This window comes from Streptomyces sp. NPDC054849 (assembly GCF_053610945.1).
In genome coordinates this window covers 1-49,870 of sequence record NZ_JBSGZI010000055.1, presented here as the reverse complement: position 1 = coordinate 49,870, position 49,870 = coordinate 1, and the positions used below count along the sequence as shown (strand labels likewise).

General features: G+C 72.7%; 41 protein-coding genes and 3 tRNA genes. 26 read left to right on the top strand and 18 right to left on the bottom strand.

Features of this window, described 5'->3' with window-relative positions; translation table 11 throughout:
- Positions 1–101 precede the first annotated feature (101 nt).
- Both ACWGIF_RS23015 and ACWGIF_RS23010 read left to right on the top strand, forming a co-directional pair.
- Positions 102–1,139 (top strand): rod shape-determining protein, encoded by a 1,038-nt coding sequence (locus ACWGIF_RS23015; protein ID WP_453500221.1) that lies wholly within the window; start codon positions 102–104, stop codon positions 1,137–1,139.
- The gene (locus ACWGIF_RS23010) at positions 1,136–2,701 is read left to right on the top strand and encodes a sensor histidine kinase (RefSeq protein ID WP_453500219.1); all 1,566 of its coding nucleotides are present in this window, start codon (positions 1,136–1,138) and stop codon (positions 2,699–2,701) included. Before ACWGIF_RS23015 ends, ACWGIF_RS23010 begins: the two co-directional genes overlap by 4 nt.
- A 179-nt stretch (positions 2,702–2,880) precedes the next feature.
- Here ACWGIF_RS23010 and ACWGIF_RS23005 read toward each other — a convergent pair whose 3' ends face one another.
- Positions 2,881–3,321 carry an Lrp/AsnC family transcriptional regulator gene (locus tag ACWGIF_RS23005; protein ID WP_453500217.1) on the bottom strand — a complete coding sequence of 147 codons (441 nt, stop codon included), beginning with the start codon at positions 3,319–3,321 and terminating at the stop codon, positions 2,881–2,883.
- A 69-nt stretch (positions 3,322–3,390) separates the two neighbouring features.
- On the opposite strand from ACWGIF_RS23005, the gene ACWGIF_RS23000 reads away from it, so the two are divergent.
- Together ACWGIF_RS23000 and ACWGIF_RS22995 are read left to right on the top strand one after the other, a co-directional pair.
- Complete coding sequence (locus ACWGIF_RS23000; RefSeq protein ID WP_453500215.1) at positions 3,391–4,197, top strand: LysE family transporter; 807 nt, start codon at positions 3,391–3,393, stop codon at positions 4,195–4,197.
- 109 nt (positions 4,198–4,306) lie between these two features.
- Positions 4,307–5,656, top strand: a complete 1,350-nt coding sequence (locus tag ACWGIF_RS22995; protein WP_453500213.1) for a carboxyl transferase domain-containing protein — start codon at positions 4,307–4,309, stop codon at positions 5,654–5,656.
- Positions 5,657–5,903: 247 nt separating this feature from the next.
- Here the strand turns inward: ACWGIF_RS22995 and ACWGIF_RS22990 are convergent, their stop codons facing one another.
- Positions 5,904–6,731 (bottom strand): helix-turn-helix domain-containing protein, encoded by an 828-nt coding sequence (locus ACWGIF_RS22990; RefSeq protein ID WP_453500211.1) that lies wholly within the window; start codon positions 6,729–6,731, stop codon positions 5,904–5,906.
- A gap of 48 nt (positions 6,732–6,779) precedes the next feature.
- On the opposite strand from ACWGIF_RS22990, the gene ACWGIF_RS22985 reads away from it, so the two are divergent.
- Positions 6,780–7,142, top strand: a complete 363-nt coding sequence (locus ACWGIF_RS22985) for a cupin domain-containing protein (protein WP_453500209.1) — start codon at positions 6,780–6,782, stop codon at positions 7,140–7,142.
- Positions 7,143–7,257: 115 nt separating this feature from the next.
- Here the strand turns inward: ACWGIF_RS22985 and ACWGIF_RS22980 are convergent, their stop codons facing one another.
- Complete coding sequence (locus ACWGIF_RS22980; RefSeq protein ID WP_453500207.1) at positions 7,258–8,517, bottom strand: MFS transporter; 1,260 nt, start codon at positions 8,515–8,517, stop codon at positions 7,258–7,260.
- Between the two features lie 229 nt (positions 8,518–8,746).
- Here ACWGIF_RS22980 and ACWGIF_RS22975 point away from each other — a divergent pair, with 229 nt between their 5' ends.
- Complete coding sequence (locus ACWGIF_RS22975) at positions 8,747–9,904, top strand: carboxylate-amine ligase (protein ID WP_453500205.1); 1,158 nt, start codon at positions 8,747–8,749, stop codon at positions 9,902–9,904.
- 65 nt (positions 9,905–9,969) lie between these two features.
- On the opposite strand, the gene ACWGIF_RS22970 is transcribed toward ACWGIF_RS22975, so the two are convergent.
- The 3 genes from ACWGIF_RS22970 to ACWGIF_RS22960 form a co-directional block, all read right to left on the bottom strand.
- A tRNA-Ile gene (locus ACWGIF_RS22970) sits at positions 9,970–10,043 on the bottom strand.
- 191 nt (positions 10,044–10,234) lie between these two features.
- Positions 10,235–10,307, bottom strand: a tRNA-Asn gene (locus tag ACWGIF_RS22965).
- Between the two features lie 5 nt (positions 10,308–10,312).
- Positions 10,313–10,385 (bottom strand) — tRNA-Asn (locus ACWGIF_RS22960).
- Between the two features lie 145 nt (positions 10,386–10,530).
- Between ACWGIF_RS22960 and ACWGIF_RS22955 the strand changes: the two genes are divergently transcribed.
- From ACWGIF_RS22955 to ACWGIF_RS22940, 4 genes are all read left to right on the top strand, one after another.
- Positions 10,531–10,833 carry a YtxH domain-containing protein gene (locus ACWGIF_RS22955; RefSeq protein WP_453500203.1) on the top strand — a complete coding sequence of 101 codons (303 nt, stop codon included), beginning with the start codon at positions 10,531–10,533 and terminating at the stop codon, positions 10,831–10,833.
- A gap of 98 nt (positions 10,834–10,931) precedes the next feature.
- Positions 10,932–12,380 (top strand): FGGY family carbohydrate kinase, encoded by a 1,449-nt coding sequence (locus ACWGIF_RS22950; RefSeq protein WP_453500201.1) that lies wholly within the window; start codon positions 10,932–10,934, stop codon positions 12,378–12,380.
- A gap of 249 nt (positions 12,381–12,629) precedes the next feature.
- On the top strand, positions 12,630–14,363 hold the full coding sequence (locus tag ACWGIF_RS22945) for an ABC transporter ATP-binding protein (RefSeq protein WP_453500199.1): 1,734 nt from the start codon (positions 12,630–12,632) through the stop codon (positions 14,361–14,363).
- Positions 14,360–16,282 (top strand): ABC transporter ATP-binding protein, encoded by a 1,923-nt coding sequence (locus tag ACWGIF_RS22940; protein ID WP_453500197.1) that lies wholly within the window; start codon positions 14,360–14,362, stop codon positions 16,280–16,282. The genes ACWGIF_RS22945 and ACWGIF_RS22940 overlap by 4 nt, the downstream gene beginning before the upstream one ends.
- Before the next feature lie 95 nt (positions 16,283–16,377).
- On the opposite strand, the gene ACWGIF_RS22935 is transcribed toward ACWGIF_RS22940, so the two are convergent.
- On the bottom strand, positions 16,378–17,412 hold the full coding sequence (locus ACWGIF_RS22935) for an RNA polymerase sigma factor (RefSeq protein ID WP_453500223.1): 1,035 nt from the start codon (positions 17,410–17,412) through the stop codon (positions 16,378–16,380).
- Between the two features lie 167 nt (positions 17,413–17,579).
- On the opposite strand from ACWGIF_RS22935, the gene ACWGIF_RS22930 reads away from it, so the two are divergent.
- Together ACWGIF_RS22930 and ACWGIF_RS22925 are read left to right on the top strand one after the other, a co-directional pair.
- On the top strand, positions 17,580–18,182 hold the full coding sequence (locus ACWGIF_RS22930; RefSeq protein ID WP_453500195.1) for a hypothetical protein: 603 nt from the start codon (positions 17,580–17,582) through the stop codon (positions 18,180–18,182).
- A complete protein-coding gene (locus ACWGIF_RS22925) occupies positions 18,179–19,141 on the top strand; it encodes a nucleotidyl transferase AbiEii/AbiGii toxin family protein (protein ID WP_453500193.1) in 963 nt (320 codons plus the stop codon). The genes ACWGIF_RS22930 and ACWGIF_RS22925 overlap by 4 nt, the downstream gene beginning before the upstream one ends.
- Here the strand turns inward: ACWGIF_RS22925 and ACWGIF_RS22920 are convergent.
- The gene (locus ACWGIF_RS22920) at positions 19,138–21,213 is read right to left on the bottom strand and encodes a molybdopterin oxidoreductase family protein (RefSeq protein ID WP_453500191.1); all 2,076 of its coding nucleotides are present in this window, start codon (positions 21,211–21,213) and stop codon (positions 19,138–19,140) included. The genes ACWGIF_RS22925 and ACWGIF_RS22920 overlap by 4 nt on opposite strands.
- Positions 21,214–21,679: 466 nt before the next feature.
- Positions 21,680–22,387 carry a SanA/YdcF family protein gene (locus tag ACWGIF_RS22915; RefSeq protein ID WP_453500189.1) on the bottom strand — a complete coding sequence of 236 codons (708 nt, stop codon included), beginning with the start codon at positions 22,385–22,387 and terminating at the stop codon, positions 21,680–21,682.
- 321 nt (positions 22,388–22,708) lie between these two features.
- Between ACWGIF_RS22915 and ACWGIF_RS22910 the strand changes: the two genes are divergently transcribed.
- The 4 genes from ACWGIF_RS22910 to dnaG all read left to right on the top strand — a co-directional run bounded on the left by ACWGIF_RS22910 (position 22,709) and on the right by dnaG (position 28,160).
- On the top strand, positions 22,709–23,434 hold the full coding sequence (locus ACWGIF_RS22910) for a sirohydrochlorin chelatase (protein WP_453500187.1): 726 nt from the start codon (positions 22,709–22,711) through the stop codon (positions 23,432–23,434).
- A gap of 36 nt (positions 23,435–23,470) precedes the next feature.
- Positions 23,471–24,796, top strand: a complete 1,326-nt coding sequence (locus ACWGIF_RS22905; protein ID WP_453500185.1) for a deoxyguanosinetriphosphate triphosphohydrolase — start codon at positions 23,471–23,473, stop codon at positions 24,794–24,796.
- 93 nt (positions 24,797–24,889) lie between these two features.
- Positions 24,890–26,155, top strand: a complete 1,266-nt coding sequence (locus ACWGIF_RS22900) for an NAD(P)/FAD-dependent oxidoreductase (protein WP_453500183.1) — start codon at positions 24,890–24,892, stop codon at positions 26,153–26,155.
- 103 nt (positions 26,156–26,258) lie between these two features.
- The gene (gene dnaG / locus ACWGIF_RS22895; protein WP_453500181.1) at positions 26,259–28,160 is read left to right on the top strand and encodes a DNA primase; all 1,902 of its coding nucleotides are present in this window, start codon (positions 26,259–26,261) and stop codon (positions 28,158–28,160) included.
- Between the two features lie 6 nt (positions 28,161–28,166).
- Here the strand turns inward: dnaG and ACWGIF_RS22890 are convergent, their stop codons facing one another.
- Complete coding sequence (locus tag ACWGIF_RS22890) at positions 28,167–28,628, bottom strand: gamma-glutamylcyclotransferase family protein (protein ID WP_453500179.1); 462 nt, start codon at positions 28,626–28,628, stop codon at positions 28,167–28,169.
- Between the two features lie 402 nt (positions 28,629–29,030).
- Here ACWGIF_RS22890 and ACWGIF_RS22885 point away from each other — a divergent pair, with 402 nt between their 5' ends.
- Both ACWGIF_RS22885 and ACWGIF_RS22880 read left to right on the top strand, forming a co-directional pair.
- Entirely contained in the window at positions 29,031–29,573 is a 543-nt protein-coding gene (locus tag ACWGIF_RS22885) for a hypothetical protein (protein WP_453500177.1), read from the top strand.
- 130 nt (positions 29,574–29,703) lie between these two features.
- Entirely contained in the window at positions 29,704–30,423 is a 720-nt protein-coding gene (locus ACWGIF_RS22880) for a class F sortase (protein WP_453500175.1), read from the top strand.
- 27 nt (positions 30,424–30,450) lie between these two features.
- Here ACWGIF_RS22880 and ACWGIF_RS22875 read toward each other — a convergent pair whose 3' ends face one another.
- The 3 genes from ACWGIF_RS22875 to ACWGIF_RS22865 all read right to left on the bottom strand — a co-directional run bounded on the left by ACWGIF_RS22875 (position 30,451) and on the right by ACWGIF_RS22865 (position 33,005).
- Positions 30,451–31,227, bottom strand: coding sequence for a sulfite exporter TauE/SafE family protein (locus tag ACWGIF_RS22875; RefSeq protein ID WP_453500173.1), 777 nt, complete (start codon positions 31,225–31,227; stop codon positions 30,451–30,453).
- 36 nt (positions 31,228–31,263) lie between these two features.
- Positions 31,264–31,542 carry a hypothetical protein gene (locus ACWGIF_RS22870; protein WP_453500171.1) on the bottom strand — a complete coding sequence of 93 codons (279 nt, stop codon included), beginning with the start codon at positions 31,540–31,542 and terminating at the stop codon, positions 31,264–31,266.
- Positions 31,543–31,664: 122 nt separating this feature from the next.
- On the bottom strand, positions 31,665–33,005 hold the full coding sequence (locus ACWGIF_RS22865) for a ferredoxin reductase family protein (RefSeq protein ID WP_453500169.1): 1,341 nt from the start codon (positions 33,003–33,005) through the stop codon (positions 31,665–31,667).
- 157 nt (positions 33,006–33,162) lie between these two features.
- Here ACWGIF_RS22865 and ACWGIF_RS22860 point away from each other — a divergent pair, with 157 nt between their 5' ends.
- The 3 genes from ACWGIF_RS22860 to nirD are packed head-to-tail and all read left to right on the top strand — an operon-like array spanning position 33,163 to position 37,423.
- Positions 33,163–34,569 carry an NAD(P)/FAD-dependent oxidoreductase gene (locus ACWGIF_RS22860; RefSeq protein ID WP_453500167.1) on the top strand — a complete coding sequence of 469 codons (1,407 nt, stop codon included), beginning with the start codon at positions 33,163–33,165 and terminating at the stop codon, positions 34,567–34,569.
- Complete coding sequence (gene nirB / locus ACWGIF_RS22855) at positions 34,569–37,094, top strand: nitrite reductase large subunit NirB (protein WP_453500165.1); 2,526 nt, start codon at positions 34,569–34,571, stop codon at positions 37,092–37,094. The genes ACWGIF_RS22860 and nirB overlap by 1 nt, the downstream gene beginning before the upstream one ends.
- Positions 37,091–37,423: a nitrite reductase small subunit NirD gene (gene nirD / locus ACWGIF_RS22850; protein WP_453500163.1), complete on the top strand. Its 333-nt coding sequence runs from the start codon at positions 37,091–37,093 to the stop codon at positions 37,421–37,423. The genes nirB and nirD overlap by 4 nt, the downstream gene beginning before the upstream one ends.
- Positions 37,424–37,444: 21 nt before the next feature.
- Here nirD and ACWGIF_RS22845 read toward each other — a convergent pair whose 3' ends face one another.
- Positions 37,445–37,852 carry a VOC family protein gene (locus ACWGIF_RS22845; RefSeq protein WP_453500161.1) on the bottom strand — a complete coding sequence of 136 codons (408 nt, stop codon included), beginning with the start codon at positions 37,850–37,852 and terminating at the stop codon, positions 37,445–37,447.
- Between the two features lie 425 nt (positions 37,853–38,277).
- Between ACWGIF_RS22845 and ACWGIF_RS22840 the strand changes: the two genes are divergently transcribed.
- The gene (locus ACWGIF_RS22840; protein WP_453500159.1) at positions 38,278–39,438 is read left to right on the top strand and encodes an alkaline phosphatase PhoX; all 1,161 of its coding nucleotides are present in this window, start codon (positions 38,278–38,280) and stop codon (positions 39,436–39,438) included.
- 244 nt (positions 39,439–39,682) lie between these two features.
- Here the strand turns inward: ACWGIF_RS22840 and ACWGIF_RS22835 are convergent, their stop codons facing one another.
- The 3 genes from ACWGIF_RS22835 to dusB all read right to left on the bottom strand — a co-directional run bounded on the left by ACWGIF_RS22835 (position 39,683) and on the right by dusB (position 45,301).
- A complete protein-coding gene (locus tag ACWGIF_RS22835) occupies positions 39,683–40,681 on the bottom strand; it encodes a helix-turn-helix domain-containing protein (protein WP_453500157.1) in 999 nt (332 codons plus the stop codon).
- A gap of 386 nt (positions 40,682–41,067) precedes the next feature.
- A complete protein-coding gene (gene ppdK, locus ACWGIF_RS22830; protein ID WP_453500155.1) occupies positions 41,068–43,776 on the bottom strand; it encodes a pyruvate, phosphate dikinase in 2,709 nt (902 codons plus the stop codon).
- A gap of 364 nt (positions 43,777–44,140) precedes the next feature.
- On the bottom strand, positions 44,141–45,301 hold the full coding sequence (dusB, locus tag ACWGIF_RS22825; RefSeq protein WP_453500153.1) for a tRNA dihydrouridine synthase DusB: 1,161 nt from the start codon (positions 45,299–45,301) through the stop codon (positions 44,141–44,143).
- A 34-nt stretch (positions 45,302–45,335) separates the two neighbouring features.
- On the opposite strand from dusB, the gene ACWGIF_RS22820 reads away from it, so the two are divergent.
- Complete coding sequence (locus ACWGIF_RS22820) at positions 45,336–46,784, top strand: MFS transporter (RefSeq protein ID WP_453500151.1); 1,449 nt, start codon at positions 45,336–45,338, stop codon at positions 46,782–46,784.
- A 206-nt stretch (positions 46,785–46,990) separates the two neighbouring features.
- Here the strand turns inward: ACWGIF_RS22820 and ACWGIF_RS22815 are convergent, their stop codons facing one another.
- Positions 46,991–47,446 carry a MarR family winged helix-turn-helix transcriptional regulator gene (locus tag ACWGIF_RS22815; protein ID WP_453500149.1) on the bottom strand — a complete coding sequence of 152 codons (456 nt, stop codon included), beginning with the start codon at positions 47,444–47,446 and terminating at the stop codon, positions 46,991–46,993.
- A 79-nt stretch (positions 47,447–47,525) separates the two neighbouring features.
- Between ACWGIF_RS22815 and ACWGIF_RS22810 the strand changes: the two genes are divergently transcribed.
- Genes ACWGIF_RS22810 through ACWGIF_RS22800 form a run of 3 tightly spaced genes read left to right on the top strand, consistent with a single transcriptional unit; the run spans position 47,526 to position 49,616 of the window.
- Positions 47,526–47,882 carry a DoxX family protein gene (locus tag ACWGIF_RS22810; protein ID WP_453500147.1) on the top strand — a complete coding sequence of 119 codons (357 nt, stop codon included), beginning with the start codon at positions 47,526–47,528 and terminating at the stop codon, positions 47,880–47,882.
- Positions 47,883–47,936: 54 nt separating this feature from the next.
- Positions 47,937–49,001, top strand: coding sequence for an aldo/keto reductase (locus tag ACWGIF_RS22805; protein ID WP_453500145.1), 1,065 nt, complete (start codon positions 47,937–47,939; stop codon positions 48,999–49,001).
- Positions 49,002–49,022: 21 nt separating this feature from the next.
- Positions 49,023–49,616 carry a TetR family transcriptional regulator gene (locus ACWGIF_RS22800; protein ID WP_453500143.1) on the top strand — a complete coding sequence of 198 codons (594 nt, stop codon included), beginning with the start codon at positions 49,023–49,025 and terminating at the stop codon, positions 49,614–49,616.
- The last annotated feature ends 254 nt before the right edge of the window (positions 49,617–49,870 follow it).

The following is a 49,870-nucleotide window of genomic DNA, read 5'->3' as shown; positions in this document are numbered from 1 at the left end:
CCCGGAGGACCGGGCGGCCAGTCCTCTCGAGCCATCAACGGCACACAGCCATCAGCCACACCCGGTCCTCCCGGACCGCCTTACATTCTTAGGGATCTGCCATGACCGTCAGTCTTGAGCAGTTGCGCCGCTGCCACGTCGCCGTCGACCTGGGGGCGGCAAGGACCCGCGTGTACGTCAAGGGCGCCGGCCTCGTGGTCGACGAGCCCAGCGTCGCCGCGGTCAACACCCGCACCGGCGCACTCATCGCCGTCGGCACCTTCGCCGAGCGGATGACCGGCCGCACGCCCGACTACATCCGGGTCGTACGCCCCGTCTCCGGCGGCACCGTCGTCGACATCGAGATGGCCCAGCGGATGCTGCGCCACCTCCTCGGCGAGAAGCTGCGGCGCGCCTTGCGCCGCAAGCCGCGGCTGCGGGCCGCCGCCTGCACCCCGCACGACGCGGACCCGCTCGCCCAGCGGGCGACGGTGGAGACCCTCGTCGGACTCGGCGCACGCCGCGTCGAACTGGTCGACACCCTGATCGCGGCGGCCGTCGGCTGCGGACTGCCCGTGGAGCAGCCGACCGCGACGATGATCATGGTGTGCGGGGCCGCCGCCACCCAGGTGGCCGTCCTCTCCCTCGGCTCGATCGTCACCGCCGAGCGGATCCCGGTCGGCGGCGAGGCCATCGACCACGCGGTCGTCCAGCACCTGCGCCACGCGCACGAGCTGATGCTGCCCAGCCAGGCCGTCCGGCCGCTGCAACTGGCCCTGCACGGAAACGGCCTGACCTCCGAGGGCCCGGCCTCCACCCTGATCCACGGCCGCGACGTGGCCACCGGACTGGCCCGTTCCGTCCACGTGGACACCGCGGCGGTACGGGACGCCATCCACACGCCGCTGACCGCCGTCCTCGACGGCATCGGCAAGGTGCTGCGGGACTGCCCGCCGGACCTGGTGGCGGACCTGACGGACCGGGGAATCATGATGGTGGGCGGCAGCGCCCTGCTGCCGGGCCTGGACCAGATGCTGCGGGACGCCACCGGAATGCCCGTCGCCATCGCGGAACGGCCGGACATCTGCGCCGTACTCGGTCTCGGCGCGATGCTCGAAGGGAAGATCGCACCCATGGTTCTCAACCCGCTGTCCGAATGACCGGCGCCGGGCAGAAGCCCGGGGAGGACGCGGCGAGCCTCCCGGCCCTGCTGGATGCCGTCCTCAGCGTCGGCTCCGAGCTGGAGCTGCGCGCCACCCTCCAGCACATCGTGGACTCGGCGACCGAGCTGTGCGCAGCCCGGTACGGAGCGCTCGGGGTCGTCGACCCCGAGCGCGTCCTGCTGACCGAGCTGTTCACGTCCGGGCTGACCGAGGCACAGCGGGCCGCGATCCCCCACCTGCCGGACGGGCGCGCCGGTCTGCTCGGAGTCCTCATCAAGGACCCGCGCCCGCTCCTGCTGGACGACCTCACCCAAGACCCCCGGGCAGCCGGTTTCCCGCCGGGCCACCCGCCCATGCACAGCTTCCTGGGCGTTCCGATCCGGGTGCACACCGAGGTCTTCGGCAACCTCTACCTCACCGAGAAGCGGGGCGGCGGCCCCTTCACGGACGAGGACCTCGCCCTGCTGCGCGTCCTCGCCGCCCAGGCGGGCATGGCGATCGGCAACGCCCGGCTCTACGAGACCGCGCGCCGCCGGGAGCGCTGGATCGACGGCGCCGCCGCCGTGACCACGACCCTGCTGGCCGGGGCCCCGGCCGCGGACGCCCTCAGGTGCGTGGCCGAACGGGCCCGGCTGCTGGCGGACGCCGCCGCCGGGGTGGTGCTCCAGCCGACCCCCGGGGGCGGCATGGAGATCGTGGCCGCCTCCACGCGCGGGGACGCCGGGGAACTGGTCGGCACGGCGATCGCCCCCGGCTCGCCGGTGCTGGAACAACTCCTCGGCGGCGAACCCGTCTTCATCGACGACTCGGCGACGGACCCGCGGATGACCACGCACGTCCGGGAGCGGTTCGGACCGAGCATGATGCTTCCGCTGCAGAGCGGCGGCCGGCTGATCGGCACCCTGGCCCTGCCGCGCGCCCGCGGCGGTCCCCCGTACGACGCGGTGGACCGGCTGCTCGCCTCGCAGTTCGCGACACACGCCGCGCTGGCCCTGGTCCTGGCGGACGCCCAGCACGACCGGGAGCAGCTCGCGGTGTACGAGGACCGCGACCGGATCGCACGGGACCTGCACGATCTGGTGGTCCAGCGGCTCTTCGCCACCGAGATGATGCTCGAAAGCACCCGGCGGCGCGCCGCGAACGCCCCGTCCGGAGACACCGTCGGCGACGAACTCAGCCGCGCCGTCGACGAGCTGGACTCCACCATCCAGGAGGTCCGGACGGCCATCTTCGCCCTCCAGCAGCCGCCGACCGACGCCCCGACGACCTTCCGGGGGCGGGTCCTGCGCGAGACGAACGGGGCCGCGGTCCTGCTCGGCCTCCAGCCGTCGGTGCACTTCGCGGGCGCGGTCGACGCCCTGCTGCCGGAGCCGGTGACGGGCGCCCTGCTCTCCGCCCTGCGCACCGCCCTGGCCGCGGCGCACCGGCGCGGCGAGGTCACCTCGGTGAAGGTGGAGGTGGAGGCGACCCCGTCCCGGGTCCGCCTGGCCGTGGCGGACGACGGCCGCACGGAGTCGGGGGCCCGGGGAACGACGATGACGTGGGAGTCGGCACTGTAGGCCGCCGCCGGCCCCCTGGGGCGGGCTTTCGGATCGTGTCGGCCGAGCCCGCGTTGTCCGGTGCCGTGCATCGCAAGGCGGAGGAGCTCCCCTCGTACCGGACGTACTGGGGAGCCCCGACCACGTCGCGAGGTGCGGTGCCGGGCAACGCGGGCCCGGCAAGATCCGGAAGACCCGCCCTAAGGCTGGCCCGGCCGGGTGGCGGCGCGGAGGGCGATCCGGGTGTTGGACTGGGCCACCCCCGCCTCCCGTTTCAGCCGGCGGAGCAGCGCGTCGAGGGCAGCGGGGTCGGCGGCCCGGGCGCGTACGAGGTAGTCGTGCTCGCCCGTCACGTGCACGACCTCGGTGATGCCGGACAGCTTGGCGACCTGACGCTCGAACTCCTCGTTGGTGGTGTCCTGGCGCAGGGTGACGTCGATGAAGACGACGAGCCCGCCGGCGGTGTCGGCCGCCGGATCCACCACGACGGTGAACCCGCGGATCACCCCTTCCCGGCGCATCCGTCGCACGCGGTCGGCGGTGGCGTTGGCGCTGAGGCCGACGCGGACGCCGAGGTCCCGGTACGAGATCCGCGCATCCTGCTGCAGGATGCCGAGGATTTCCCTGTCGAGGCGGTCCATACCGCGATTGTCGCAGTCGGGCCCGTTAATCGGGCTCATACCTCGGGAACGGGGGTCGACCCTCGCCGTATGAGCGAACTGATGACACCGGCCCTGGCGGGGGCGGTCGCGGGCCTGGGCGTGGCGATGCCGATGGGGGCGATGAGCGTGCTGCTGCTCCAGGAGGCACTGCGCAACCGCCGGACGGCGGCGGCCGCGGCCGCGGGCATCGCGGCGGTCGACCTCGGCTACGCGGCCCTCGCCACCGCCGTGGGCCCCTGGGTGGCCTCCCACATCTCCCCGGTCGAAGCCTGGGTCCGCCTGGCCTCGGCAGTCATCCTCCTGACCATCGCAGCCCACGGCCTCTCAAAAGCCCACCCCACCCCTACGCCCCCTGCAGCCCCGCCGGCACATCCGGCCCCGCCGGCAATTCCAGCCCCGCCGGCGTTTGAGGCGCGGGGTCCGGGGCGGCGCCCCGATCTTTCACCCGCGCCGGCGTTCGTCGCGCCGGAGCCAGGAGGGAACCCGAGATCCGGAACAGGCACAGCCACCAGCACCAGCACCAGCACCGGCACCGGCACCGGCACCACCCCGCGCCCCGTCAAGGCCTTCGCCCGCTACGTCGGCCTCACCGCCCTCAACCCCACCACCGCCCTCTACTTCGCCGCCCTCACCACCGCCCAGGGCGCCACCCTCCGCACCGGCCCGGCCGGAGCCGCCTTCCTCCTCGGTGTCGGCGTCGCCTCCCTCCTCTGGCAGCAGACGCTCGTCGCGCTCGGCTCCCTCGCCGGCACCCGCATCTCCGACGCCGCCCGCGTCTGGACCTTCCGCCTCGGCTACGGCCTGGTCGCCGCCTACGCCCTCAAGATCGCCTTCCCGCTCCCGTCCCTCGGCTGACCTCGCCGCACTCCTTTCCCCCTCCCCCCTTCGCCGACCTCCCCTTCCCCCCTCCCAGCCCCCACCGCCCGCCCTGCCCACCCGGCATGACACCCCCTAGGGTGACCCCGTGACGACGACCCGCCTCTCGGCCCGCGCGGCCATCGCCTCCGTGACCGACCCCGGCAGCTTCACCGAACTCCCGGTCCCCCCACGGGAGTCCACCCCCGACGGCCCCCTCGCCTGGACCGGCTACGACGCCTCCCGCGCCCGCGCCGCCGAGCGCACCGGCGAGCAGGAGTCCGTCGTCACCGGCACCGCCCGCATCGGTGGCCGCGAAGCCGCCGTGATCTCCTTCGAGTTCGGCTTCCTCGGCGGTTCGCTGGGCCGGCGCACCGGCGACCGGCTCGAAGCCGCGTACACGTACGCCCGCCGGCACCGCCTCCCCCTCGTGTCCCTGATCGCCACCGGCGGCTCCCGGATGCAGGAGGGCATGCTCGCGCTGACCCAGCTTCAGCGCGTGGCCCGCCAGAGCGTCCTGACCCGGGCCGCGGGGCTCCCGCAGCTCGCCGTGCTGCGCGATCCGACCACCGGCGGCGGCTGGGCCACCCTCGGGGCCGGGGCCGACGTCGTCCTCGCGCTCCCCGGAGCCCAGGTCGGGTTCGCCGGCTCCCGGGTGCGCCCGGCGGACGCTGACCCGGCGGCCTACTGCGCCGAAGGCCAGTACGCCGCAGGTCACGTGGACGCCGTGGTCCCCGCCGACCACCTGCCCGGCACCCTCGCGCAATGGCTCCGCGTGCTGGCCGCTCCGCGCCCCGCCGGGCCCGTCGAGCCCCCGGCCGCGCTGGGCGGCGTACAGCCTCCGGCCACCGGCTGGGACGCCGTCCGCCAAGCCCGCCACCCCGACCGACCGCGCGCGGAGGCGTACCTGGACGCCTATTTCGAGCTACGCCTGCAGCTCTCCGGGGACCGGGCGGGCGGTACCGACCCCGGCATGCTGTGCGGTTTCGGGCTGCGGGAGGGCCGGGCCGTCGCCTACGCCGCCCAGTGCGGCACGGCCACCCGTCCGGCGGGCTACCGTACGGCCGCCCGAGTCGTCCGCCTCGCGGACCGGCTCGGCATCCCCGTGCTCACCCTGGTGGACACGCCGGGCGCGGCCAACGACGCCGCCGCCGAGCACGCGGGCGCGGGTGCGGCCATCGCGGACACCTTCGCGGCGCTGGCCGCAGCGGCCGTTCCCGTCACCACCCTGCTCATCGGCGAGGGCGGCTCGGGTGGCGCCCTCGCGCTGGCCGCGCCGGGGAACACCTGGGTCACCCCGGACAGCTACTTCTCGGTCATCGCCCCTGAACTGGCGGCGGCCATCCTCAAGCGCCCCCCGTCGGCCGCCCCGGCCACGGCGGACCAACTCCGCATCCGCCCCCAGGACCTGGTCGCCCTGGGCGTGGCCCGAGGCATCGTCCCTCCGGCCGACACATAGGGCGACCCCTCGCCCAACGCCCCCTCAGCCCCGCCTCCCCTCCAGCCCCGCCGACACCCGTCCAGCCCTGCCTCCGCTGACAGCCCCGCCGGCGTTTGAGGCGCGGGGTCCGGGGCGGCGCCCCGGCAACGGCGCCGCACCCCACCCCGCACCTGCCCGACCCGGGCCCGTCCGCGAACCCGAACCCTGCCCCTGCCCCGGCCCCGGCCCCGGCCCCGCCAACGCCGCCGCGCAGGCACCGGCCTCTTCACGACCGCCCGGACCGGGCGAACCGCGCCGGGCTGGTCCCGACGTGCCGCCCGAAGTGCCGGGTCAGGTGCGCCTGGTCGTAGAACCCCGCCGCCGTGGCCGCCTCGGCCGGCCGCATCCCCGCCAGCAGCAGCCGCCGCGCCGTCGCGACCCGACGCCCGGTGAGGTAGGCGTGCGGCGGCAGCCCGTACGCCATGCGGAAGCTCCGGATCAGTTGCGTGGGATGCCACCTGACCCCGAGAGCACGCCCCAGCTCGGCCGCCGCCTCCTCCAGCGTGATCCCTTCGGTCACCCGCGCGTCGAGCAGCTCCCGCAGCCGTACGGCGGCCTCCCGGCCCGGCGGCCCGCCCGCCGGCGCCTCGCGCCCCGTCAGCCACCGGTGCAGCCGCTCCCGTACGAAGGCCAGCCGCGACTGGGCCTCGAGGGGATCCCGCTCCCCGAGCGCCAGATGCAGCCCGTGTACGCGCTCGCGCAGCGCGGGATCGGCCAGCATCGGGGCGTCGACGGCGGCTCCGGTCAGCCGCTCCGGCAGCACCGAGGTGTCCAGGTACAGCACGCGCTTGCGGAAGCCCGCCTCGGTCACGGTCCGCCCGTCGTGGACCACCCCGGGCGGGAGCAGGATCACCTGGTCCGACACCCCGGCGCCGTGCCGTTCCCGGTCGAGGGCGAAGTCCACCCGCCCGCCGTCCACGATCATCAGCGCCCAGGTGTCGTGCACATGGGCCGGGTACGCGTGCTCGGTGAACCGGGCGTGGAAGACCTCGGCGATGCCCGGCACCGACGGCTGCCAGGCGGACACGGTGCTGCGCGGACGTATCGCGGCCATGTCAGGAACGTACAAGACCGCCCGCGCGCGGGCCGCGAGGCTGTCCGCATGACGACACACAAGGTCAACATCTCCGAGAAGCTGGCCGGTTTCACCGAGCAGTGGGCCCCGCGCCGCATCGCCCGCGTCAACGACTACGAGGTCAAGCTCGCCCGGCTGGAGGGCGAGTTCGTCTGGCACACCCACGAGGACACCGACGAGCTGTTCCTGGTCGTCGGCGGCACGCTGACGATCCGCCTGCGCGACGGGGACGTGGTTCTGGGTCCCGGGGACGTGTACGTCGTTCCGCGCGGGGTGGAGCATTGCCCGGCGGCGCACGAGGAGGCGCAGATCCTGCTGTTCGAACCGGCCGGCACCGTCAACACCGGCTCCGCGGGCGGCGACCGCACCCGGGAGCCCGTGGAGGCGTAGCGCGGCGCGGTCCCGGGTCGCCACCACCGCCCCTGCCCCACCCGCCGCCGCCCGGAGCTCCCTACGTCACCCGACGCCTCCCGCGCTGCCCAGCGGTCCAGCGGTCCAGCGGCGACTAGGCCTGCGGGGACCGCGCGTCGTAGCGGGCGAAGTTGCGCCACCGCAGAGCGAGCAGACACAGCACCAGCGCACAGGCCAGCCCGCCGCCCGTGACGGCCGTGGCCGGCGAGGTCAGGTCGGCGGCGGTCCCGGCGAGGAAGTCGCCGAGCCGGGGCCCGCCCGCGACGACGACGATGAAGACGCCCTGGAGGCGGCCGCGCATCTCGTCGGGGGTCGCGGCCTGCAGCATGGTGGTGCGGAACACCATCGAGACGGTGTCCGCGCACCCGGCCACGGCCAGGAAGAACAGCCCGAGCCACAGGTTGCGGGTGAGTCCGAACACGGCGATCGCCAGCCCCCATGCGGCGACGGCGAGCAGGATCGCCAGCCCGTGCCGCTGGATGCGGCCCTGCCAGCCGGAGAACAGCCCGCCCAGCAGCGCCCCGGCGGCGATCGAGGCCACCATCAGGCCGACCGTCTTCGCGTCGCCGCCGTACCAGAGCACGGCGATGGCCGGGAACAGCGCCTTCGGCTGCGCCAGCACCATGGCGGCCATGTCGGTGAAGAAGGTCATCCGGATGTTGGGCCGGGTCCCGAGGAAGCGCAGTCCGTCGACGACGGAGGCCCTGCCCCTCGCCTCGTCGGCGCGGTCGGGCTTCATAGACGGCAGCCGCCACATCGCGTAGAGGGCGGCGGTGAAGGTCACGGCGTCGATCAGATACGCCGCCTGGTACCCCCCGACGGCGACGATCAGCCCTCCCAGCGCGGGGCCGACCATCGTCCCGAAGGTCATGGTGACGGAGTTCAGGGCGTTGGCGGCGGGCAGTTGCCCGGCCGGCAGCAGCCTCGGGATCATGGCGGCCCGCGCCGGCCCGGTGAGCGCCCCGCACACCGCCTGGAGCGCGACGACGGCGTACAGGAACCAGACCCGGTGGTAGCCGAGCAGGGCGGCCGCAGCGAGCGCGACCGACAGTGCGGCGGCGCCGAGGGAGCTGTAGAGGCCGAGCTTGCGCCGGTCCACGGTGTCGGCGATGGCACCGCCGTAAAGCCCGAAGACGACGAGCGGGACGAGCGAGAAGAGACCGACGAGCCCGACGGAGAAGCTGGACCGGGTGATGTCGTAGACCTGGAGCGAGATCGCGAGGGCGGTCATCGCCTGGCCGACCCAGGAGATGATTCCGCCGATCCACAGCCGCCGGTAGTCCACGGAGGCGAGCGGGGTGAGGTCGGCGAATATGCGCCGACGGGGGCGGGTGGGCTCGGCGGTACGGGTCACAGCGGATGATAACCACCGGCCCTGCGACGGCCGGGGCCCGCCCCGACGGCCGTCCCCGTGCGCGCCTCCCACTCCGGCCACGGTGGCCCCATCCGGCCCGGGGGGCGCGCCGCGGGTGACCCTTTGCCGGTAACTCGCCACTATCACCGGACATTTGACCGAATCGGCGTGCGCTCCTCACCTCGTGCTCGGCTCATGATGAAAAGACTCGTATGTCCAGGGAGGCGTAGTGATCGAACCTGGCAACAGCACCACGAGCACCGGCACCACCCAGAACACGGTGCGCACCACCGTCCCCCTCACCGTCGGCGTCGAGGAGGAGTTCCTGCTCGTTGACGCCCGCACCTTCCGGGTGGCCCCCGCAGCCCCGCTGGTCCTCGCGACGGCCGGCGGCCTGCCGGGCGAGCTGCACCCCGAGGGCACCCGCTATCAGGTGGAGATATCCACCCCGATCGCGCACTCGGCGGCCACGCTGCGCACCGAGCTCGCCGCGCTGCGGCGCACCCTCGGCCGGGCGGCCCGCACCCACGGCTGCCGGCTGCTGGCCGCACCCTCGCCGGTCGTCGCCGTGGAGGGGCCGCTGCACCTGACCGACGACGAGCCGCGCCAGCGCGAGCAGCACCGCCGCTTCGGCGCGCTCACCGACACCCTGGTCAGCTGCGGCCGGCACATCCACATCGGCACGCTCGACGTGGACACGGCGGTGGCCGTGTCCAACCGGATCAGACCCTGGCTGCCCACGCTCATCGCGCTGGCCGCCAACTCGCCGTTCTGGGGCGGTCGTGACACCGGTCACGCCAGCTGGCGGGCGATGGCATGGTCGGGCTGGCCCTCGGCGGGGCTGCCTCCGCACCACCCGTCCACGGCCCACTTCCGGCGCTCGGTGCAGACCCTGCTCGGCTCGGGGGCGGCCCTGGACACCAAGATGGTCTATTGGGACCTCCGCCCCTCCGGGCACTGGCCGACGCTCGAGATCCGGGCGCCCGACATGTCGCCGGACATCGACTCGGCCATCCTCCAGGCCGAGCTGGCCCGCGCGCTGGTGGCCACGGCCCTGCACGAGATCGAGGAGCGGCGCCCGGAGCCGGCGGTACGGGACGAGGTACTGCGCCTCGCGCGCTGGCGGGCGGCCCACGACGGGCTGGAGGGCTTCGGGCTGGACCCGTACACGGGCGCGGAAGTCCCCGCGGCCGACCTGGCGGAGGCCCTGCTGGACCTGGTCGCCCCGGAACTGGCCGCCTCCGGCGACCTCGACCACGCGGCCAAGAACCTGGCCCGCCTGCTGCGCGACGGTTCGGGCGCCCACCGCCAGCGCATGGCCTATGCCCGCCGCCGGGATCTGACGGACGTACTGCGCCATCTCGCGGACGAAACGGAGGACTTCTAGCTCGCCAGCGCCCCGGAACACGCCGAAGCCGCAGGTGCAATCGTTTCTGCACCTGCGGCTTGTAGTGGGGCGGGTGGGACTCGAACCCACGGCCGACGGATTATGAGTCCGCTGCTCTAACCGGCTGAGCTACCGCCCCTTCACGGCGTGGCGCGTACACGTGTGCGCGCCGTCTGCCGCAGCATAGCCGCTCATACGATCTCCTGCCTCGGATGCCTCGCATGATCGGCTTCGCCTGTTCAGAGAGACCGCGCTGAGGGCTGCCCGGTTCCCGGTCGGCGGTGGCAAAGAAAAGAAGAGGACCCCGTGGGGCCCTCTTCTTCTTCCGTGCTCCCCCGGCTGGACTCGAACCAGCAACCCTCCGGTTAACAGCCGAATGCTCTGCCAATTGAGCTACAGGGGACCGCGCTCCCCCGACTGGACTCGAACCAGTAACCTGCCGGTTAACAGCCGGCTGCTCTGCCAATTGAGCTACAGGGGATTGCTGCGGTGCATCGAACAGCCCACCTCCGGCCTTGCCGGGGGGCGAGTGCCCGTTGCGAGACATAGATTAGCGCAAGCAGGGGGGTGCTCCGCCAATCGGTATCGACAGCAGGCCGGGCACCACACGACGAAGGGTGGCAGGCATGCGGTACAAGGTCACGTTCGTGGTCGGACTGACCCTCGGGTACGTGCTCGGAAGCCGGGCCGGACGCGAGCGCTACGAGAAGCTGAAGAAGTCCGCGCGGGAGATCGCGCAGAACCCGGCGGTGCGCAACGCCGCCGAGTCCGCGGGCCAGACCGGGCGCGAGTTCGCCGGGAAGGCCTTCTCCGTCGTGAGCGAGAAGGTCGGCGACGCCGTACCGGAATCGCTCGCCGGGCGGGTACGCGGACTGCGCAGCCGGATCGGCGGCGGCGCCGACGACGAGTGGGGTACCAGCAACACCTGAGGAGTCACAGGTCCGCGCCCTGGGGCCCACGGGACCTGTGAGGTTCCGGGGGCTCCGGAGCGGTGGATACCGGCCCTGCGTGCGGCAGAATCCTCCTCATGGGGATAGTCGCCGGGCTGGACAGCTCTTCCGCCTTCACACGCATCGTCGTCTGTGACGCCGAGACCGGCGCCGTGCTGCGCCAGGGGTACGCGCCCCATCCGCAGCCCACGGGCGAACCCGACGGCGCGCACCCCCATGAGACCGATCCCCAGGCCTGGCTGCTCTCGCTCGGCGAGGCCGCCGGCGGCGGGCTCCTCGAAGGGGTCCAGGCCATAGGAGTCTCCGCGCAGCAGCACGGCCTGCTCCCGCTGGACCCGCAGGGCGGGCTGGTGCGTTTGGCCCTCGTCGGCAACGACAAGCGCGGGCAGGTCGCCGCCGCCGACCTCATCGACGCGTTCGGCGGCCGCCAGGCCTGGGCCGAGGCGGTCGGCTCGGTCCCGCAGGCCGCGCAGCCGATCGCGAAGCTGGCCTGGCTGGCCCGCACCGAGCCCGAGGCGGCCCGCCGGGTGGCCGTGCTGATGTCGCCGCACGACTGGCTGGTCTGGCAGCTGCTGGGCCGGCCGGCCCGGCGGACCACCGACCGCGGCGGTGCCTCCGGCACCGGGTACTGGTCGGCCGCCGCTGGATCCTGGCGCCCCGACCTGGTCGAGCTGGCGCTCGGGCACCGGGCGCTGCTGCCCGAGGTCCTCGGCCCGGCCGACGCCGCCGGGACCACGCCCGAGGGGCTGCTGATATCCGCCGGCACCGGCGAGACGATGGCCGCCGCGCTCGGACTGGGGCTGGGCCCCGGCGACGCGGTGGTCTCGCTCGGTGCCTCCGGTTCGGTGATGGCGGTGCACCACGAGGCGCTGTCGGAGCCGGGCGGGCTGATCACCTCCCTGGCCGACGCCACCGGCATGCACCTTCCGGTCGTGAACACCTCCAACGCCGTACGGGCCCTGCGCGGCACCGCCGAGCTGCTCGGCACCGATCTGGAGGGGCTGTCCGAGCTCGCGCTGAAGTCGACGCCGGGCGCGCACGGCCTCGTACTCCTGCCGTACCTGGAGGGTGAGCGGACGCCGAACCTGCCGCACTCCGCCGGAACCCTGTCCGGGCTGCGCCGGGACTCCATGAAGCCGGAGCATCTGGCCCGGGCCGCCTTCGAGGGCATGCTGTGCGGGCTGGTGGACGCGCTCGACGTGCTGCGCTCGCGCGGAGTCGAGATCCGCCGGGTGTTCCTGCTGGGCGCGGCGGCCGAGCTGCCCGCCGTGCAGGCCGCCGCACCGGGGCTGTTCGGGACGCAGGTCGTCGTACCGGCGCCGGCCGATTACGCGGCGCTGGGGGCGGCGCGCCAGGCGGCCTGGGCCCTCGGCGTGGCGCAGGGCACCCACACCCCGCACACCCCGCCGGTCTGGCCGGCCCCCGCGGCGCAGGTCTTCGAGCCGGGTGAGGAGTTCCCCGCCTGGCAGGCGGTGCGCCAGCAGTACATCGCGACGCGGGAGCAGATCCACCCCGGCGCGTTCTAGGTCCGGCCTGCCGTCCCGGGCGGGGCGTGTGGGCCGGGCCCCGCGCCGGGCCCCGCGCCGGGCCCCCGCTCACGCGGCGCATCAGGTCATCTGGGCCGCCGGTGTGCACCGGTCCGGAGGTCCGGGACCTAGGTCCCGGACCTCCGGGCTACTCCTTTTGACCGGCCTTTGCGAAATCGGGTGGGGATCGGAGGGCCGTTTGGCCGAAGATGGGTCGAACCCCTCGATCTTGCCGACCGGAGCCTGCGCGTGCTCATACGACTTCTGCGGACCCATCTGGGTCCGTACCGGAAACCCATCGCCGTGCTGGTCTTGCTGCAGCTGCTGCAGACGAGCGCGAGCCTCTACCTGCCCACGCTCAACGCGGACATCATTGACAACGGTGTCGTCAACGGTGACACCGGCTACATCCTGCGCTTCGGCGCCCTGATGCTCGGCGTCTCGCTCGTCCAGCTCGTCTGCAACGTCGGAGCGGTCTACTACGGCGCCCGCACGGCGGCGGCCTTCGGCCGGGACGTCCGCGCCGCCGTCTTCGACCGCGTGCAGAGCTTCTCCGCGCGGGAGCTCGGCCAGTTCGGCGCCCCGTCGCTGATCACCCGAACGACGAACGACGTCCAGCAGGTCCAGATGCTGGTGCTGATGACCTTCACCCTGATGGTCTCGGCTCCGATCATGTGCGTCGGCGGTATCGCCATGGCGCTCTCGCTCGACGTGCGGCTGTCCGGCGTCCTGCTCGCCGTGGTTCCCGTGCTCGGGATCTCGGTCGGCGCCATCGTCTTCAGGACGCGGCCGCTGTTCCGCCAGATGCAGGACCGCCTGGACACCGTGAACCGGGTCCTGCGCGAGCAGATCACCGGCAACCGCGTGATCCGGGCCTTCGTCCGCGACGACTACGAGAAGGACCGCTTCCGCGACGCCAACGCCGACCTCACCGGCATCTCGCTGGCCTCCGGCAAGCTCCTGGCGTACATGTTCCCCACGGTCATCGTGGTCGTGAACATCTCCAGCGTCGCCGTCATCTGGTTCGGTGCGATGCGCGTCGACAGCGGCGGCATGGAGATCGGCCAGCTGACGGCCTTCCTCGCCTACCTCATGCAGATCGTCATGGCCGTGATGATGGCCACCTTCATGTTCATGATGGTGCCGCGCGCCGAGGTCTGCGGGGAGCGCATCCAGGAGGTCCTGGACACCGACTCCAGCGTGGTCCCGCCCGCCGACCCGGTGCGCGAACTCGCCCGCCGCGGACGGCTCGAGCTGCGCGGCGCCGACTTCCGCTACCCGGGCGCCGAGGCTCCGGTCCTGCGCGGGGTGGACCTGGTGGCGCGCCCCGGCGAGACCACGGCGGTGATCGGCTCCACCGGAAGCGGCAAGTCCACCCTGCTGGGCCTGGTCCCGCGCCTGTTCGACGCGACCGGGGGCGAGGTGCTGGTCGACGGCGAGGACGTCCGCGGGCTCGATCCCGAGCTGCTGGCCAGGACGGTCGGCATGGTGCCGCAGAAGCCGTACCTGTTCTCCGGAACCATCGCTTCCAATCTGCGCTACGGGCGCCCGGACGCAAGCGACGAAGAGCTGTGGCAGGCCCTGGAAGTGGCCCAGGCCAAGGAGTTCGTCTCCGCGCTGGACGGTGGCCTGGAGGCGCCCGTCACGCAGGGCGGGACCAATGTCTCCGGCGGCCAGCGCCAGCGTCTGGCGATCGCCCGCACGCTCGTGCAGCGCCCGGAGATCTACCTCTTCGACGATTCCTTCTCGGCACTGGACTACGCGACGGACGCGGCGCTGCGCGCGGCGCTCGCCCGCGAGACCGAGGACGCGACCGTGGTCATCGTCGCCCAGCGGGTCGCCACGATCCGCGACGCCGACCGGATCATCGTCCTGGACGAGGGGCAGGTGGTGGGCGAGGGGCGCCACCACGAGCTGATGGCCGGCAACGAGACCTATCGGGAGATCGTGCTCTCCCAGCTGACGGAGGCGGAGGCCGCATGAGCGGGCCCGGAGGACGGATGATGATGGGGCCGGCGACGCGCTCCATGGACTTCAAGGGGTCGGGCAAGCGGCTGCTGGGCCAGCTCGCGCACGACCGGGCCAGGATATGGGGCATGGTCGCGGCGGTCGTCGGCAGCGTCGGCTGCGCGGTGGTCGGGCCGAAGATCCTCGGCGAGGCCACCGACCTGGTGTTCGCGGGGATCGTGGGGCGGGAGATGCCCGCCGGGACCACCAAGCAGCAGGCCCTGGACGGATTGCGCGCCAAGGGCGACGACGGCATGGCGGACATGCTCTCCGGCACCGACTTCACCCCGGGGCAGGGCATCGACTTCGGCGCCGTCGGCGTCGTGGCGATCTGGGCGCTGGTGGTCTTCACCCTGGCCGGCCTGCTGATGCTGGTCGCGACCCGCCTGTCGAACCACATCATGAACGGCACCGTCTACCGGATGCGCGAGGAGCTCCAGGCGAAGCTCTCGCGGCTGCCGCTGTCGTACTTCGACCAGCAGAAGCGCGGCGAGGTGCTGAGCCGGGCCACGAACGACATCGACAACATCGGCCAGACGCTCCAGCAGACGATGGGGCAGCTGCTGAACTCACTGCTGACCATCGTCGGCGTGCTCGCGATGATGTTCTGGATCTCGCCGCTGCTGGCGCTGGTCGCGCTGGCGACCGTCCCGCTCTCGGTCTTCGTGGCGACGAAGATCGGCAAGAAGTCGCAGCCGCAGTTCGTGGCGCAGTGGAAGACGACCGGTGCGCTGAACGCCCACATCGAGGAGATGTACTCGGGGCACAACCTGGTCAAGGTCTTTGGCCGGCACAAGGAGTCCGCGGCGGTCTTCGCCGAGCAGAACGAGGCGCTGTACCGGGCCTCCTTCAAGGCGCAGCTGGTCAGCGGCATCATGCAGCCGGTGATGTTGTTCATCTCGAACATCAACTACGTGCTGATAGCCGTCGTCGGCGGACTCCGGGTCGCCTCCGGCACCCTGTCGATCGGTGACGTGCAGGCGTTCATCCAGTACTCGCGGCAGTTCTCGATGCCGCTGACGCAGGTCGCGTCGATGGCGAACCTCGTGCAGTCCGGTGTCGCCTCGGCGGAGCGGGTCTACGAGCTGCTGGACGCGGCGGAGCAGGAGCCGGACGCGCAGGTCCCGGAGCGGCCGCAGGAGCTGCGCGGCCAGGTCAGCTTCGACAAGGTGGCCTTCCGCTACGAGCCGGACAGGCCGCTGATCGAGAACCTCTCGCTGACGGTCGAGCCGGGCCAGACGGTCGCGATCGTCGGCCCGACCGGCGCCGGCAAGACGACGCTGGTGAACCTGCTGATGCGGTTCTACGAGGTCACGGGCGGGGAGATCGGCCTCGACGGGGTGGACATCGCGAAGATGACGCGCGAGGAACTGCGCACCGGCATCGGCATGGTGCTCCAGGACACCTGGCTGTTCGGCGGCACGATCGCCGAGAACATCGCCTACGGTGCTTCGCGCGAGGTCACGCGCGCCGAGATCGAGGAGGCGGCGCGGGCCGCGCACGCGGACCGCTTCATCCGCACCCTGCCGGACGGCTACGATACGGTCCTGGACGACGAGGGCGCGGGCGTCAGCGCGGGCGAGAAGCAGCTGATCACCATCGCCCGGGCGTTCCTGTCGGACCCGGTGATCCTGGTGCTCGACGAGGCGACGAGCTCGGTGGACACCCGGACCGAGGTGCTGATCCAGAAGGCGATGGCGCGGCTCGCGCACGGCCGTACGTCCTTCGTGATCGCGCACCGGCTGTCGACGATCCGCGACGCGGACGTGATCCTGGTCATGGAGAGCGGCTCGATCGTGGAGCAGGGCACGCACGAGGAGCTGCTGGCGTCGGGCGGCGCGTACGCCCGGCTGTATGCGGCGCAGTTCGCGCAGGCGGTCGCCGAGGTCGACTAGGGCGTGTCCTGCCGATCGGACCCCTCCCGGCCTGATCGGCAGGACACCCAGGGCAGGACGGGGGCGGGGGCGCCCTGCGGGGCGCCCCGTCGCCGTCAGTCCAGGTAGCCGCGGAGCTGGTCCGCGAAGGCGTGGTCGCGCAGCTTGTCGAGGGTCTTGGATTCGATCTGGCGGATCCGCTCGCGCGTCACGCCGAAGATCCGGCCGATCTCCTCCAGGGTGCGGGGGCGCCCGTCGGCGAGCCCGTACCGCAGTTGCACGACCTTGCGTTCGCGTTCGCCGAGCGTCGACAGGACGGCTTCCAGGTGCTCGCGCAGCAGGAAGAAGGCGGCCGACTCCACGGGTGAGGCGGCGTCACCGTCCTCTATGAGGTCGCCGAGCGCGACGTCGTCCTCCTCGCCCACCGGGGCGTGCAGGGAGACCGGCTCCTGGGCGAGGCGGAGCACCTCCAGGACCCGCTCGGGGGTCAACTCCAGGTGGACGGCCACCTCTTCGGCCGTGGGCTCGTACCCGCGCTCCTGGAGCATGCGGCGCTGGACGCGGACGACGCGGTTGATCAGTTCGACGACGTGGACGGGCACGCGGATGGTCCGGGCCTGGTCGGCGAGGGCCCGGGACATCGCCTGCCGGATCCACCAGGTGGCGTAGGTGGAGAACTTGTACCCGCGGGCGTAGTCGAACTTCTCCACGGCCCGGATGAGGCCGAGGTTCCCCTCCTGCACCAGGTCGAGCATGGTGAGGCCGCGGCCCACGTACCGCTTCGCGACGGAGACGACGAGCCGCAGGTTCGACTCGATGAGACGGCGTTTGGCCATCCGCCCCATGACGACGAGCTTGTCGAGGTCGAGGGCGAGCTGGGAGTCGAGATCCGGCGTGCCGAGTTTCTCCTCGGCGAAGAGCCCTGCTTCGACGCGCCGCGCGAGGTCCACCTCCTCGGCGGCGGTGAGCAGCGGGATCCTGCCTATCTCGCGGAGGTACTGCCGGAACAGATCGGCGGAAGGACCCGCTCCGCCCCCGCTGTCGCTGCTGCTGCGCCTGCGCTGCACGGGCACCGGCTCGATCAGCTCCGGTACCTCGGGCTCTTCGTCCACGGCCTTGGCCTCCGAGGACTCGCTCACGTTCACGGTCAGGGTCCGGGTCTGCACGGGGGCGACCTCCAGGGCTCCGAGGACGGGGGCACCGCACTCAGTGTGGGGTACGACACATCGCGGCCACGAGGGGCGTGCGAGCACTTTCTGAGTCCGGTGCGTGACCGGATGGTTACCCCCCGGCGAGAACCCCGATGCGGATCGGACGCATGTCCGAGAAGATCGTCTTCATGTCCGAGTACGAAACCCATGTGACGGTGCGCTGTGCGGACGGGGCGGCCCTGGACCGCCTCGACGCCTGGGCCCGGACACGGGACTTGAAAGTCACGCACATCGTGCTGGCGCGGGGCCGGATGGTGTCCCAGCCGATGCTGACGCTGCGGGACCGCACGAGCCACGAGCACCTTGTTCCGCAGCTGCGGGCGGCCGGCTTCGACCCGGTCCGCGTCAAGGTGGAGACGGTTCCCTGGACCACACAGGCGCCGGGCCCGGGCGGCGGTTACTTCGAGCACCACCTCAAGCTGCGGCTGCCGGCGGATTTCGACCGCGCGGCCCTGGAGTCCCTCGTGACCCCGCACGGCGCCCACCTCTCGTGGAACGCCCGCCGGGTCCTGGCCGGAGGCGCGCACGAGCGGTTCGTCACCCAGCGGTGGCGGGGGACGGCGGCGGGGGCGATGCGGGCCTGCGACACGCTGGTCGCCGCGCTCGGCTCGGCCGGGTACGAAATCCGCTCGGAGGAGCGGGAGTTCGTCCTGTACGACAGTGACCTGTCGGTGGACGACGGATGGATCGAGGAGGGGGCGACGGCATGACCGGGACGAGTACGCAGGACGGGGCCAGGGACGACTGGAGGCGGCGCCAGCACGAACTGCCGCGCACCTCCACGGCCGGGCTGGACACGGCGGACACCGGCGACCGGGTCTTCGACCCTGCGCTCAAGCACTTCGCCGAGGGCTACCGGATCACCGACACGGCCGTGGACCAGGCGCTGCGCCCCGCCTGGCGGGCCGCCCGCCGGACGGCGCTCGACGTCGTGGCGCAGGGCGTCGCCCGCTCGGGCCGGGCGGACTCGCTCGTCCTGCGCGGCAGCATGCTCATGGCCGGGTGGTTCGGGGCGGCGGCGCGCGAACCGCACGACCTGGACTTCGTGGTCGTGCCCCAGGACTGGGGCATCGAGGAGCCGCGGACGGACCGGCTGCTGAGGGCTGTCGCGGAGGCGGTCGAGCGGGCCGCCGCCGAGCGGGGCGGGCTGGTGATGCCCGCCGACGCGGCGGTCACCGAGAACATCTGGACGTACGAGCGCGTCCCCGGCCGCCGCCTGGTCCTGCCCTGGTCGGCCCCGGGCCTGCCCGGAGGCCACGTCCAGCTCGACTTCGTGTTCAACGAGCCGCTCCCGGCGGCGCCGGAGCCGGCCGATGTCGCGGGGGTGCGTCTGCAGGCGGCCACGCCGGAGCTGTCGCTGGCGTGGAAGCTGGTCTGGCTGGCCACCGACATGTACCCGCAGGGCAAGGACCTCTACGACGCGGTCCTGCTCGCCGAGCGCTGCACGGCTCCGTACGAGCTGGTCCACACGGTCTTCCGGGATTCAGGCGAGTACTTCCCGCCGAAGGCGCCCCAGGACACCCCGGTGACCCTGGAGGCCTTCGCCGAGGTCAAGTGGGCCGACTGGGACACCTTCCGGGCCGACTACCCGGGGATCTCCGGCTCCGCCGAGTCCTACGCCGAGCGTCTGCTGGCCGCCCTGGCGCCGACCTTCGCGGATCGCGGCTAGGCCGGCTCGACGCGGACCGCGCAGACCTTGAACTCCGGCATACGGGAGACCGGGTCGAGGGCGGGATTGGTCAAGGTGTTGGCGCGGCCCTCGCCGGGCCAGTGGAAGGGCATGAAGACCGTGTCCGCGCGGATGGAGTCGGTGATGCGGGCCGGGGCCACCGCGCGGCCGCGGCGGGAGGTCACCGCCAGGGGGCTGCCGTCGACCGCGCCGATGCGGGCGGCGAGGCGGGGGTGGAGTTCCACGAAGGGGCCGGGAGCCGCCTCGTTGAGCTCGTCCACCCGGCGGGTCTGGGCACCGGACTGGTACTGGGCGACCACGCGCCCGGTCGTGAGCAGGAGCGGGTAGTCCGCGTCGGGGACCTCCGCGGCGTCGCGGTGGGAGACGGGGACGAAGCGGGCCCGGCCGTCGTCGGTGGCGAAGCGGTCCAGGAAGAGGCGTTCGGTCCCGGGGGAGCCCTCGGGGCAGGGCCAGAAGACGCCCTGTTCGGCCTCGATACGGGCGTAGGTGATGCCCGAGTAGTCCGCCGGGCCGCCGGCCGAGGCGCGGCGCAGTTCGTCGAACACCTCCTCCGGGGCGGTCGGGAAGCCCTTTTCCACGCCCAGGCGCGCGGCCAGTCCGTGCAGGACGTCCAGGTCGCTGCGGACCCCCGGCGGCGGGGTCAGGGCCCGGCGGCGGAGCAGGACGCGGCCCTCCAGGTTGGTGGTGGTGCCGGTCTCCTCCGCCCACTGGGTGACCGGGAGGACGACGTCGGCGAGGGCCGCCGTCTCGGAGAGGACGACGTCGGCGACCGCGAGGAAGTCCAGGGAGCGGATGCGGTCCTCGATGTGGGCGGCGCGGGGGGCCGAGACCACCGGGTTGGAGCCCATGAGGAGGAGGGCTTTCACGTCCGTGCCGAGGGCGTCGAGGAGTTCGTAGGCGCTGCGTCCCGGGGCGGGGAGGCTGTCGGGGTCGACGCCCCAGACCCCGGCGACGTGGGCGCGGGCCGCCGGGTCGGTCAGCTTGCGGTAGCCGGGGAGCTGGTCGGCCTTCTGGCCGTGCTCGCGGCCGCCCTGGCCGTTGCCCTGCCCGGTGAGGCAGCCGTAGCCGGAGAGCGGGCGGCCGGCCCGGCCGGTGGCCAGGCACAGGTTGATCCAGGCGCCGACGGTGTCGGTGCCCTTGGACTGCTGCTCCGGGCCGCGGGCGGTGAGGACCATGGCGGACTCCGGGGCGCAGAACATCGCCACCGCCTCGCGCAGCCGGGGGACCGGCACGCCGGTGATGCGTTCCACCAGCTCCGGCCAGTGGGCCATGGCGGCGGCCCGGGCCTCCTCCCAGCCCGTGGTCCGGGCGGCGATGAACTCCTCGTCCGTCCGGCCTTCCGCGACCACGAGGTGCAGCAGCCCCAGGGCGAGTGCGAGGTCGGTGCCCGGGCGCGGGGCCAGGTGCAGGTCGGCCTGGTCGGCGGTGCGCGTGCGGCGCGGGTCGATGACGATCAGGGTGCCGCCGTTGGCCTTGAGCTCGGTGAGGTAGCGCAGGGCGGGCGGCATGGTCTCGGCCAGGTTCGAACCGACGAGGATCACGCAGCCGGTGCGCGGGATGTCCTCCAGCGGGAAGGGCAGCCCGCGGTCGAGCCCGAAGGCCCGCTGGTGCGCGGCGGCGGCCGAGGACATGCAGAAGCGGCCGTTGTAGTCGATCTGCGAGGTGCGCAGCGCGACCCGGGCGAACTTGCCGAGTGCGTACGCCTTCTCGTTGGTGAGACCGCCGCCGCCGAAGACCCCGACCGCGTCCGGCCCGTGCGTCCGGCTCGTACGGCCGAGGCCGTCGGCGACGGCGTCGAGGGCCTCCTCCCAGGTGGCCGGTTCGAGCCGTCCGGCGTGGGTGCGGACGAGCGGCTCGGTCAGGCGCACCCGGGAGGAGAGCACGGCGGGGGCGGTGCGGCCCTTGCCGCACAGCGCGCCCCGGTTCACGGGGAAGTCGGCGCGCTCCTCCACCGTCACGCCCGCGCCGCCCGGATCGGGGCGCAGGTTCATCCCGCACTGCAGCGCGCAGTACGGGCAGTGCGTGGCGGTGGCGGAGTCCGGGGTGTGCATGGAGCCCAGCGTGCGTCGGCGGTGTTACACCGGCCGCCGCCTCGCGTTACGGGTCGGGGTGCTCTGCCTCAGCGCCGCCCGGCGGCCGCGGTGAGGATCCCGTCGCAGGGCGGGCCCGGGGCCCGCGGCGAGGTCCCGGCGCAGAAGGGAGTCCCGGGGCCCGCGGCGAGGTCCCGGCGCAGGAGGGAGCCCCGCGGCCGCGGTGAGGTCCCGGCGGCCGCGTGAGGACCGGCCCGGAGCCGCCCGGCGCCGCTGCCTGCCTCCCGTGCGGGGGGGGCGGCCCGGCGGGCGTCACCGGCCGGTGAGGTGTTTCACCGTCAGGCCCGCCGTCCAGCCGCCGTCGACCGCGAGCTCGGCGCCCGTCATGTATGCGGCGGCGTCGGAGAGCAACGCTTCCACCCCTGACGCTCGTACGGCCGACCGGCCGGCCCGCCGCATATGACTGATCGGCGTAGCCGACGCGGCGTCAGTGTGGCAGAGCGGCGAGCGCCTGCGACACCCCCTGCTCCTTCGGTCCCAGGAAGCGCGGGGCGGGCTTGAAGGCAGCGTCCAGCGCCGCCTTGCCGGCCGCGAAGACCTCGCGCACCTCGCCGTAGTACCAGGTGGCGTCGTGCACGTCGGCCACCCCTACGCCGTACGCGTCCAGGCCCGCCGCCTGGCACAGGGCGACGGCCCGGCGGATGTGGAAGCCCTGGGTGATCAGCACGGCCCGCTCGACCCCGAAGATCTGCCTGGCCCGTACGCAGGAGTCCCAGGTGTCGAAGCCGGCGTAGTCGCTGACGATCCGCGCGTCCGGCACGCCCTTCCCGGTGAGGTACGTGCGCATCGCGTCGGGTTCGTCGTACTCCTTGCGGCTGTTGTCCCCGGTGACCAGGACGACCTTGACCTTGCCCGTGCGGTACAGCTCGGCGGCGGCGTCGAGCCGGTCGGCCAGGTAGGGCGTCGGCCGCCCCCGCCAAAGGCCCGCCCCGAACACCACGGCCACCTCGGCGGCGGGCGCGTCGGCCGTGGTCCGCAGCCGGTCTGCGGCCGCCGCGTGCGTCCACGCCGCGGGCAGCAGCGCGAGCACGCAGCCCGCCATGACCACCTGCACCGCCAGCCGCCGGGCCCGTACGGTGCGCAGCGCGGCGGCCGTCCGGCTCCACGTGACTCTCGGCAGGCGCGGTCCGCGCATCATCCATCCCCTGGTGTCTCGGTGGCCGGTCCGCTGGTCAGGACGCATCCGGGGACCGCATGGTTCACCGGACGGCCCGGGTGTGAGGTGGACGCGGTCACCGACACCCGCGCCGGCCGGCCTGTGAGCACCCCGCAAACACCCGTGACCCGCGCGCAACGCAGCGGCAATCTCCGGCGCGCAGGATCGGTCCATGACGGAGCCGGTGCAGCCTCCCGAGTCCCCCGCCCTCCCCTTCGCCAGTACGGCCGACCTGCTCGGCCGCATCACCGTCCAGCTGGGCACCCAGCTCAGCGGCCTGCGCCGACCCGGAGTCCGCCCATGCAGCAGCAGCCCACCCTCGTCGCCGTCGCCCACGGCAGTCGTGACCCGCGCGCCCTGCACACCGCCCTCGCCCTCCTCGAACGGGTCCGAGAGCTCCGGCCCCGCCTCGACGTCCGGCTCGGCCACATCGAGCTGAACGAGCCCCCACTCGACTCCGTCCTCGGGGAGCTGCGCGGGGCGGCGGTCCTCGTCCCGCTGCTCCTCGGCCGGGGCTACCACGTCAAGTGCGACCTCCCCGCGGCCGCCGCCCGGGCCGCCCACCTGCGCACCCGCGTCGCCGCCCCGCTGGGCCCGCACCCGCTGCTCGTCGAGGCCCTGTACGAACGGCTCCTGGAGGCGGGCTGGACCCCCGGCACCGCCGTCGTCCTCGCCGCCGCCGGTTCCCGCGACCCCGACTCGGCGGCCGACACCCGCCGCACCGCCGACCTGCTCGCAGAACGCCTCGGCGGCGTCCCCGTGGTCCCGGCCTACGCCTCCGCCGCCACGCCGAGCGCCCCCGAGGCGGTCCGTGCGCTGGCCGCCCGCGGCCATCACCGGGCCGCCGTGGCCTCGTACTTCGCCGCTCCCGGCCGTTTCGCCACCCAGACCGCCGCGGCGGCGCCCGCCCTCGCGGCCGCTCCCCTGGGCGACCATCCGGCCCTGGCCCGGCTGCTGCTGCACCGCTACGACGCGGCCTGCGCCCGGCCCGCCGACACCGCTCGGCCGGAACTCGTCCCCGCATGATCCCGGTTTGTCAGTCGTTCCGGTTACCGTCTCTTCATGGAAGGCACCGCGCACGCCCCGGCAGACGACTTCTCCGACCTCTACGACGCGGCCGACACCGAGCGCTGGGCCGCCGAGCCCGACAAACGGCCCGGTCGGACCGCCTTCCAGCGTGACCGCGCCCGGGTGCTGCACTCCGCCGCGCTGCGCCGCCTCGCCGGGAAGACCCAGGTCGTCGCCCCCGGCAGCCGCTCGTACGACTGGGACGCCAGTCCCCGCACCCGGCTTACCCATTCCCTGGAGTGCGCCCAGGTCGGGCGGGAGCTCGGCGCCGCACTCGGCTGCGATCCCGACCTCGTCGAAGCCGCGTGCCTCTCGCACGACATGGGCCACCCGCCCTTCGGCCACAACGGCGAGGAGGCGCTCAACGAGTTCGCGAAGGACTGCGGGGGCTTCGAGGGCAACGCGCAGTCGCTGCGCCTGCTGACCCGCCTGGAGCCCAAGCGGTTCGTGCCCGACCCGGCGAGCGGCGAACTCGTCAGCGTCGGCCTCAACCTGACCCGGGCCTGCCTGGACGCCGCCACCAAGTACCCGTGGGCCCGCGGGGACCACCCCACCGACCCCGGGTCGGTGAAGTTCGGCGCGTACGACGACGATCTGCCGGTCTTCGAGTGGCTGCGCCGCGGCGCGCCCGCGGACCGCAAGTGCTTCGAGGCCCAGGTGATGGACTGGGCGGACGACGTCGCGTACTCCGTCCACGACTTCGAGGACGGCCTGCACGCCGGACACCTCCACCCCAACCTGCTGTTCGCCGAGCCCGAGCGCACGGCGATCTGGCGCGTCGCCATCGGCCGGTACGTCCCCGCCGACACCGCGCCCGAGGAGCTGCGGGCCGCCCTCGACCGGCTGATGGAGCAGGAGTGGTGGCCGCACGGGTACGACGGTTCGGCCGTCGCGCAGGCCCGGCTGAAGGACGCCACGAGCCAGCTGATCGGCCGTTTCTGCCTGGCGGCCGAGGGGGCCACCCGGGAGGCGTACGGCTCGGGCCGGCTCACCCGGTACGGCGCCGAACTGGTGATCCCGCGCGAGGCGCGCAACGAGTGCGCGGTGCTCAAGGCCGTCGCCGACCTGTACGTCATGCAGCGCGACGAGCAGGAGCGGATCCGCGCCGACCAGCGCATCGTCCTGGCCGAACTCGCGGAGGCGCTCAGCACCCGCGCCCCGGAGGGACTGGACCCGCAGTTCCGGGCGATCTTCGACGCGGCCCCGGACGACAGGGCCAGGAAGCGGGCGGTCATCGACCAGATCGCGTGCCTCACCGACGCATCCGCCCGTTCCCTGCACGCACGCCTCACCCGTCGCGCCCGACGCGCCGAAGGGTGAGCTGATCGAGCCACTCCCCCTTCACGCGGCAGGCTCAGTGCGGGACGCTCGCATGTGGTCGCATGTGGCGGAGAGGTTATGAGGAGGCATCAGGTGGTCGACGCACACCGGACATTCGTCATCGTCGGCGCAGGGCTTGCCGGGGCAAAGGCGGCCGAAACGCTGAGGTCCGAGGGGTTCACGGGGCGGGTGATCCTGATCGGCGACGAGCGCGACCATCCCTACGAACGCCCCCCGCTGTCCAAGGGCTATCTCACGGGCAAGGACGACCGCGAGAGCGTCTTCGTCCACGAGCCGTCCTGGTACGCGGCCGCCGACGTCGAGCTGCACCTGGGCCAGCCGGCGGTCCACCTCGACCGGGACGCCAAGAAGGTGGTCCTCGGCGACGGTACGGTCCTGCACTACGACAAGGTGCTGCTGGCCACCGGCGCCGAGCCTCGCCGCCTCGACATCCCCGGCACCGGCCTGGCCGGGGTGCACCACCTGCGCCGCCTCGCGCACGCCGAGCGGCTCAAGGGGGTCCTCGCCGGACTGGGCCGGGACAACGGTCACCTGCTGATCGCGGGCGCCGGGTGGATCGGCCTGGAGGTCGCCGCCGCGGCCCGCGGGTACGGCGCCGAGGTCACCGTCGTCGAGCCGGAGGCCACGCCGCTGCACGCGGTGCTCGGCCCCGAGATCGGCCGGCTCTTCGGGGACCTGCACGCCGATCACGGGGTGCGGTTCCACTTCGGGGCGCGGCTGACGGAGATCGTGGGCCACGACGGCATGGTGCTGGCGGCCCGTACCGACGACGGGGAGGAGCACCCGGCGCACGCGGTGCTCGCCGCGATCGGGGCCGCTCCGCGCACCGCGCTCGCCGAGACCTCGGGGCTGGCCCTCGTCGACCGGGAGCACGGCGGCGGCATCGCCGTGGACGAGTCCCTGCGCACCTCGGACCCCGACGTCTACGCGGTCGGGGACGTGGCCGCCGCCCACCACCCGGTGCTCGGGACCCGGCTGCGGGTCGAGCACTGGGCCAACGCGCTCAACGGCGGTCCGGCCGCCGCGCGGGCGATGCTGGGACGGGAGGTCAGCTACGACCGGGTGCCGTACTTCTTCTCCGACCAGTACGACGTGGGCCTGGAGTACTCGGGGTACGCGCCGCCCGGCGGCTACGACCAGGTGCTGATCCGCGGGGACGCGGGCAAGCGGGAGTTCATCGCCTTCTGGCTGTCGGAGGGGCGGGTGCTGGCCGGGATGAACGTGAACGTGTGGGATGTCACCGAGCAGATCCAGGCCTTGATCAGGTCGAAGAAGCCGGTGGACCGCGAGGCCCTGTCGGACCCTTCGGTTCCGCTCGCCTCGCTGATCGAGGGCTGACTGCGTGTCCCTCTCAGGCCGGGCCGCGGGCCCGGCCTGACCGGCCGGACGGGCCGCAGGGGTGCCTGACGGGTTTGCGTACGCCCGGCCGTAGACTTCACGGGTGGCAGGACGGATCAACGACGACGACGTGAAGGCGGTACGGGACGCGGTCCCGATCGACGCCGTGGTCTCCGACTACCTCCAGCTGCGCAACGCGGGCGGCGGCAACCTCAAGGGCCTCTGCCCCTTCCACGACGAGAAGTCCCCCTCCTTCCAGGTCAGCCCCAGCAAGGGGCTCTACCACTGCTTCGGCTGCCAGGCGGGCGGGGACACCCTCGACTTCATCATGAAGATCGACCACCTCTCCTTCTCGGAGGCGGTCGAGCGCCTGGCCGGCCAGGCCGGCATCACCCTGCGGTACGAGGAGGGCGGCTACACCGCCGGCACCAGCGGCCGCGGTGAGCGCATCCGGCTGGTCGAGGCGCACAAGGCGGCCGCCCAGTTCTACGTCGACCAGCTGGACGGCCCCGAGGCGGAGATCGGCCGCAAGTTCCTGGCCGAACGAGGCTTCGACCAGGCCGCGGCAGCGCACTTCAGCGTGGGCTACAGCCCGGCCGGCTGGGACCACCTGACCCGCTTCCTGCGCGGCAAGGGCTTCACCGACAAGGAACTGATCACCTCCGGGCTCGCCCAGGACAGCCGCAGCGGCAAGCCCATCGACCGCTTCCGCGGCCGGCTGATGTGGCCGATCCGCGACATCAGCGGCGAGGTGGTCGGCTTCGGCGCGCGGAAACTGCGCGACGACGACAACGGCCCGAAGTACCTGAACACGCCCGAGACGGCGATCTACAAGAAGTCCCAGGTGCTCTACGGCATCGACCTGGCGAAGAAGGAGATCGCGAAGACCTCCCGGGCCGTGGTGGTCGAGGGCTACACGGACGTGATGGCCTGCCACATGGCCGGGGTCACCACCGCGATCGCCACGTGTGGCACCGCCTTCGGCGGGGACCACATCAAGATCCTGCGCCGGCTGCTGATGGACAACGCCACGGCCGAGGTGATCTTCACCTTCGACGGCGACGCTGCGGGCCAGAAGGCTGCGCTGCGGGCCTTCGAGGACGACCAGAAGTTCGCCGCGGAGACCTCCATCGCGATCACGCCGGGCGGGATGGACCCCTGCGACCTGCGGCTCGCACAGGGCGACGCGGCCGTGTCGGGGCTGGTGGAGTCGCGGACCCCGCTCTTCGAGTTCGCACTGCGGCACATCGTGTCCCGGCACAACCTGGAGAATCCGGCGGGCCGGGCGGCCGCCCTGGACGAGGCGGCTCCGGTCGTCGCCCACATCAAGAACATCGCGATCCAGCACGAGTCGGCGGTCCAGCTGGCGGGCATGCTGGGCATCCGCGACGAGCAGTTCGTGGTCAAGCGGGTCGCGCAGCTGGCCCGCTGGGCCCGGGAGCGCGGCAACCAGCCCCCGCAGCAGGGCCGGGGCCGCCCGTCCTACGAGGCCGGCCCCCCGCCCGCCCCCCAGCCGGCCGGCGGCCCCGCGCTGAACCTGCGCAGCCCGGCCCACCGCACCGAACGCGAGCTGCTGAAGCTGGCCCTGCAGCGCCCGGCCCTGGTCTCCCCCGCCTTCGACGCCTACGGGATGGACGAGTTCACCGCCCCGCCTTACGCTGCCGTGCGCCAGGCGATCCTGGACGCGGGCGGCGCCTCGCTCGGCACCGAGGACTACCTGGCCCGCGTCCGCGCGGCCGCCCCGAACGACACCGTGCGCGCACTCGTCACGGAGCTGGCGGTCGAGGCCATCCACGCGAAGACGGTGGACGAGATCTACGCGGGGGTCCAGCTGGTCCAGGTGCGGCTGCGCGCCGTCGACCGCCGGGTGCACGAGATCCAGGGCACGCTGTCGCGGCTGGGCCCGCAGGCCCCGCCGGAGCAACTGGCCGCGGTTCAGGAGGAGCTGTGGGTGCTCCAGCAGTACGGCCAGCGGCTGCGCAACCGCGGCGCCGAGGGCCTGTGACCGCCGCTACTCGGCGGGCGCGTTCCGGCGCGTGAACCAGTCGCCTCCGGCGATCTCGGTCCCGGATTCCCGCAGGTCACGGGCGATCAGCGGGGCGGCCAGATAGACCCAGGCGCGGACCGGGGTGCCGTCGGGCAGTAGGGCCGGGCGGGCGATCCGGTCGTAGATGTTCCCCGGGCGGCCCGGGCCCCCGTACTCCTCCAGCCGGTCCAGCGCGGCCAGCAGTCCGCCGTACGCGTCAGGCGCCGCCGTGATCAGCTCCCCGACGACGGCCGAGCCCGGGCTGTGGACCGCGAACGGGTATCCGGGGCCGTCGTAGAGCGCCGCGTCCGGGAGGACGGCGGGCTCCTCCGCGGCCGTGCGGCCGCGCAGGAACAGGTCGTGGTTGACCTCGCCCGGACGCAGCGTCCCGTAGACGAAGAACGGGAGCGGAGCGGTCGGATCCTGCGGCCGTTCGACCGATGTCACGGGGCCCTCTCTCGGGTAAGGCGCAGCGGTCCGCCGACCGGCCGAACGTCCCGGCGTTCCTGCGCCCCACCACCGTACGCACGCCGGAACCGCCCCCCTCGGGCACCCCGGGCACCTCGGGCACCCCGGGCACCTCGGGCACCCCGGGCACCTCGGGCACCTCGGGCACCTCGGGCACGGTGACGCCACCGCCGCGTGCCCGCGGCCACCGGGGCCTCGTCTGCGGACGCCCCGGTCACCCGGACGGACCGGCCCGCCCGGATGGCCGCAAACACGCTATGAGCTGCAACGACGACCTCCCGAGGACCATGCGGGGGCGAACCTGACGGGACATCAGCAGGCGCGCGGCGGGCGGGCCGGGTTTCCTCGTAGACACGACCCCGTGTCTCCAGGAGTGTCCCCATGCGCCGACGTACCGCACACGTGCTGACCGCGACCGCGCTGACCGCCGCCGCGTTCACCGGGCCGGTCGCCGGCGCGGTGGCCGCGGTGGACCTCGGCATGGTGAGCTTCGCGCCCGGGGACTTCGCCCCGCTCGAGGTGTGGCCCAAGTCCGCCGCCTCCGGTGCCACCGTCACCGTGAACACCACCGCCTGCGGGCGCGGCAGTCACGCCGAGGGCGATGCCACCACGGTCGGCGGCGGCCGGTTCAAGCTGGTCCCCGGCACCCACAAGGAGGTGGTCGTGGGTCAGTTCCAGGTGGCCCGCGGCACCCGCGCCGGCACCTATGCCATCGGCGCGACCTGCGCGAACGGCAAGTTCGCCACCGGCGACCTGGTCGTCACCGAGCGCGGCCCGCAGGGCCACGTCAACACCGGGGTGGGCGGTGGCACGACCACCACCGACGACCCCGTCAAGATCGCGGTGGGAGCGGCCCTGCTGGCCGCGACCGCCGTCGGCGGTACCTGGCTCCTGCGTCGCCGGGCGAGCGGCACGCGGAGCTGACGGACGCCCACCGCGGCCCCGGCCGCGGTCCGACCGGTACCGTCCCCCGTCGCCCGCCCCGCGAGGTCCCCCCCGTTCGCGGGGCCGGGCGACGGCCAGTCACCCCGACATCGAAGCCGAGGGGGTACGCATGGGTGGCGACTTCGGTCGCGTCCGGGCGGCCGGCCGGCAGCCCTGGCCCACGGCCGCCGACCGCCCCGGATCCGGTGCGCGCTCCCCCAGCCGGGCCGCCCGCACCTCGACCGCCCGCCACGGGGGACTCGTCGCCCTCGCCGCCTGCATCGGCATCTGGCTCGTCACCAGCGGCTCGCGCGAGCCGGTCGGGCCTCCCCTGCCCTCCCCCGCCGAGGCCCTGAGCGCCGCAGGCGCCGTGGGCCCCGGCATCGACCCGTTGCCCGGCTCTCCGCCCGGCCGGATCCGGATTCCCTCCATCCAGGTCGACGCGCCGCTGACCGGGCTCGGCCTGGCGCGGGACGGCAGTCTCGAAGTGCCTCCGCCCGACCGGCCCGACCTGGCCGGCTGGTACCGCGAGGGCACCACCCCGGGCGCGACCGGCACCGCCGTCATCGCCGGGCACGTGGACGACTCCGCCGGACCGGGGGTCTTCTACGACCTGGGCGCACTGCGCCGCGGGGCGGCGATCGAGATCGCGCGGGCGGACGGCCGTACCGCCGTGTTCACAGTCCACGCGGTCGAGGTCTACGACGCGAAGGCCTTCCCCGACACCCGCGTGTACGGCCCTTCGGCGCGCGCCGAACTGCGCGTGATCACCTGCGGCGGCGGCTTCTCGCCGCGCACGGGGTACCGCGGCAACGTGGTCGTCTTCGCGCACCTCACCGGGACCTACTAGTGCGTCCCGGGGGCGGGACCGGCGGGGTCAGCCCCACTGTTCGAAGCCGAGTTTGACGACCAGCGCGCCCACCACCGTCAGCAGCACGCCGCGGACGAAGCCGCTGCCCTTCTTGAGCGCCATTCCCGCGCCGATCATGCCGCCGGCCAGGTTGAACACCGCCATCAACGCGGCCAGCTGCCAGAGCACCATGCCCTGGTAGGCGAACATCGCGAGCGCCCCGGCGTTGGTGCAGCAGTTGACGATCTTGGCGGTGGCGGAGGCGGTCACCAGGTCGAGGTGGAGCAGCGCCGTGAGGGCGATCACCAGAAAGGTGCCGGTGCCGGGCCCGATGAGGCCGTCGTAGAAGCCGATGCCGAGGCCGGCGAGCCCGATGGTGAGCAGCACCCGCTGCCGGCTGACGGGCGAGGCGGAGGGAGCGGTGCCGAAGGCGGGCCGGAAGAGCACGAAGCCGGCGACGACCACGAGGACCACCATGATCAGCGGGCGGAGGGCGTCCTTGCTGATGCCGCCGGCCAGGGCGGCGCCGCCCATCGAACCGAGGAGCGCGGCCCCGCCGATGCGGACGGCGAGCTTCACGTTCACCGGGGCCTTGCGGACGTACGTCACGGCGGCGCCGGCGGTTCCGACGATGGCGACGGCCTTGTTGGTGCCGAGGACGGTGGCCGGGTGGGCGTTCGGCAGGCCGAGCAGCAGGGCGGGAATGAGCAGCAGGCCACCGCCGCCCACCACGGCGTCGATCCACCCGGCGGCCGCCGCGGCCACACACAATACGATGATCATGGTCAATGAGATGTCAGGCACAACCTGACCCTATGGACCTGTCGGGCGCCGTATCCATCAATCCCCGAAAACTTGCGCAAAGGTTGAGCTTTGCCGGGCCGGCACCCGGTCCGGGGCGACCGGAGCCGCCGGATCCACGACCGCCGTGAGTACGGTCGCGGCCAGCACGCTGGCCGCCCCCAGCCCCGCCGCCAGCCGCCGCGCGGGCGGTACGGCGGCCAGTGCGGCCAGTGCGGCCCGCACCGCCGAGGGCCCGCGCGGCTTGCGGTGCCGGGCCGTCGCCGAAGCCGTGGGGCCGACGGGGACGGACAGGGCGACGTGCAGCGGGTGACGCATGGGGCGGCGACTCCTCGGGAAAGCGGGGAAGGGGCGAGGCACGAAACGGGGCGAGGCAGCGAACGGGGCGAGGCAGGGAAGGGGGCGATGCGCGGGAAAGAGCCGGAGCGCCCGGAGCGGACTCAGAAGCTGAAGCACTCGGAATGGATGCGCCCGGCCGGCACCCCGGCCCGCAGCAGCGCGCCGCGGGTCGCCTCGGCCATCCCCGGCGGACCGCACAGGTACACGTCGTGCTCCGCCAGCTCCGGCACCAGCCCGACCAGCGCGTGCGGAGTCAGCGGATCGCCCCCGGCCACCGCTGGGAAGTGCCCCGAGAAGTGCCCTCCTGCCGCCCCTGCCCCGGACGGCCCGAGCAGGTAGTGCAGCCCTGCCTGCCGCTCGGCGGCGATGGCCTCCAGCTCGGCGCGCAGGACCAGGTGCTCCTCGGCACCGGCCCGGTAGAGCAGGGTGATGTCCCCGGGGCCGCCGGGCAGCGTCTCGAACAAAGCCCGCATCGGGGCGATCCCGACGCCGCCCGCGATCAGCAGCACCTTGGGCCGGGTCCGCCGGGCGGCGGTCAGCGCTCCGAACGGCCCGGTGGCCAGGACCCGCGTGCCGGGGCGCAGCCGTCGGATCCGGCGCGAGTGTCCGCCGAGCCCCTTCACGGTGATCCGCAGGGCGTTCCCGCGGACCGGCGCGGACAGCGAGAACGGCAGGGCGGTGTGCCACAGCCGCCGCTGCAGGAACCGCCAGCGCAGGAATTGGCCCGGCTCGGCCCGCAGCTCCGCCAGGTGTTCCCCGCAGACGACGACGGAGACCACTCCGGGCCCCTCGGCCCGGACGTCCGCGACCCGCAGCCCGTGCCGCAGGGCCTGCCGTACGGGGACCACGGCGCGGTACCAGACCAGCAGGACGGCGACAGCGGTGTGGGCGAGCGCCCAGAACCAGTCGGCCGCTGCGAGATCGGGCCCGGCGAGCTGATGCCCGAAGGCGAGGGCGGCGGCGAGGTAGACCAGCAGGTGCACCCCGCGCCAGGTTTCGTGCGACACCCGGCGGCGTACCGCCCGGGCGGAGGTCACACCGACCGCGGCCAGGAGGACGGTCCCGGCCGCGGCGGCGGCGAGCGCGGGGTAGGCGAGCAGCTCCCGGACGGCGGAGACCACGTCGACACCCTCGTGCACGGCGTAGGCGAGCAGGGCGAAGAGCCCGTGCCCGAAGCAGAGCAGCAGCACGTACCGGCCGCCGAACGCGTGCCAGCGCGCGAGCCGGTCGGCGCCGACGCCGTGCTCGACGGCGGGCACCCGGGCCATCAGGAACAGCAGCACCAGCACCCCGTATCCGGCGAGCAGGCCGGTCAGGTGCGCGGCGGTGGCGAACAGCGCGTCGGGCCGGGCCGAGGGCCGCACCTGCGCCGCCCAGAGCAGGGTCACCACCCCCGCACCGCCCAGCATCCCGCCCCTGACCCGCACTGCCGCATCTCGCATGCGGATCACGCTAAGGGCCGCGGCGGCGGCGTTCACGGCCCTTAAGACGGCCTTGAGGGAGGCCTCACGGACCCTTAACCCCCGCGCTGAGGTCGGCGTTCCGTCCGGGTAACAGGAGCGATGCCGAGGGGAAACAGCGGCGGCGCACGCTCATGCCATGACCTCGGAACAGCGTGTGGTGGTGATCGGCGGCGGCCTCGCGGGCCTGCGGCTCGCGCAGCGGCTCGGCCCGGCCGCGGCGGTGACCGTGCTCGGCGAGGAATCCCACGTTCCGTACAACCGGGTCCTGCTCGCCGAGGTTCTCGCGGGCCGGTACGCGCCCGAGGTGACCGCCCTCCCGACGCCCGGCCCCGCGCTGCGGCGGGGAGTCCGCGCCGTCCGTATCGACCGCGCGGAGCGTGCCGTGCACTGCGACGACGGCAAGGTGGAGCAGTACGACACCCTGGTGCTGGCCACCGGCTCGAACGCGGTGCTCCCGCCGCTGCGCGGGCTGTTCGAACCCGAGGGGCGGGACCTGCCGGACGGCGTCCACGCGTTCCGCACCATGGACGACTGCCTGGCGCTCTCGGCGGCCGTACGCCCCGGGGTGCGGGTGGTGGTGATCGGCGGGGGCCTGCTGGGCGTCTCGGCCGCCCGGGCGCTCGCCGCGCGCGGTGCGCAGGTGGTGCTGGCGCAGCAGGGCGAGCGCCTGATGGAACGCCAGCTGGACGCGGACGCCTCCGCTTTGCTGCACAGCCACCTGACCGAGCTCGGCGTGGAGATCCACACCGAGTGCCGGGTCCGCGGCCTGATCACGACCGGTCCGCGTGCGGCTCCGCTCCTGGGGCTCCGCCCCGGATCGCGCGCCTCACACGACGGCGGGGCTGAAAGTGACGGCCTCGGCCGGCTCCAGCCCCTCCGGCGTTCGAGGAGCGGGGGTCCGGGGGCAGCGGCGCCGCGCCCGGCCTCGCAGGGAGGCACGCGCAAGGTCACCGGGGTCGAACTCGCCGACGGGTACCGGCTCGACGCCGACGTCGTCGTTCTCGCCTGCGGCGTACGGCCCCGCACGGGCCTGGCCCGGGCCGCCGGACTGGAGATCCGCAAGGGCATCGTGGTCGACGACCGGCTCCGCACCAGCGACCCCCGCATCCACGCCATCGGCGACTGCGCCGAGCACGCCGGCCAGGTGTACGGCCTGGCGGGCGCCGCCTTGGAGCAGGCCGACGCCCTCGCCTCGGTCCTCACCGCCGACGGCGCCCACGCCGGCACCGGCGCCCCCGCGCAGTACACCGGCACCCGCGCCCTCACCCGCCTCACCCTCAGCGCCGGCGGGGGCGACGGCCAGAACCAGTCCCTCGATCTCGCCGCCTTCGGCGACCCCACCCCCCGCCCCGGCGACGACGTGGTCCGCCTCGCCGACGCCACCCGCGGGACCTACCGGAAGGTCGTCCTGCGCGACGACCGCCTCGTCGGCGGGGTCCTGTTCGGCGAACTCTCCACCGTGGGGGCCCTCGCCCGCACCTGGGAGGGCGGGGAATCACCGCACGACCTGTTCCACCTGCTCACCGACGACGGAGGCCACTGATGACCGAGCCCCTGCCCACGATCGTGCTCATCGGGCACGGCATGGTCGGCCAGCGCTACCTCGAGGCACTCGCCGAGCGCGGGGTCACCGCCACGCACCGGATCACCGTGCTCTGCGAGGAGCCCCGGCCCGCCTACGACCGCGTGCACCTGACCTCGTACTTCTCCGGCAGTACCCCCGAGGACCTGTCCATGACGCCCGCCGGGTTCATGGAGCAGCACGACATCGCCCTCCACCTCGACGACCCCGCCGAGAGCATCGACCGGGCCGCCCGCACGGTCACCTCCCGTTCCGGGCGGGTGTTCCCGTACGACGTCCTGGTCCTGGCCACCGGCAGCTTCCCCTTCGTGCCGCCCGTCCCAGGCAAGGACGCCCCGGGCTGTTTCGTCTACCGCACCATCGAGGACCTCCTCGCCATCGAGGAGTACGCCAAGGGCCGCAGCCACGGCGCCGTCGTCGGCGGCGGTCTGCTCGGGCTGGAGGCGGCCGGCGCCCTCCAGGGGCTCGGCCTCTCCACCCGCATCGTCGAGTTCGCCCCGCGCCTGATGCCCGTCCAGGTCGACGAGGGCGGTGGCGCCGCCCTGCTGCGCACCATCGAGTCCATGGGGCTGACCGTCCACACCGGCGTCGGCACCCAGGAGGTGGTGACCGGCGAGGACGGCCACGTCAGCGGCATGCGGCTGTCCGACGGCTCCACCGTCGACACCGAACTGGTCGTCTTCTCCGCCGGCGTCCGCCCCCGGGACCAGCTGGCCCGTGACGCCGGGCTGAACGTCGGCGAGCGCGGCGGCATCTCCGTCGACGCCCGCTGCCGCACGTCCGACCCGTACGTCTACGCCATCGGCGAGTGCGCGCTCGCCGTCGACGGCCGCGTCTACGGTCTGGTCGCCCCCGGCTACGAGATGGCCGAGACGGCCGCCGACGACCTGCTGGGCCGGGAGAAGGAGTTCACCGGAGCCGACCTCTCCACCAAGCTCAAGCTGCTCGGCGTGGATGTGGCCTCCTTCGGCGACGCCCACGGAGCCACGCCCGACAGCCTCGACGTCGTCTGGTCCGACTCCCGCTCGGGCGTGTACAAGAAGCTGGTCGTCTCCCCCGACGGAGTCCTCCTGGGCGGGGTCCTGGTCGGCGACGCGGACTCGTACGGCCTGCTGCGCCCGCTCACCGGAAGCGTCCCGCCCGTCTCCCCCGAGCAGCTGGTCCTGCCCGCCGGGCTCGGCGCGCCCGTCGCGCTCGGCCCGTCCTCGCTGCCCGACCACGCGGTGATCTGCTCCTGCCACAACGTCACGAAGAAGGCCATCGCCGCCTGCGCCACCCTCACCGAGGTCAAGAAGTGCACCAAGGCGGGCACCGGCTGCGGCAGCTGCGTCAAGGTGATCGGGCAGCTGCTGCCCGCCGCCGCCGACAAGGGTCTGTGCGGCTGCTTCCCCTTCACCCGGGCCGAGCTCTACGAGATCGTCCGCACCCGCCGGCTGACCTCCTTCGAGCAGCTCCTGGACGGCCACGGCCGCCCGGAGGCCCGCGGCGGCAACGGCTGCGAGGTCTGCAAGCCCACCGTCGGCTCGATCATCGCCTCGCTCGCCCCGACCCTCGGCGCGAGCGGCTACGTCCTGGACGGGGAGCAGGCCGCCCTCCAGGACACCAACGACCACTTCCTCGCGAACATGCAGCGCAACGGCTCGTACTCGGTCGTGCCGCGCATCCCCGGCGGTGAGATCACCCCGGACAAGCTGATCGTGATCGGCGAGGTGGCCCGGGACTTCGGCCTCTACACGAAGATCACCGGCGGTCAGCGGATCGACCTCTTCGGGGCGAGCGTGGACCAGCTCCCGCGGATCTGGGCGCGGCTCGTCGACGCCGGATTCGAGTCCGGGCACGCGTACGGGAAGGCCCTGCGGACGGTGAAGTCCTGCGTGGGGCAGACCTGGTGCCGCTACGGGGTCCAGGACAGCGTCCGGATGGCCATCGACCTGGAGCTGCGTTACCGGGGCCTGCGCGCCCCGCACAAGCTCAAGTCGGCGGTCTCCGGCTGTGCCCGCGAGTGCGCGGAGGCGCAGAGCAAGGACTTCGGGGTCATCGCGACGGCGAGCGGCTGGAACCTCTACGTCGGCGGCAACGGCGGGGCCACGCCGCGCCACGCCGACCTGCTGGCCCAAGACCTGTCGGATGCGGAGCTTGTCCGCCTGATCGACCGGTTCCTGATGTTCTACATCCGCACCGCCGACCGGCTGGAGCGGACCTCCACCTGGCTGGAGCGGCTGGAGGGGGGCCTGGCGCACCTGCGGGACGTGGTCGTGCACGACTCGCTCGGGCTGTGCGCGGAGCTGGAGTCCCTGATGGCAGACCATGTGGCGCACTACCGGGACGAGTGGGCGGAGACGCTGGAGGACCCGGAGCGGCTGCGCCGGTTCGTGTCCTTCGTCAACGCGCCCGGCGCCCCCGACCCGACCGTGAAGTTCGTCCCCGAACGCGACCAGGTCAAGCCCGACCTGGCCGTCCTGACCATAGGAGGTGCCGTCCGATGACCGTGGAACTGCAAGTGGCGCAGGGCTGGCTGACGGTGTGCGAGCTGTCCGCGCTCACCCCCGGGCGTGGGGTCGCGGCGCTGCTGCCCGACGGGAGCCAGGCCGCGGTGTTCGTCGACCGTGCGGGGCGCCCGTACGCCATCGGAAACCAGGATCCCTTCACCGGGGCGCACGTGCTCTCGCGTGGACTGGTCGGGACCGTGGAGGGCCGGCCCTTCGTGGCCTCGCCGCTGCTGAAGCAGCGTTTCGACCTGGAGTCGGGGCGCTGCCTGGACGACGAGGAGGTGGCGGTCCGGACCTTCCCGGTGCGGACCGCGGCGACCTCGTGACCACGGTGCGGTGCGGGGCGGTCAGCCCTGGACCGCGGCCGGGTCCATCCACATGATCTCCCAGGTGTGACCGTCGAGGTCGTCGAAGGCGCGGCCGTACATGAAGCCGTGGTCCTGGGCCGGGCGGGGTTCGGTGGCCCCGGCCGCCAGCGCCCCGTCCACCAGCTCGTCGACGGCGGTGCGGCTGGCGGCGCTCAGGCAGAGCAGCACCTCGGAGGTCTTCGTCGCGTCCGCGATCTCCTTGTGGGTGAAGTCCTTGTAGCGGGCCTCGGTCAGGAGCATCGCGACGATGGTGTCGCTGATGACCATCGAGGCGCAGTTCTCGTCGCTGAACCGGGCGTTGAAGGAGTAGCCCAGCTTGCCCCAGAAGGCCTTGCTGGCGTCCAGGTCCTTGACGGGCAGGTTGACGAAGATCATGGTGGCGGACATCGAGGTTCCTCTTCTTCTCTCGTGTGGTGCTCGGTGCTTTCGAGAGGTAGACCGCGGGGGCCCGGGAAACTCATCGCTCCCGGCGAAGTTTTTTCGAGTTTTCTGCGTGCCCCGCGAAACCGCAGGTCAGGCCGCTGAACGCAGTACCAGCGCCGTCGCGGGAGCGCGAGATCGGCAGACAGACCTGCGACGGGCGACCGGCAGGCCGCTGCCATCCGCGCGTTGCCGGGCCGACGCGTGCAACACAAGGCCTTCTGGAGGGAGCGCCTCGACGCCCTGAAGTCTCTGCTGGAGGATTGAACGTCGAGCGGTCGCTCGTGCGTAATGAGGAGTTGGCGCCACGTCAACTGGCGCCCCCTAGGTTCCTCGACGCATGCGACCTCGCGGCCGGCCGGCAGCGGGGCCTTCCTCCCACAGGAGTGACCGTGGAACGTCGTACCTTCCTGCGCGGCGCAGTGATCGGTTCGTCGGCCGCCGCCTTCGGCGGCACGTTGATGCACGGGGCCGCCTACGCGGCGCCCGCCCAGCCCGGTGCCGGACCCTACGGGGCGCTCGGCGCGGCGGACGCCAACGGCCTCATGCTGCCCAGCGGCTTCACCAGCCGGGTGATCGCGCGCTCGGGCCAGACCGTGAGCGGTACCTCGTACACCTGGCACAACGCCCCCGACGGCGGAGCGTGTTTCGTCGACGGCTCGGGCTGGATCTACGTGTCCAACTCGGAGATCAACCCCTCCGGAGGCGCGAGCGCGGTGAAGTTCAACTCCTCCGGCACCGTCACCGGCGCCTACCGGATCCTCTCCAACACCCGGCAGAACTGCGCGGGCGGCAAGACCCCGTGGAACACCTGGCTGTCCTGCGAGGAGGTCAGCCTCGGCTACGTCTACGAGACCGACCCGTACGGCGTGAACGCGGCGGTGCAGCGCCCGGCGATGGGCCGCTTCAAGCACGAGGCGGCCGCCGCGGACCCGGTCCGCCAGGTCGTCTACATGACGGAGGACGAGACGAGCGGCTGCTTCTACCGCTTCATCCCGACCACCTGGGGGAACCTCTCCTCGGGCACCCTCCAGGTCCTCGTCGCCGGAACGGCCACCTCCGGCTCCTTCACCTGGCAGAACGTCCCGGACCCGGACGGCTCGCCGACGACGACCCGCACCCAGGTCTCCGGCTCCAAGAAGTTCAACGGCGGCGAGGGCTGCCACTACGCCAACAACACGGTGTGGTTCACCACCAAGGGCGACAACCGGGTCTGGCAGCTCAACCTCACGAACAACACGTACGAGCTGGCCTACGACGACTCCCTGGTGCCCGGCGGCGCGGCCCCGCTGACCGGCGTCGACAACGTCACCGGCTCCTCGTACGGCGACCTCTACGTCGCCGAGGACGGCGGCAACATGGAGATCTGCGTGATCACCCCGGACGACGTGGTGGCGCCCTTCCTGCGGATCACCGGCCAGTCCTCCTCGGAGATCTGCGGCCCGGCCTTCTCCCCCGCCGGCAACCGCCTCTACTTCTCCAGCCAGCGCGGCACGACCGGCAGCTCCTCCGGCGGCATCACCTACGAGGTGACGGGCCCCTTCCGCACCTGAGATCCGGCCCGCCGGCCCTTCCGGCCCCGGCTGCGTCCGAGTCGCCCCCTCACCTCCGGCCGGCGCTTGAGGCGCTCCCCCAGCCCCGGCGGCGCTTGAGGCGCAGGAGGCCCGGGCAGCGCCCCGATTTCAGCCCCGCCGGCGCTTGAGGCGCGGGGGCCCGGGGGCGGCGCCCCCGCAACGGCGCGGCACCGCACCACCGACCGCACCCCGGCAGGGACAACCCCGCCGGGGTGCACCCCGGTCACGAGGCCACCGCACCACCCTTGAGCAGCGCGGCCCCCAGCGGAGTCACGGTGTGCAGCACCGCGTTCCCCCGGCGCAGCGTGGTGACCAGCCCCGCCTCCCTCATCACGCACGCGTGCTGACTCGCGGAGGCCAGCGAGACCCCGGCCCGGCGGGCCAGCTCACTGGTGGTCGCCCCGTCCCCTATGGCCCGCAGCACGACCGACCGGGTGTGCCCGACGAGCTTGCCGAGGGTGCGCTGGCGCTGCTCCTCCACGGGCCGCGCCCCTTCACCCCCCGCAGGCGCCGAGGCGAGCTGCGCGGCGGCCGGATAGACCAGCACCGGCGGCAGCTCCGGGTCGTGCAGGGTCACCGCGGTGCGCCGGCAGAAGAAGGACGGCTGGAGGAGCAGCCCGCGCCCCCGCAGCCGTACGTCCCGGTCCACGGGGTAGTCGCACTCCAGTACCGGGGCCCGCCAGCGCAGCATCGGCGGCAGCGAGGCCAGCAGCTCGTCCGCGCCCCCGTCCAGCAGGGCCCGGCCGCGCGCGGCCCGCTCGGCCTCGATCTGGGCCTGGATGTGCGTCCAGTACGGCTCGACGGCCGCCCGGTGGTACGCGCGCAGCTCGCCCAGCAGCCTCGGCAGGTGCTTGGCACCGTCGTCCATGAACTCCCGGAGCCGCGGCGTCATCGGCGCACCGGCGCCCAGCAGCTGCAGCTCGTGCCGCATGCGGTCGGGACGGATCCCGCGCAGCGCGTCGAGGCCCACGTCCCACCCGTACTGCCCCTCCACAGGGGTCAGGAAATCAGGGAAATAACCACGGCTCGGTATGAGCATACCGAGCGTGCGTGTTTCACTATTCAACCTGCTCCGGGTTTCCGTCCGCCATTCACCGAACAACCGGGCGTCGCGCCGGTCTCTTAAGCGGTGAAAGCTGAGAATCGTTTCCCACAACGCATCGGGACGCCCTGCCATCCGTACGCGTGCCAGGTCCACTCCAGTGAAATGGATACGCAGCACCGAACCCCCACCTGTGCAACCGCAATCCCCCCGCCTCATGAGTATGCACGCCGTCACACGTGGTCACCACGCCCTTTCGGCCACAGTTGAAACCCCTTTCGGCAGAGGCGTGACAACCGAAATCCTGTACTCCGCCGGGCACACTCCGATGCGACCGAAACGCTCCGCGAAGGCCGTGGGGGGCTTTGCGGGGCCTGGCGGTCGGTCGCACCGGGAAGCGCCGACGTGCCCGGCAGAATGACAGCGGCGGTGGACGGGTGGGGATCCGTCCACCGCCTGCTGGCGTAAAGATTTGTTGAACGCGCAAAATAGGCGCGCCCGCCACCGGGCAGTCAGGGAACCCGGGGGCAGGCGCGGTCTATGGGGCCCCTGGTGGGGCCGGGGGGTCAGCGGCTGTCACTGCCCTTCGCCTCGGCGGCCGCGCGACCGGCCTCCAGGCGCGCCACCGGAATCCGGAAGGGCGAGCAGGAGACGTAGTCGAGGCCGACCTCGTGGAAGAAGTGGACGGACTCGGGGTCGCCGCCGTGCTCACCGCAGACGCCGAGCTTGAGGTCGGGGCGGGTGGCCCGGCCGGCCTGGACGGCGCTGCGGACGAGGGCGCCGACGCCGTCCTTGTCGATGGTCTCGAAGGGCGAGACCCCGAAGATGCCCTTCTCCAGGTACGCGGTGAAGAAGCTGGCCTCGACGTCGTCGCGGGAGAAGCCCCACACCGTCTGGGTCAGGTCGTTCGTGCCGAAGGAGAAGAACTGCGCGGCCTCGGCGATCTGGTCGGCGGTCAGGGCGGCGCGCGGCAGCTCGATCATCGTGCCGATGGTCAGCTTGAGGTTCGTGCCGGTGGCCGCCTCGACCTCGGCGATGACCTGGTCGGCCTCGTCGCGGACGATCTCCAGCTCCTGGACGGTGCCCACGAGCGGGACCATGATCTCGGCGCGCGGGTCGCCCTTGGCGTTCTTGCGCTCGGCCGCCGCCTCGGCGATCGCCCGGACCTGCATCTTGAACAGGCCGGGGATGACCAGGCCGAGGCGCACGCCGCGCAGACCCAGCATCGGGTTCTGCTCGTGCAGCTTGTGCACGGCCTGGAGCAGGCGCAGGTCGTTCTCGTTCGCGTCCTTGCGGGACTCGGCGAGGGCGACGCGCACCGACAGCTCGGTGATGTCGGGCAGGAACTCGTGCAGCGGCGGGTCGAGCAGGCGCACGGTGACGGGCAGGCCGTCCATCGCCTCGAACAGCTCGACGAAGTCCTTCTTCTGCAGCGGCAGGAGGGCACTGAGTGCCTCGTCGCGCTCGCCGTCGGTGTCGGCGAGGATCAGTCGCTCCACCAGTTCACGGCGCTCGCCGAGGAACATGTGCTCGGTGCGGCACAGGCCGATGCCCTGGGCGCCGAAGCGGCGGGCGCGCAGCGCGTCCTCGGCGTTGTCGGCGTTGGCGCGCACGCGCAGGCGGCGGACGCGGTCCGCGTAGGCCATGATCCGGTGCACGGCGGCGACGAGCTCGTCGGCGTCGTCGGCGCCGGCGTGCATGCGGCCCTCGAAGTACTCGACGACCGGGGAGGGTACGACGGGTACCTCACCGAGGTAGACCTTGCCGGTGGAGCCGTCGATGGAGACGACGTCGCCCTCTTCGATGACCGTTTCGCCGACCGTCATACGGCGGCGCTTGGTGTCGACGTCGAGCTCCTCGGCGCCGCAGACACAGGTCTTGCCCATGCCGCGGGCGACGACGGCCGCGTGCGAGGTCTTGCCGCCGCGCGAGGTCAGGATGCCCTCGGAGGCGATCATGCCGTCCAGGTCGTCGGGGTTGGTCTCGCGGCGGATCAGGATGACCTTCTCGCCGGAGCGGGACCACTTGACGGCCGTGTAGGAGTCGAAGACGGCCTTGCCCACCGCCGCACCCGGGGAGGCGGCGATGCCGCGGCCGAGCAGCTCGGTCTTCGCGCTCTCGTCGAAGCGCGGGAACATCAGCTGCGCGAGCTGGTGGCCGGTGACGCGCTGCAGGGCCTCCGCCTCGTCGATGAGGCCCTGGTCGACGAGCTGGGTGGCGATGCGGAAGGCGGCGCCGGCGGTGCGCTTGCCGACGCGGGTCTGGAGCATCCACAGCTGGCCGCGCTCGATGGTGAACTCGATGTCGCAGAGATCCTTGTAGTGGTTCTCCAGCGTCGTCATGATCGTCATGAGCTGGTCGTACGAGGCCTTGTCGATGGCCTCCAGGTCCGCGAGCGGCACGGTGTTGCGGATGCCCGCGACGACGTCCTCGCCCTGGGCGTTCTGCAGGTAGTCGCCGTAGACGCCCGCGTGGCCGCTGGCGGGGTCGCGGGTGAAGGCGACGCCGGTGCCGGAGTCGGGGCCCAGGTTGCCGAAGACCATGGAGCAGATGTTGACCGCGGTGCCCAGGTCGCTCGGGATGCGCTCCTGACGGCGGTAGAGCTTGGCGCGGTCGGTGTTCCACGAGTTGAAGACGGCCTCGACGGCGAGGTCCATCTGCTCGCGGGCGTCCTGCGGGAACTCGCGGCCGGCTTCCTTGGCCACGATCTTCTTGAAGACCTTGACCAGCTTCTTCAGGTCGGCGGCGTCGAGGTCGGTGTCGACGGTGACCTTCTTGGCGGCCTTGGCCTCGTCGAGGGCGTCCTCGAAGAGCTCGCCCTCGACGCCGAGGACGGTCTTGCCGAACATCTGGATGAGGCGGCGGTACGAGTCCCACGCGAAGCGCTCGTCACCGGCCTGGGAGGCAAGGCCGGTCACCGACTCGTCGGAGAGACCGATGTTCAGGACGGTGTCCATCATGCCGGGCATCGAGAACTTGGCACCGGAGCGAACGGAGACCAGCAGCGGGTCGTCCGACTGTCCGAGCTTCTTGCCCATCTTCGCCTCGAGGGCGGCAAGGTGGGCGCTGACCTCGTCGCGCAGCTCGGCCGGGGCCGTGCCGCTCTCGAGGTAGACCTTGCAGGCCTCGGTGGTGATGGTGAAGCCGGGAGGGACCGGCAGACCCAGGTTGGTCATCTCGGCGAGGTTGGCTCCCTTGCCGCCGAGAAGGTCCTTGAGGTCGCGGTTGCCCTCGGTGAAGTCGTAGACGAACTTCTGATCTTTGTTTTCCGACACGGGTCTCGACTCCTCGAGGCTCGGTGGCTGCCCTGACGGCCAGGAACATACCCAGATCGAAGGCTTCTGGGTACGTCCACTTGGTCGTCATGCGGCTGTAACCACCCGTGCGCCAGCAGATCGAAAGTAACTCATGGGTCATCAGAAAGCCTGATCAGCATTCACATCCCGAAGCGAGAGGCCCGTTTTGAGGCCTGACCAAGCTCGGATGAGCGATCATCGATCTATTTGCGTTCAAGTATTGAACGCACAAAGGGTGGCACCCAGTGCCACCCTTTGAAAGTCTTACCCGTGACTTCAGTGCTCATCTGAGCGAAACCCTTCCCATGCGTGGCGTATATCACGCACGACGGAGGGCGATTTGTCAGCCTCCGGAGGTGTCCAGTTCTGCGTCCTCGCTCACGCCGGCGCAGTCGTACGGGTCCTTCAACCAGCCGTCCGGCAGGACAACCCGGTTGTTTCCGGACGTCCGGCCGCGCGGGCCGTCGGCGCTGTCGGGCCATCCCTGATCCAGATCCAGCTCGCTCAGATGAGCGTCCAGCTCGGCGAGCGAAGAGGTGACCGCGAGCTTCCCCCGCATCTGCGACCCGACCGAGAAGCCCTTGAGGTACCAGGCCACGTGCTTACGGAAGTCGATCACCCCGCGCGCCTCGTCGCCGATCCACTCCCCCAGCAGCTGTGCATGGCGGAGCATGGTGGCCGCGACCTCGCGCAGCGCGGGCTTGTGGAAGTCCTGGGGCCGCCCCTCGAAGGCCGCCACCAGGTCGTTGAACAGCCACGGCCGCCCCAGGCAGCCGCGCCCCACGACCACGCCGTCGCAGCCGGTCTCCCGGACCATGCGCAGCGCGTCCTCCGCACACCAGATGTCGCCGTTGCCGAGCACCGGGATCTCCGGCACGTGCTCCTTGAGCCGCGCGATGGCGTCCCAGTCGGCGGTGCCGCCGTAGTGCTGGGCGGTGGTGCGGCCGTGCAGGGCTATGGCGGTGACCCCCTCCTCGACGGCGATCCGGCCGGCGTCGAGATAGGTGAGGTGGTCGTCGTTGATGCCCTTGCGCATCTTCATGGTGACCGGCAGGTCCCCCGCGCCGCCGACGGCCTCGCGCAGGATCGCGCGCAGCAGGTTGCGCTTGTACGGGAGGGCCGATCCGCCGCCCTTGCGGGTGACCTTGGGGACCGGGCAGCCGAAGTTGAGGTCGATGTGGTCGGCGCGGTCCTCTTCGACGATCATGCGGACCGCCTTGCCGACCGTCGCCGGGTCGACCCCGTACAGCTGAATCGAGCGAGGCTTCTCCGTCTCGTCGAAGTGGATCAGCTGCATGGTCTTCTCGTTGCGCTCGACCAGGGCGCGCGTCGTGATCATCTCGCTCACGAACAGCCCCTTGCCGCCCGAGAACTCGCGGCACAGGGTACGGAACGGGGCATTGGTGATACCGGCCATGGGTGCGAGCACCACCGGGGGCTGCACGGTGTGCGGGCCGATCGCGAGAGGCGGGGGGAGCGTGGTCATCCGCCCATTGTCCCGCATGCCGAGGGGGTGGGGCGGACGTAGCATCGGCGGCATGATCGAGCCGAGTCACCGGCAGCGCATGCTCGTCCTGGCGATCTGCTGCATGAGCCTGCTGATCGTCAGCCTCGACAACACCGTGCTCAACGTCGCGCTGCCCTCGATGCGCCGGGATCTCGACGCGTCGGTCGCGGGGCTGCAGTGGACCATCGACGCGTACACCCTCGTCCTGGCCTCGCTGCTGATGCTCGCGGGCTCCACGGCCGACCGGATCGGCCGCCGCAAGGTGTTCGTGGCGGGTCTGGTGGCCTTCACCGCCGGCTCCCTGCTGTGCTCGCTCGCCCCCAGCCTGGAGTGGCTCATCGTCTTCCGGATGGTCCAGGCCGTCGGCGGCGCGATGCTCAACCCGGTGGCGATGTCGATCATCACGAACACTTTCACCGATCCCGCCGAACGGGCCCGGGCGATCGGCGTGTGGGGCGCGGTCGGCGGTGTCTCCATGGCCGCGGGCCCCCTGATCGGCGGCGTCCTCGTGGACACCGTGGGCTGGCGCTCGATCTTCCTGATCAACCTGCCGATCGGCCTGGCGGCGCTCGTGCTGACCCTGCGCCACATCCCCGAGTCCCGGGCGGCCCGGCCGCGCCGCCCGGACCCGGTGGGGCAGCTGCTGGTCATGGGCCTGCTCGGCAGTCTCACGTACGGGATCATCGAGGCGCCGACCGCCGGCTGGCACTCGCCGCTGATCATGGGCTGCGCCGTGGTGGCCGTCGGCTCGCTCGTGGGACTGCTGGTCTACGAGCCCCGGCGCGGGGACCCGCTGATCGATCTGCGGTTCTTCCGGAGCGCGCCCTTCAGCGGGGCGACCGTGATCGCGATCAGCGCCTTCGCCGGCCTGGCCGGCTTCCTCTTCCTGAACACGCTGTACCTCCAGGACGTGATGGGGCTCAGCGCCCTGAACGCCGGGCTCTACATGCTGCCGATGGCGGCGCTGACCGTCCTGTTCGCGCCGCTGGCGGGGCGGCTGGTGGGCAGCCGGGGGCCCAGGATCTGCCTGCTGATCGCGGGCGTCGCGATGGCGGGCAGCGGGCTGCTGTTCGCCCTGTTCGAGGCCGAGACGTCCGCCCCGCTCCTGTTCACGGGGTACGTGCTGTTCGGGCTCGGCTTCGGCATGGTGAACGCGCCGATCACCAATACGGCGGTGTCCGGGATGCCGCGGTCCCAGGCGGGTGTCGCGGCGGCCATCGCCTCCACCAGCCGGCAGACCGGCGGCACGCTGGGCGTCGCGGTCATCGGCTCCGTCCTCGCGGCCGGCCTGGCGGGCGGCGGCGACTTCTCCTCGGCGGCTCAGCCCGCCTGGTGGATCATCACGGTCTGCGGCGCGCTCGTCCTGATCGTGGGCGCGGCGACGAGCGGCAGCTGGGCCCGTGCGACGGCGGAGCGCACGGCCCGCACCCTGGAGGAGCCGGTCAGCCCGTCCGCGGCGGCGGGGTCCCCGCGCGCCTGACCGTGTGGTCGTCGGCTCCGCGTGCGTGGGCCGTGCACGGATGGGCCACGCGGTCGTGCGCTACGGGTCGTGGGCTACGCGGTCTTGGGGTGCGGGGTCGTGACCTACGCGGTCTCGGGGTACGGGGTCGAAGGCTCTCAGGGACGGGCGACGCGACCGGGGGCCCCGCAGTCGTGGGCTATGCGACCGTCCGCCACGCGTGCCTCCTACTCGTCGCAGCTGAAGTCCTCCGCCGAGGTGTTGACCCGGTCGAGGAGGCCGCGCAGGAGGTCGCGCTCGTGGTCCGACAGCCCCGCGAAGATGCCGCTCTCGACGTCGTCGAGGGCGGCGTTCGTCTTGCCGAGGGCGGCTTCCCCGGCGTCGGTGATGGCCACGTTGTGGCGGCGGCGGTCGGCCTGGTCCCGGCGGCGTTCGGCCAGACCTTCGCCCTCCAGGTCGTTCAGGATCCCGACGAGGACGCTCGGGTCCACCTCCAGCCGCTCGGCGAGCGCCCGCTGGCTGATCGGGCCGCCCTCCAGGTGCATCAGCGTCATCGCGTGGCGCGGCGTGAGCCCGGCCGCGCTGAGCGCCCTCTTCATCCGGGTCTGGGTGACCGATCCGTGCCAGGCCAGCAGCAGGCCCAGCCGCTGCGGCGGGTGCGAACCGTCCTGATCTGCCGTCATGGTCCACATCGTAGCAATCGAGAAATGATTGCGCCGGGCATATCGTTGATGCTATTCAATGGTTTTACATTATCGACCGTTGGGGTTCTTCATGTTCATGGCCTACACCGTGGTCGGCGGCCTGCTCGCCCTCGTCCTCACCGCCTCCGCCACCTTCACCCTCCAGCGCAACGACCAGATCGTCGCGAGCATGCAGAAGGTCCGGGTCCCGGACTCCTGGCTGCCGCGCCTGGCCGGCCTCAAGGCCGCCGGCGCGATCGGCCTGATCGCAGGCCTCTGGGTGACTCCGCTCGGTGTCGCGGCCGCCGCCGGCGTGACCCTCTACTTCGTCGGCGCCGTCATCAGCCACCTCCGGGTCAAGGACTACGAGCTCGCGCCGGCGGCCGTTCTCACCCTGGTCGCGGCGGCGGCCCTGGTCCTGCGGATCCTCTCCTGACACGGACGGATGACAGATATTGAAATCTGTCATCCGTCATGTCATTCTCGTTCCATGACGACGAACGAGAGCATCCGCACACCCGCGACCGACACCCGCCGCACCCTCGGCAGCACCGGCCCCTCCGTCTTCCCGCTGGGGCTGGGCTGCATGGGGATGTCCGCCCTCTACGGAGAGGCCGACCGCGCCGAGTCCATCGCGACGATCCACGCCTACCTGGACGCCGCCCCCGAGGGTGTGCACACGCTGCTCGACACCGGCGACTTCTACGGCATGGGCCACAACGAACTGCTGATCAGCGAAGCCCTGCGCACCGCACCCGCCGCGGCCCGCGAGCAGGCGCTGACCAGCGTCAAGTTCGGCGCCCTGCGCACGGTGGAGGGCGGCTTCACCGGCTATGACGGGCGGCCCGAGGCCGTCAGGAACTTCCTGGCCTACTCCCTCCAGCGGCTCGGCCGGGACCACATCGACATCTACCGGATCGCCCGCATGGACCCGGACGTGCCGATCGAGGAGACCGTCGGGGCCATAGCCGAGGCGGTCGAGGCCGGGCACGTGCGCCACATAGGCCTCTCCGAGGTCGGCGCGGACACCCTGCGACGGGCCGCGGCCGTCGCCCCGATCGCCGACCTCCAGATCGAGTATTCGCTGATATCCCGCGGCATCGAGGACGAGATCCTGCCGACCGCCCGCGAGCTCGGCATCGGCGTCACGGCGTACGGAGTGCTGTCCCGCGGCCTGATCAGCGGCCACTTCACCCGCGACCGCGCGCTGGCCCCGGGCGACTTCCGCGGCATCAGCCCCCGCTTCCAGGGCGACAACCTCGGGCGGAACCTCGACCTGGTCGACGCGCTGCGCAAGGTCGCCGACGACAAGGGCGTGAGCGTCGCCCAGACCGCCATCGCCTGGGTGCTCGCGCAGGGCTCCCGGCGACACGTGGACATCGTGCCGCTGGTGGGCGCCCGACGCCGGGACCGGCTCTTCGAGGCACTGGGTGCCATGGACGTCACCCTCAGCGCCGCCGACCTGGCGGCCATCGAGGAGGCCGTGCCCGCGGGCGCCGCGGCCGGAGAGCGTTACCCGGCCGCGCAGATGGCCCACCTCGACAGCGAGCACTGAGCTGGCGGTACGGTCGTACCCATGCCATCCCCTGCTGCCGAGCCCCTGACTCCCGAGCGCATCCTCGAGACCACCGAGGAGGTGCTGCGCCGCTTCGGCCCCACCAAGGCGACCGTGGTGGACGTGGCCCGCGCCCTGGGCGTCAGCCACGGCAGCGTGTACCGGCACTTCCCGTCGAAGGCGGCCCTGCGCGAGGCCGTCACGGACCGCTGGCTCGCCAAGAGCGTCGTCCTGCTCGAGAAGATCACCTCCGCCCCGGCGGAGAGCGCCCCCTCCAAGCTGGAGGCGTGGCTGGAGGCCCTCTTCGAGGCCAAGCGCCACAAGGCGGGCGAGGATCCCGAACTGTTCGCCACCTACACCGTGCTGCTCGCCGAGAGCAGCGACGTGGTGGACGCGCATCTGACCGAGCTGATCGACCAGCTGGCCCGGATCATCTCCGAGGGCGTCGCGGCCGGCTCACTCGCCGCCGACGACGTCCCGGCCGCCGCCCGCGCGGTCTTCGACGCGACCGGCCGCTTCCACGACCCGCAGTACGCGGCCGAATGGCTCTCGCCGACCATCTTCACGGAGTTCGAGGCGGTCACTTCTCTGATCGTCCGGGGCCTGCGCGCCTGAGGCGCGGCCCTCACCGACCGGCACGTCTCGGTCGTCGGCGACCACGCGGCACGGGCTCCATTGATCAAGAAGCCCGGTGACCGGGCTGTTCGGGCTGCTCCGCCACGCAAGGCTGCCACCACCGCGCCCGTCGGCCCTCGCGAGAAGACCGGGGGCCCCGGGGCCCGGGACCCCCACCGGCCCCCCCGCTTTAGGAGGGGGGGCCCAAAAGACGCGCACGGGGCGGGGGCGGGTGGTGTGGGGGGGGGGCCGGG

Bases quoted from the DNA above. Each gene is read 5' to 3' on its own strand.
- ACWGIF_RS23015 (WP_453500221.1), top strand. From the start codon at position 102: ATGACCGTCAGTCTTGAGCAGTTGCGCCGCTGCCACGTCGCCGTCGAC.
- ACWGIF_RS23010 (WP_453500219.1), top strand. From the start codon at position 1,136: ATGACCGGCGCCGGGCAGAAGCCCGGGGAGGACGCGGCGAGCCTCCCG.
- ACWGIF_RS23005 (WP_453500217.1), bottom strand. From the start codon at position 3,321: ATGGACCGCCTCGACAGGGAAATCCTCGGCATCCTGCAGCAGGATGCG.
- ACWGIF_RS23000 (WP_453500215.1), top strand. From the start codon at position 3,391: ATGAGCGAACTGATGACACCGGCCCTGGCGGGGGCGGTCGCGGGCCTG.
- ACWGIF_RS22990 (WP_453500211.1), bottom strand. From the start codon at position 6,731: ATGGCCGCGATACGTCCGCGCAGCACCGTGTCCGCCTGGCAGCCGTCG.
- ACWGIF_RS22985 (WP_453500209.1), top strand. From the start codon at position 6,780: ATGACGACACACAAGGTCAACATCTCCGAGAAGCTGGCCGGTTTCACC.
- ACWGIF_RS22955 (WP_453500203.1), top strand. From the start codon at position 10,531: ATGCGGTACAAGGTCACGTTCGTGGTCGGACTGACCCTCGGGTACGTG.
- ACWGIF_RS22950 (WP_453500201.1), top strand. From the start codon at position 10,932: ATGGGGATAGTCGCCGGGCTGGACAGCTCTTCCGCCTTCACACGCATC.
- ACWGIF_RS22940 (WP_453500197.1), top strand. From the start codon at position 14,360: ATGAGCGGGCCCGGAGGACGGATGATGATGGGGCCGGCGACGCGCTCC.
- ACWGIF_RS22930 (WP_453500195.1), top strand. From the start codon at position 17,580: ATGTCCGAGAAGATCGTCTTCATGTCCGAGTACGAAACCCATGTGACG.
- ACWGIF_RS22925 (WP_453500193.1), top strand. From the start codon at position 18,179: ATGACCGGGACGAGTACGCAGGACGGGGCCAGGGACGACTGGAGGCGG.
- ACWGIF_RS22920 (WP_453500191.1), bottom strand. From the start codon at position 21,213: ATGCACACCCCGGACTCCGCCACCGCCACGCACTGCCCGTACTGCGCG.
- ACWGIF_RS22915 (WP_453500189.1), bottom strand. From the start codon at position 22,387: ATGCGCGGACCGCGCCTGCCGAGAGTCACGTGGAGCCGGACGGCCGCC.
- ACWGIF_RS22910 (WP_453500187.1), top strand. From the start codon at position 22,709: ATGCAGCAGCAGCCCACCCTCGTCGCCGTCGCCCACGGCAGTCGTGAC.
- ACWGIF_RS22905 (WP_453500185.1), top strand. From the start codon at position 23,471: ATGGAAGGCACCGCGCACGCCCCGGCAGACGACTTCTCCGACCTCTAC.
- ACWGIF_RS22885 (WP_453500177.1), top strand. From the start codon at position 29,031: ATGCGCCGACGTACCGCACACGTGCTGACCGCGACCGCGCTGACCGCC.
- ACWGIF_RS22880 (WP_453500175.1), top strand. From the start codon at position 29,704: ATGGGTGGCGACTTCGGTCGCGTCCGGGCGGCCGGCCGGCAGCCCTGG.
- ACWGIF_RS22870 (WP_453500171.1), bottom strand. From the start codon at position 31,542: ATGCGTCACCCGCTGCACGTCGCCCTGTCCGTCCCCGTCGGCCCCACG.
- ACWGIF_RS22865 (WP_453500169.1), bottom strand. From the start codon at position 33,005: ATGCGAGATGCGGCAGTGCGGGTCAGGGGCGGGATGCTGGGCGGTGCG.
- ACWGIF_RS22860 (WP_453500167.1), top strand. From the start codon at position 33,163: ATGACCTCGGAACAGCGTGTGGTGGTGATCGGCGGCGGCCTCGCGGGC.
- nirB (WP_453500165.1), top strand. From the start codon at position 34,569: ATGACCGAGCCCCTGCCCACGATCGTGCTCATCGGGCACGGCATGGTC.
- nirD (WP_453500163.1), top strand. From the start codon at position 37,091: ATGACCGTGGAACTGCAAGTGGCGCAGGGCTGGCTGACGGTGTGCGAG.
- ACWGIF_RS22845 (WP_453500161.1), bottom strand. From the start codon at position 37,852: ATGTCCGCCACCATGATCTTCGTCAACCTGCCCGTCAAGGACCTGGAC.
- dusB (WP_453500153.1), bottom strand. From the start codon at position 45,301: ATGCGGGACAATGGGCGGATGACCACGCTCCCCCCGCCTCTCGCGATC.
- ACWGIF_RS22820 (WP_453500151.1), top strand. From the start codon at position 45,336: ATGATCGAGCCGAGTCACCGGCAGCGCATGCTCGTCCTGGCGATCTGC.
- ACWGIF_RS22815 (WP_453500149.1), bottom strand. From the start codon at position 47,446: ATGACGGCAGATCAGGACGGTTCGCACCCGCCGCAGCGGCTGGGCCTG.
- ACWGIF_RS22805 (WP_453500145.1), top strand. From the start codon at position 47,937: ATGACGACGAACGAGAGCATCCGCACACCCGCGACCGACACCCGCCGC.
- ACWGIF_RS22800 (WP_453500143.1), top strand. From the start codon at position 49,023: ATGCCATCCCCTGCTGCCGAGCCCCTGACTCCCGAGCGCATCCTCGAG.